This is a genomic window from Streptosporangium sp. NPDC050284 (genome assembly GCF_044459525.1).
Classification (GTDB): domain Bacteria; phylum Actinomycetota; class Actinomycetes; order Streptosporangiales; family Streptosporangiaceae; genus Streptosporangium.
Genome location: NZ_JBITIZ010000004.1, coordinates 186,078 through 239,118 on the forward strand (window position 1 = coordinate 186,078; position 53,041 = coordinate 239,118).

The 53,041-nt window shown below is 69.7% G+C and carries 69 protein-coding genes and 1 pseudogene (1 of these 70 running past the window's edge); 27 read left to right on the plus strand and 43 right to left on the minus strand.

Going from position 1 to position 53,041, the window contains the following annotated elements:
• Nucleotides 1-706: 706 nt before the first annotated feature.
• From ACIBH4_RS11705 to ACIBH4_RS11770, 14 genes and pseudogenes are all read right to left on the minus strand, one after another.
• Nucleotides 707-1,096 carry a hypothetical protein gene (locus ACIBH4_RS11705; protein WP_362767207.1) on the minus strand — a complete coding sequence of 130 codons (390 nt, stop codon included), beginning with the start codon at nt 1,094-1,096 and terminating at the stop codon, nt 707-709.
• Nucleotides 1,097-1,100: 4 nt separating this feature from the next.
• Nucleotides 1,101-1,355, minus strand: a complete 255-nt coding sequence (locus ACIBH4_RS11710; protein WP_362767204.1) for a hypothetical protein — start codon at nt 1,353-1,355, stop codon at nt 1,101-1,103.
• Entirely contained in the window at nt 1,352-1,537 is a 186-nt protein-coding gene (locus ACIBH4_RS11715) for a hypothetical protein (RefSeq protein ID WP_362767201.1), read from the minus strand. Before ACIBH4_RS11715 ends, ACIBH4_RS11710 begins: the two co-directional genes overlap by 4 nt.
• The gene (locus tag ACIBH4_RS11720; protein WP_362767199.1) at nt 1,534-2,013 is read right to left on the minus strand and encodes a hypothetical protein; all 480 of its coding nucleotides are present in this window, start codon (nt 2,011-2,013) and stop codon (nt 1,534-1,536) included. Before ACIBH4_RS11720 ends, ACIBH4_RS11715 begins: the two co-directional genes overlap by 4 nt.
• A complete protein-coding gene (locus tag ACIBH4_RS11725) occupies nt 2,010-2,336 on the minus strand; it encodes a hypothetical protein (protein ID WP_362767196.1) in 327 nt (108 codons plus the stop codon). Before ACIBH4_RS11725 ends, ACIBH4_RS11720 begins: the two co-directional genes overlap by 4 nt.
• The gene (locus tag ACIBH4_RS11730) at nt 2,323-2,682 is read right to left on the minus strand and encodes a hypothetical protein (protein ID WP_350946878.1); all 360 of its coding nucleotides are present in this window, start codon (nt 2,680-2,682) and stop codon (nt 2,323-2,325) included. The genes ACIBH4_RS11725 and ACIBH4_RS11730 overlap by 14 nt, the downstream gene beginning before the upstream one ends.
• Before the next feature lie 11 nt (nt 2,683-2,693).
• Nucleotides 2,694-2,984, minus strand: coding sequence for a hypothetical protein (locus ACIBH4_RS11735; protein WP_362767193.1), 291 nt, complete (start codon nt 2,982-2,984; stop codon nt 2,694-2,696).
• A gap of 37 nt (nt 2,985-3,021) precedes the next feature.
• Entirely contained in the window at nt 3,022-3,228 is a 207-nt protein-coding gene (locus tag ACIBH4_RS11740) for a hypothetical protein (RefSeq protein ID WP_362767190.1), read from the minus strand.
• Nucleotides 3,225-3,425 (minus strand): hypothetical protein, encoded by a 201-nt coding sequence (locus ACIBH4_RS11745; protein WP_362767187.1) that lies wholly within the window; start codon nt 3,423-3,425, stop codon nt 3,225-3,227. The genes ACIBH4_RS11740 and ACIBH4_RS11745 overlap by 4 nt, the downstream gene beginning before the upstream one ends.
• A gap of 64 nt (nt 3,426-3,489) precedes the next feature.
• Complete coding sequence (locus ACIBH4_RS11750) at nt 3,490-3,771, minus strand: hypothetical protein (protein WP_362767185.1); 282 nt, start codon at nt 3,769-3,771, stop codon at nt 3,490-3,492.
• 77 nt (nt 3,772-3,848) lie between these two features.
• Nucleotides 3,849-4,427, minus strand: a complete 579-nt coding sequence (locus ACIBH4_RS11755) for a hypothetical protein (RefSeq protein WP_362767182.1) — start codon at nt 4,425-4,427, stop codon at nt 3,849-3,851.
• A 71-nt stretch (nt 4,428-4,498) separates the two neighbouring features.
• The gene (locus ACIBH4_RS11760; RefSeq protein ID WP_362767179.1) at nt 4,499-5,386 is read right to left on the minus strand and encodes a hypothetical protein; all 888 of its coding nucleotides are present in this window, start codon (nt 5,384-5,386) and stop codon (nt 4,499-4,501) included.
• A gap of 17 nt (nt 5,387-5,403) precedes the next feature.
• Nucleotides 5,404-5,676 carry a hypothetical protein gene (locus ACIBH4_RS11765; RefSeq protein WP_362767326.1) on the minus strand — a complete coding sequence of 91 codons (273 nt, stop codon included), beginning with the start codon at nt 5,674-5,676 and terminating at the stop codon, nt 5,404-5,406.
• Between the two features lie 3 nt (nt 5,677-5,679).
• A pseudogene (locus ACIBH4_RS11770) lies at nt 5,680-5,757 on the minus strand (DUF6011 domain-containing protein); the annotation flags it as partial.
• Nucleotides 5,758-6,268: 511 nt separating this feature from the next.
• On the opposite strand from ACIBH4_RS11770, the gene ACIBH4_RS11775 reads away from it, so the two are divergent.
• Nucleotides 6,269-6,736: a hypothetical protein gene (locus tag ACIBH4_RS11775; RefSeq protein ID WP_362767176.1), complete on the plus strand. Its 468-nt coding sequence runs from the start codon at nt 6,269-6,271 to the stop codon at nt 6,734-6,736.
• Nucleotides 6,737-6,832: 96 nt separating this feature from the next.
• Entirely contained in the window at nt 6,833-7,945 is a 1,113-nt protein-coding gene (locus ACIBH4_RS11780) for a hypothetical protein (protein ID WP_362767173.1), read from the plus strand.
• Nucleotides 7,946-8,197: 252 nt separating this feature from the next.
• Here ACIBH4_RS11780 and ACIBH4_RS11785 read toward each other — a convergent pair whose 3' ends face one another.
• From ACIBH4_RS11785 to ACIBH4_RS11855, 15 genes are all read right to left on the minus strand, one after another.
• Nucleotides 8,198-8,554 (minus strand): hypothetical protein, encoded by a 357-nt coding sequence (locus ACIBH4_RS11785; RefSeq protein WP_362767170.1) that lies wholly within the window; start codon nt 8,552-8,554, stop codon nt 8,198-8,200.
• A 202-nt stretch (nt 8,555-8,756) separates the two neighbouring features.
• Complete coding sequence (locus ACIBH4_RS11790) at nt 8,757-9,974, minus strand: helix-turn-helix transcriptional regulator (RefSeq protein ID WP_362767167.1); 1,218 nt, start codon at nt 9,972-9,974, stop codon at nt 8,757-8,759.
• A 234-nt stretch (nt 9,975-10,208) separates the two neighbouring features.
• Complete coding sequence (locus ACIBH4_RS11795; protein ID WP_362767164.1) at nt 10,209-10,706, minus strand: transposase; 498 nt, start codon at nt 10,704-10,706, stop codon at nt 10,209-10,211.
• A gap of 51 nt (nt 10,707-10,757) precedes the next feature.
• Nucleotides 10,758-11,066 (minus strand): helix-turn-helix domain-containing protein, encoded by a 309-nt coding sequence (locus tag ACIBH4_RS11800; RefSeq protein WP_362767161.1) that lies wholly within the window; start codon nt 11,064-11,066, stop codon nt 10,758-10,760.
• A 365-nt stretch (nt 11,067-11,431) separates the two neighbouring features.
• Complete coding sequence (locus tag ACIBH4_RS11805) at nt 11,432-11,734, minus strand: hypothetical protein (protein WP_362767158.1); 303 nt, start codon at nt 11,732-11,734, stop codon at nt 11,432-11,434.
• 149 nt (nt 11,735-11,883) lie between these two features.
• Nucleotides 11,884-13,125, minus strand: coding sequence for a hypothetical protein (locus tag ACIBH4_RS11810; protein ID WP_362767156.1), 1,242 nt, complete (start codon nt 13,123-13,125; stop codon nt 11,884-11,886).
• A gap of 21 nt (nt 13,126-13,146) precedes the next feature.
• Nucleotides 13,147-13,431: a hypothetical protein gene (locus tag ACIBH4_RS11815; RefSeq protein ID WP_362767154.1), complete on the minus strand. Its 285-nt coding sequence runs from the start codon at nt 13,429-13,431 to the stop codon at nt 13,147-13,149.
• A gap of 262 nt (nt 13,432-13,693) precedes the next feature.
• On the minus strand, nt 13,694-14,050 hold the full coding sequence (locus tag ACIBH4_RS11820) for a hypothetical protein (protein ID WP_362767151.1): 357 nt from the start codon (nt 14,048-14,050) through the stop codon (nt 13,694-13,696).
• Nucleotides 14,051-14,268: 218 nt separating this feature from the next.
• Nucleotides 14,269-15,249, minus strand: a complete 981-nt coding sequence (locus ACIBH4_RS11825; protein ID WP_362767149.1) for a hypothetical protein — start codon at nt 15,247-15,249, stop codon at nt 14,269-14,271.
• 326 nt (nt 15,250-15,575) lie between these two features.
• A complete protein-coding gene (locus ACIBH4_RS11830; RefSeq protein ID WP_350946862.1) occupies nt 15,576-15,725 on the minus strand; it encodes a hypothetical protein in 150 nt (49 codons plus the stop codon).
• Nucleotides 15,726-15,870: 145 nt separating this feature from the next.
• Nucleotides 15,871-17,322 (minus strand): recombinase family protein, encoded by a 1,452-nt coding sequence (locus ACIBH4_RS11835; protein WP_362767146.1) that lies wholly within the window; start codon nt 17,320-17,322, stop codon nt 15,871-15,873.
• Nucleotides 17,319-17,663, minus strand: coding sequence for a hypothetical protein (locus tag ACIBH4_RS11840; RefSeq protein WP_362767143.1), 345 nt, complete (start codon nt 17,661-17,663; stop codon nt 17,319-17,321). Before ACIBH4_RS11840 ends, ACIBH4_RS11835 begins: the two co-directional genes overlap by 4 nt.
• 458 nt (nt 17,664-18,121) lie before the next feature.
• Nucleotides 18,122-18,916 carry an ABC transporter substrate-binding protein gene (locus ACIBH4_RS11845; RefSeq protein ID WP_362767140.1) on the minus strand — a complete coding sequence of 265 codons (795 nt, stop codon included), beginning with the start codon at nt 18,914-18,916 and terminating at the stop codon, nt 18,122-18,124.
• Complete coding sequence (locus ACIBH4_RS11850; RefSeq protein WP_362516112.1) at nt 18,913-19,602, minus strand: ABC transporter ATP-binding protein; 690 nt, start codon at nt 19,600-19,602, stop codon at nt 18,913-18,915. The genes ACIBH4_RS11845 and ACIBH4_RS11850 overlap by 4 nt, the downstream gene beginning before the upstream one ends.
• A gap of 140 nt (nt 19,603-19,742) precedes the next feature.
• On the minus strand, nt 19,743-20,531 hold the full coding sequence (locus ACIBH4_RS11855; RefSeq protein WP_362516110.1) for an ABC transporter permease: 789 nt from the start codon (nt 20,529-20,531) through the stop codon (nt 19,743-19,745).
• Between the two features lie 209 nt (nt 20,532-20,740).
• On the opposite strand from ACIBH4_RS11855, the gene ACIBH4_RS11860 reads away from it, so the two are divergent.
• Complete coding sequence (locus ACIBH4_RS11860) at nt 20,741-21,223, plus strand: cation:proton antiporter regulatory subunit (RefSeq protein ID WP_362516108.1); 483 nt, start codon at nt 20,741-20,743, stop codon at nt 21,221-21,223.
• An 8-nt stretch (nt 21,224-21,231) separates the two neighbouring features.
• Complete coding sequence (locus ACIBH4_RS11865; RefSeq protein ID WP_362516104.1) at nt 21,232-22,389, plus strand: cation:proton antiporter; 1,158 nt, start codon at nt 21,232-21,234, stop codon at nt 22,387-22,389.
• Between the two features lie 153 nt (nt 22,390-22,542).
• Here the strand turns inward: ACIBH4_RS11865 and ACIBH4_RS11870 are convergent, their stop codons facing one another.
• From ACIBH4_RS11870 to ACIBH4_RS11885, 4 genes are read right to left on the minus strand one after another with little or no spacing between them, the layout of a single operon-like run.
• On the minus strand, nt 22,543-23,694 hold the full coding sequence (locus tag ACIBH4_RS11870; RefSeq protein WP_362516102.1) for an LLM class flavin-dependent oxidoreductase: 1,152 nt from the start codon (nt 23,692-23,694) through the stop codon (nt 22,543-22,545).
• Complete coding sequence (locus tag ACIBH4_RS11875) at nt 23,691-24,872, minus strand: LLM class flavin-dependent oxidoreductase (RefSeq protein WP_362516100.1); 1,182 nt, start codon at nt 24,870-24,872, stop codon at nt 23,691-23,693. Before ACIBH4_RS11875 ends, ACIBH4_RS11870 begins: the two co-directional genes overlap by 4 nt.
• Nucleotides 24,869-26,194, minus strand: a complete 1,326-nt coding sequence (locus tag ACIBH4_RS11880; protein ID WP_362767137.1) for an NtaA/DmoA family FMN-dependent monooxygenase — start codon at nt 26,192-26,194, stop codon at nt 24,869-24,871. Before ACIBH4_RS11880 ends, ACIBH4_RS11875 begins: the two co-directional genes overlap by 4 nt.
• The gene (locus tag ACIBH4_RS11885; protein WP_362516096.1) at nt 26,191-27,399 is read right to left on the minus strand and encodes an LLM class flavin-dependent oxidoreductase; all 1,209 of its coding nucleotides are present in this window, start codon (nt 27,397-27,399) and stop codon (nt 26,191-26,193) included. Before ACIBH4_RS11885 ends, ACIBH4_RS11880 begins: the two co-directional genes overlap by 4 nt.
• 147 nt (nt 27,400-27,546) lie before the next feature.
• Between ACIBH4_RS11885 and ACIBH4_RS11890 the strand changes: the two genes are divergently transcribed.
• Nucleotides 27,547-28,515 (plus strand): hypothetical protein, encoded by a 969-nt coding sequence (locus ACIBH4_RS11890; protein WP_362767134.1) that lies wholly within the window; start codon nt 27,547-27,549, stop codon nt 28,513-28,515.
• Nucleotides 28,516-28,544: 29 nt separating this feature from the next.
• Here ACIBH4_RS11890 and ACIBH4_RS11895 read toward each other — a convergent pair whose 3' ends face one another.
• The gene (locus ACIBH4_RS11895) at nt 28,545-28,970 is read right to left on the minus strand and encodes a MarR family transcriptional regulator (protein WP_362516253.1); all 426 of its coding nucleotides are present in this window, start codon (nt 28,968-28,970) and stop codon (nt 28,545-28,547) included.
• Between the two features lie 84 nt (nt 28,971-29,054).
• Between ACIBH4_RS11895 and ACIBH4_RS11900 the strand changes: the two genes are divergently transcribed.
• Entirely contained in the window at nt 29,055-29,465 is a 411-nt protein-coding gene (locus ACIBH4_RS11900) for an organic hydroperoxide resistance protein (protein WP_362516091.1), read from the plus strand.
• A gap of 30 nt (nt 29,466-29,495) precedes the next feature.
• Here ACIBH4_RS11900 and ACIBH4_RS11905 read toward each other — a convergent pair whose 3' ends face one another.
• A complete protein-coding gene (locus ACIBH4_RS11905; RefSeq protein ID WP_362767131.1) occupies nt 29,496-29,858 on the minus strand; it encodes a DUF2203 domain-containing protein in 363 nt (120 codons plus the stop codon).
• Nucleotides 29,859-29,957: 99 nt separating this feature from the next.
• Between ACIBH4_RS11905 and ACIBH4_RS11910 the strand changes: the two genes are divergently transcribed.
• Nucleotides 29,958-30,185, plus strand: a complete 228-nt coding sequence (locus ACIBH4_RS11910) for a helix-turn-helix domain-containing protein (protein ID WP_362516086.1) — start codon at nt 29,958-29,960, stop codon at nt 30,183-30,185.
• A 2-nt stretch (nt 30,186-30,187) separates the two neighbouring features.
• A complete protein-coding gene (locus ACIBH4_RS11915; protein ID WP_362516084.1) occupies nt 30,188-30,739 on the plus strand; it encodes a Clp protease N-terminal domain-containing protein in 552 nt (183 codons plus the stop codon).
• A gap of 162 nt (nt 30,740-30,901) precedes the next feature.
• On the opposite strand, the gene ACIBH4_RS11920 is transcribed toward ACIBH4_RS11915, so the two are convergent.
• Nucleotides 30,902-31,744, minus strand: coding sequence for an amidohydrolase family protein (locus tag ACIBH4_RS11920; RefSeq protein ID WP_362516081.1), 843 nt, complete (start codon nt 31,742-31,744; stop codon nt 30,902-30,904).
• Nucleotides 31,745-32,156: 412 nt separating this feature from the next.
• On the opposite strand from ACIBH4_RS11920, the gene ACIBH4_RS11925 reads away from it, so the two are divergent.
• The gene (locus ACIBH4_RS11925; protein WP_362767128.1) at nt 32,157-32,447 is read left to right on the plus strand and encodes an HTH domain-containing protein; all 291 of its coding nucleotides are present in this window, start codon (nt 32,157-32,159) and stop codon (nt 32,445-32,447) included.
• A 37-nt stretch (nt 32,448-32,484) separates the two neighbouring features.
• Here ACIBH4_RS11925 and ACIBH4_RS11930 read toward each other — a convergent pair whose 3' ends face one another.
• Both ACIBH4_RS11930 and ACIBH4_RS11935 read right to left on the minus strand, forming a co-directional pair.
• Nucleotides 32,485-32,712, minus strand: a complete 228-nt coding sequence (locus tag ACIBH4_RS11930) for an HGxxPAAW family protein (RefSeq protein ID WP_350948369.1) — start codon at nt 32,710-32,712, stop codon at nt 32,485-32,487.
• Nucleotides 32,667-33,188 (minus strand): MarR family transcriptional regulator, encoded by a 522-nt coding sequence (locus ACIBH4_RS11935; RefSeq protein WP_362767321.1) that lies wholly within the window; start codon nt 33,186-33,188, stop codon nt 32,667-32,669. Before ACIBH4_RS11935 ends, ACIBH4_RS11930 begins: the two co-directional genes overlap by 46 nt.
• Before the next feature lie 88 nt (nt 33,189-33,276).
• Between ACIBH4_RS11935 and ACIBH4_RS11940 the strand changes: the two genes are divergently transcribed.
• The 15 genes from ACIBH4_RS11940 to ACIBH4_RS12010 all read left to right on the plus strand — a co-directional run bounded on the left by ACIBH4_RS11940 (nt 33,277) and on the right by ACIBH4_RS12010 (nt 44,969).
• A complete protein-coding gene (locus ACIBH4_RS11940) occupies nt 33,277-33,459 on the plus strand; it encodes a hypothetical protein (RefSeq protein ID WP_362516077.1) in 183 nt (60 codons plus the stop codon).
• Between the two features lie 141 nt (nt 33,460-33,600).
• The gene (locus tag ACIBH4_RS11945; RefSeq protein ID WP_350967627.1) at nt 33,601-33,804 is read left to right on the plus strand and encodes a DUF5302 domain-containing protein; all 204 of its coding nucleotides are present in this window, start codon (nt 33,601-33,603) and stop codon (nt 33,802-33,804) included.
• Between the two features lie 150 nt (nt 33,805-33,954).
• Nucleotides 33,955-34,395, plus strand: a complete 441-nt coding sequence (locus tag ACIBH4_RS11950) for a type II toxin-antitoxin system PemK/MazF family toxin (RefSeq protein ID WP_362516074.1) — start codon at nt 33,955-33,957, stop codon at nt 34,393-34,395.
• Between the two features lie 28 nt (nt 34,396-34,423).
• Nucleotides 34,424-34,966: an RNA 2'-phosphotransferase gene (locus tag ACIBH4_RS11955; RefSeq protein ID WP_362516070.1), complete on the plus strand. Its 543-nt coding sequence runs from the start codon at nt 34,424-34,426 to the stop codon at nt 34,964-34,966.
• A 407-nt stretch (nt 34,967-35,373) separates the two neighbouring features.
• Nucleotides 35,374-36,135, plus strand: coding sequence for a DeoR/GlpR family DNA-binding transcription regulator (locus ACIBH4_RS11960; protein ID WP_362516068.1), 762 nt, complete (start codon nt 35,374-35,376; stop codon nt 36,133-36,135).
• Nucleotides 36,136-36,232: 97 nt separating this feature from the next.
• Nucleotides 36,233-37,174 (plus strand): 1-phosphofructokinase, encoded by a 942-nt coding sequence (gene pfkB, locus ACIBH4_RS11965; RefSeq protein ID WP_362767125.1) that lies wholly within the window; start codon nt 36,233-36,235, stop codon nt 37,172-37,174.
• Nucleotides 37,175-37,239: 65 nt separating this feature from the next.
• Nucleotides 37,240-38,352 (plus strand): PTS mannitol transporter subunit IICB, encoded by a 1,113-nt coding sequence (locus ACIBH4_RS11970; RefSeq protein ID WP_362516064.1) that lies wholly within the window; start codon nt 37,240-37,242, stop codon nt 38,350-38,352.
• Nucleotides 38,353-38,355: 3 nt separating this feature from the next.
• Complete coding sequence (locus ACIBH4_RS11975) at nt 38,356-38,664, plus strand: PTS lactose transporter subunit IIB (protein WP_350948361.1); 309 nt, start codon at nt 38,356-38,358, stop codon at nt 38,662-38,664.
• Nucleotides 38,657-39,115: a PTS sugar transporter subunit IIA gene (locus tag ACIBH4_RS11980; RefSeq protein WP_350948360.1), complete on the plus strand. Its 459-nt coding sequence runs from the start codon at nt 38,657-38,659 to the stop codon at nt 39,113-39,115. Before ACIBH4_RS11975 ends, ACIBH4_RS11980 begins: the two co-directional genes overlap by 8 nt.
• Nucleotides 39,112-40,143 carry a zinc-dependent dehydrogenase gene (locus ACIBH4_RS11985; protein WP_362516061.1) on the plus strand — a complete coding sequence of 344 codons (1,032 nt, stop codon included), beginning with the start codon at nt 39,112-39,114 and terminating at the stop codon, nt 40,141-40,143. Before ACIBH4_RS11980 ends, ACIBH4_RS11985 begins: the two co-directional genes overlap by 4 nt.
• 126 nt (nt 40,144-40,269) lie before the next feature.
• On the plus strand, nt 40,270-40,554 hold the full coding sequence (locus ACIBH4_RS11990; protein ID WP_362516059.1) for an HPr family phosphocarrier protein: 285 nt from the start codon (nt 40,270-40,272) through the stop codon (nt 40,552-40,554).
• The gene (gene ptsP, locus ACIBH4_RS11995) at nt 40,547-42,229 is read left to right on the plus strand and encodes a phosphoenolpyruvate--protein phosphotransferase (protein ID WP_362516056.1); all 1,683 of its coding nucleotides are present in this window, start codon (nt 40,547-40,549) and stop codon (nt 42,227-42,229) included. Before ACIBH4_RS11990 ends, ptsP begins: the two co-directional genes overlap by 8 nt.
• 259 nt (nt 42,230-42,488) lie before the next feature.
• Nucleotides 42,489-43,256, plus strand: a complete 768-nt coding sequence (locus tag ACIBH4_RS12000; protein WP_362516053.1) for a DUF3152 domain-containing protein — start codon at nt 42,489-42,491, stop codon at nt 43,254-43,256.
• A gap of 528 nt (nt 43,257-43,784) precedes the next feature.
• Nucleotides 43,785-43,925, plus strand: a complete 141-nt coding sequence (locus ACIBH4_RS12005) for a hypothetical protein (protein ID WP_362516051.1) — start codon at nt 43,785-43,787, stop codon at nt 43,923-43,925.
• A gap of 105 nt (nt 43,926-44,030) precedes the next feature.
• Complete coding sequence (locus ACIBH4_RS12010; RefSeq protein ID WP_362516049.1) at nt 44,031-44,969, plus strand: DUF72 domain-containing protein; 939 nt, start codon at nt 44,031-44,033, stop codon at nt 44,967-44,969.
• 85 nt (nt 44,970-45,054) lie between these two features.
• Here ACIBH4_RS12010 and ACIBH4_RS12015 read toward each other — a convergent pair whose 3' ends face one another.
• The 5 genes from ACIBH4_RS12015 to ACIBH4_RS12035 form a co-directional block, all read right to left on the minus strand.
• Entirely contained in the window at nt 45,055-45,327 is a 273-nt protein-coding gene (locus tag ACIBH4_RS12015; protein WP_362516047.1) for a WhiB family transcriptional regulator, read from the minus strand.
• A gap of 270 nt (nt 45,328-45,597) precedes the next feature.
• Nucleotides 45,598-47,256: a catalase gene (locus ACIBH4_RS12020; protein ID WP_362767122.1), complete on the minus strand. Its 1,659-nt coding sequence runs from the start codon at nt 47,254-47,256 to the stop codon at nt 45,598-45,600.
• 167 nt (nt 47,257-47,423) lie between these two features.
• Nucleotides 47,424-48,824: an FAD-dependent monooxygenase gene (locus ACIBH4_RS12025; protein WP_362767119.1), complete on the minus strand. Its 1,401-nt coding sequence runs from the start codon at nt 48,822-48,824 to the stop codon at nt 47,424-47,426.
• A gap of 1 nt (nt 48,825) precedes the next feature.
• On the minus strand, nt 48,826-49,428 hold the full coding sequence (locus ACIBH4_RS12030; protein WP_362516040.1) for a PadR family transcriptional regulator: 603 nt from the start codon (nt 49,426-49,428) through the stop codon (nt 48,826-48,828).
• 283 nt (nt 49,429-49,711) lie between these two features.
• Complete coding sequence (locus ACIBH4_RS12035) at nt 49,712-50,476, minus strand: hypothetical protein (protein WP_362516038.1); 765 nt, start codon at nt 50,474-50,476, stop codon at nt 49,712-49,714.
• A gap of 217 nt (nt 50,477-50,693) precedes the next feature.
• On the opposite strand from ACIBH4_RS12035, the gene ACIBH4_RS12040 reads away from it, so the two are divergent.
• The 3 genes from ACIBH4_RS12040 to ACIBH4_RS12050 all read left to right on the plus strand — a co-directional run.
• Complete coding sequence (locus ACIBH4_RS12040; protein WP_362516036.1) at nt 50,694-51,698, plus strand: MoxR family ATPase; 1,005 nt, start codon at nt 50,694-50,696, stop codon at nt 51,696-51,698.
• Nucleotides 51,699-51,946: 248 nt separating this feature from the next.
• Nucleotides 51,947-52,972: a DUF58 domain-containing protein gene (locus ACIBH4_RS12045; protein WP_362516034.1), complete on the plus strand. Its 1,026-nt coding sequence runs from the start codon at nt 51,947-51,949 to the stop codon at nt 52,970-52,972.
• Nucleotides 52,969-53,041, plus strand: partial view of a VWA domain-containing protein gene (locus tag ACIBH4_RS12050; protein ID WP_362516032.1) — the 5' portion only. It continues 875 nt past the right edge of the window; only the first 73 of its 948 coding nucleotides appear in the window; it begins with the start codon at nt 52,969-52,971; the stop codon falls past the right edge of the window. Before ACIBH4_RS12045 ends, ACIBH4_RS12050 begins: the two co-directional genes overlap by 4 nt.

The window sequence follows — 53,041 nt, forward strand, 5'->3', positions numbered from 1 at the left end:
CGGCGCGGGCCGGCGTGGGGGGGGGGGGGGGGGGGGCGGCCCCCCCCCCCCCCCCCCCCCCCCCCCCGGCCGCGCCCCCCCCCCCCCCCCCCCCCCCCACGACAGGTCTTTCTCTCGCAACCGCAGCTGGTTACGAACCGGGAAGGCGCAAAGCCCGGGTTCAGCCGGTTACCGAACGGGTGAGGAGCGCGGCGTCGGATGTACCAGGGGGTGGCATAGTTCGCCATCACCCTCCCCCGCTGATCGTTAAGGGCTGCTCTCGGACTTTCTGCTGCCGGCCGGTGAACGTCCGGCGCCCCCGCGGCCTCACGTCGCGAGGGCGCCGCCCCGTGAGCGTTTAGAGCACGTCCACGAAGACCAGCACGTTGTTCAGCACATCGTTCAGCACGTTGATCATGTCTTTTTCCTGTTCTTCGTCAGCACTTTCAGCCTGGCCTGCTGCGTCGGCCGTGATCCGGCCGCCGGGCGGGGCGGACCGCGTGCCCGGCCGCGTCTGCTCACAGCTGCCCGTGCTTCAGGCAGTGGGCCGCACGCACCACGCCGTTCACGGGATGCCAGAGGCAGCCGCACCGCAGCGTGTTGCCCGGCACGAGGTACAACGCGACGTACAGGCGCGTTTTCGCCCACCAGGCCGCCCAGGGCCGCACGCGCGGTCGCGCCGGGCCTGCGGGGTGCCGACGCCGGGGCCTTCCGGGGGCGGAGGCGGTCATGGGGCGGCGCCCGGCCCGCCGCACCGGCCCGGGCAGCCGGGGTCGGCGAGCAGGTTCCCGCCCGGCAGGGCGGCGGGCACGCCGGGCTGCACGGCTGCGGGTGGGGTGGCCATCATCGCCGTGGGCTGTCCGTAGCCGTCTGGCCTGTTCTCGCGGGGCGCGTTCGGGTCGGGGCCGAGCGCCAGGCCCGCGTTCGCCCACATCGCGACCTGCCGCAGATACCACAGGGCGGTGTCGAGCTCGTTGCTGGGCGGCACCGTGTCCGCCAGCGTGTGGGCCAGGTGCCGGCAGTGGCCGCGCACCGCGACGTGCGCGTCCCGGCGTTCCGGCGACGCCGGAGGGTGGAACGTGAACCAGTCGTCGATCTGGTCGTGGATGTCGTGCATTTCATTACCCCTGCGTCGTCGGCGGAGGCGTGGCGGCCGCGGTGACGGTCTTCACGGGGGCGGTGGCGCCGACCCGGCGTTTCTCCGCGTCGGCTTCTCGCGCCGTGGCGTACGGGGCGCTTTCGGTGCCGTTGTCGTACACGACGACGTATCTGCTGACCTGCTGGTTCTTTTTGTTGCAGCCGCATCCCATGACGGTTCCTCCTATCGGGTGGCGGCGGCCGGGCAGCCGCCGCTGAGCGGGTTCGAGGCTCGTCATCCGCTGCTGCACACGCCTTCGCTGATCGTGTGCAGCAGCGTGGCCGCCCAGCCTCGCCACGCGGTGGCCTCCTGTGCCGCGGTGCGGCCCTCGCAGTGCGCGCACCAGCCGAGCAGCTGGTGAGCGGTTTCGCTGTGCCCCCGCAGCGGCGGCTTCGCCGGGCCGAGCAAGCCGCCGCTCATACGTCGAGGTCTTTCAAGGCGGCGCGGGCGTCGTCGACGGTGTCGAACCGGCCGGGCAGCGTCCCGGTGCGGTTAGCGATCCGGTAGAAGATCTGCCCGTTGCTGCGGTGGAAGTAGATGCGCCGGTCCCGGTACTCCTCCACGAGGCCCTCGGGGTAGCCCAGGGCCAGGCGGCCGCCCAACGTCACGAAGTCGTGGGCGTGTTGCAGCAGCCCGTCAGAGACGGGCACGTTCACGCCGAGCCGTTCGTGGAGTTGCTGGTACAGGCCCGTCAGCAGCAGCGTGAACTCGATGTCGCCGGGCGGTGTCGGCCCGGTCTCCCGGGTGAGCGCTTCGATCCGGCGGGTCAGCCTGCGGCATTCCTCGGACTGCTCCGGCGGGTCGACGCGGCTGCGCCGGTGGGCGGCGGCCAGGTCATGCCACAGTTCGGCCAGCTCTTCACGCATGACCAGGTGCAGGCGGCGCTGAGTGTTCACTGTGGCTTCTCCGTCCAGGGGTGCGCCGTCGCCGCGGCGACGGCGGCGTTGGCGGCGGCCAGCGCGCTCGGGTACGGGGTGAGCGCCCGGACGAGCACCGGGGCGAGGGACCGCCACAGGCGCGGCTGGTCAGCGGGAACCATCACCCAGCCGGGGTGGCCGCAGCCGCGGGCGCAGAACGCGGCCCGTGGCTGCCGGGAAGCACCGGACATGACATGTTCCAGGTCGTGTCCGTACAGCGCGCATTCCAGCTGGTCTGCTTCGGTGTGCGCGCCACCCGGCGTGAACAACGGGCGGCCAGGCCGCCCGCTACCGGTGTTCACGCTTGTCTCCTATCGACATCAGGGCCCGCATCAGCCACCGCGTTTCGTGTGGCAGACCGGACCGCAGCAGATCACGCACGTACTCGTCGACGACGCCGATCAGGTCGCCGCGGTGCGGCAGAACCTGCTGCAGGCATGTCCACGCGTCGGCGAGGAGCCGGTCCAAATCGTCTTCCCGGGCCGGGATTTCGGTGTGTAACTTCCAGGCGGGCAGGTGCTGGTACTGCGACCTGCGGTCGCGGGTCAGCAGCCGTTTCCCGGCGACTTCAAGAGCTCGCATCACGGCGACGTTCGCGGCCAGGGCGACGCATTCGGCGTCGTCGGAGTGAACGGGCTGTGAGGTCACCGTGCAGGCCCTCAGTCGTCCAGCTGGGTGGCGGCGACGCCGTACAGCCAAGACGCGCCCAAACCGGTGGCCAGCAGCCGGAACCAGGGCCGGTCGCCGTAGCGGTAGGCGACCGGCACCGCGAGGGCAGCCACCCAGATGGACGCGCACCAGCCGCAGCCCACCAGGTAGGCGGGGCGCGAGTCGGGGCCGAAACGGCGGTCGACGTATTCGCGGATCGGCCGGGCCAGTTCGTCGGAGGTGACGAAGCGGGTGACGCGGAACACGATCGCGAGAACGGCGAGAATCAGCGGTACGGGCACAGTTTCCGACTGTAGCCACATGGCTTCCAAGAGCAGGTCAGGGCCGCTTTGCCGTGTCCTGGGGCGGGGCGGAGGCGGGCCTGGCCCAGGAAGCGACGACGCTCTCCCAGCGAGGCGCGCAGCCCGAGCAGTACCAGCCGTTGAGGAACCGGCGGGTCGGGACGACGCCGCACCGGCGGTGGGCGCCGTCAATCTCGCGGACGTAGGTGCACGGCGCCCGGTACAGCGGGTGTAGGTCGTTCACCTGCCAGTCAGGCTGGCGTCGCCGACGGCGGCCAGCGTGATGAGCGTCATCAGGCCGACGTATCCGGCGGCCAGTTTGGACAGGGCCAGCCACGCCGAGCAGGCGAGGACGGCAACGGACACGAGCACTGCGGCGGCGAGCGCCAGCAGTCGGGCACGGACAGCGCGCGACGGTCGGGCAGGCGTGGTGTGAGGCATGCAGGACTCCCCCGAGTTCCCTGGTGGCGGTAATTTCAAACCCTACCGAGGTGTGGGGGCACAGTCAGGAATGTTCCTCGCGTGGCTGCGAGACTTCACCCCTGGGCTGATGTCGTGCGGTGGGGTGGCAGCAGTCGACGACGAACCGGATCGCCTCTTCGGTGCCTTGAACGTAGACGGCGATCACTCCGGGTGGGGCGCCGACCTGCCAGGCCGGGCGCGGCCTGCATTCCTGGCCGCCGAGACGTTCGAAGGTGGCGGCCCACTGCTGGCTGGTCTGGCCCGGCAGGCACACGCCGCGCTGCAACCACTCCTGCCGGGAGTAGATCACGGTCGCTTCGGTCACGCTGCCGGTGTCCTTTCTCAGCTGAGCGGGCGTTTGGTCCAGAGCCCCGGGGGCGGGCCGGGGCGCCAGGCACACCGTCAGCGCGGCCCGCAGCAGGGCAGGAAACTCACCCGGCGGGCGTCGCCGCCGGCCACGACGTCCTGGGACAGCTCGGCGGCGACCTGTTGCGGGGTGGTAGCGGCCACGTCGAACGGTGCGGCCTGCTGCGCGGAGCCGGTCAGGCCGCAGCAGCCTGCCCGGTGGACGAGGAAGCCGTCGTGCGGCGACAGCACAGCTTGGAAGGAAACATCGTCGGCGGCGGTGTCGGCCGGGCCGGAGGGGACGGGCGCCCACTGCCGGGCGACGAGTTCGGCGTCGACGGGCAACCCGGCGTCGGCCTGGTGTTTGCGGTAGGCGGCGACTTCCGTTTCGGCCCACTGCCGGTCGAACGGGTTGCTGGCGCTGGTTTCGATCCGCGAGGCGGGATCCTGCGCCCACCGGCCGGTCCACCAGGTGCGGCGCACCCCGTACTCGGTGGCGGGTTCGGTCGGATGGTTACGGATGCGCTCACACAGCTCGGCGTGGGCTTGCAGGTCAGCGTTGCTGAGGCGGGGGTGAGCGTTGAGGGCGGCCAGGAGGTCGGCGACGGGCGTGGCGTCGAAGTTCACGAGAGTCATCGCATGCTCGCTTTCGTTGACGTTCACGAGTGCTAGGCCGGCGCCCACGCTGGGTGCCGGCCAGGGGGCGGCTACCGCAGGGAGAAGACCGGGCAGAGGGTGGGGGCGATGCGGGCGGCGGCCCAGTCGGCGCCCGGGGTGCTGCGGCGGATGACGAGTTCCGCGTCGGGCTGGTTACCTTGGTGCTGCTGCCAGGTACGCATGACGGAGACCGCGCCGATGCCGTAGGCGAGACTGGGGGCGTCGATGACGACCGGGACGCCGTCGGCGTCGCTGCAGCGCATCCCGTAGTCGACGGGTTCTTCCTTCGCCGTGAGGATGGCGGCTTCGGCGGCGGGCTTGGGTATGTCGACGGTGGCGTCGAGGTCTGAGCGGGTGGCGGTGGCCAGCCCGATGCTGGTCGGGCAGCTTGCCAGGATGCGGCAGGCGGCAACCACCGGCGCCTGCTCGCCGTCGTCGTAGTAGACGTGGTGGTGGCGCACCTCGGGCAGGAGTTCTTCGATGACGTGGGGGACGGGCCGCCAGCCGGGGGCGGGCTGCCAGCCGTCCGGGGTGCGTTCGACGGGGACCGCGTCGGGGGTGAGGCCCACGTCGCATTGCAGGCGCTGCGCGTGTTCGATGACGAGCCGGTCGGAGCTGTGCGCGCGGGAGCGGCGCGGCACGATCACGATGGTGCCGCGGCCGAGGGTCAGCCGGTAGGCGATGTCGGCGGGGGCGCCGTCGTCGCACTGCGCGGCGACGTGGGTGCCGGTGAGGAGAGTCGCCTGGCTGGCACGGTGGTCGGAGGCGAGGGTCGATGGCCCGGCCCCGTCGAAGATCAGGTGGACGCCGATCCATCCGCTGTGGCGCGGGTTACGGGCGGTTTTCTGAGCTGCGGTTTCAACAACGACCCAGATGCCGGGGAGGCCGTCGAGGCAGACGGCGTCCCCGATGTTCAAGGCGGGGCGTTTGGTGGTCATGCGGAGCCTTTCAGGGGTTAGGCGGCGCGGCGGACGGTACGGGTAGCGGTGAGGATGGCAACGGCGGCGCGGTGGTAGCAGCGGCGCTGCTTGATACCGGCCTGGCAGGTACAGCCCTGGAGGGCGACCAGGTAGACCGTGGTGCCGTCGGAACTAACGGCCCTCCACAGGTGGGGGCGGCTGGTGGGAACGACGCCGCCTTGCTCGATGGCTTCGACGGCCCGATCGATCTGGGCGGGCGTGTAACTGGCGAGGTCGGCGTGGTAGGCGGCGGCCCGGATGAGAGACAAGCAGCGGCGGCCGTACCCGGCGGCGATCGATGTGGCCGAGCGAAGTACTCGCCCGCATCGTAGGCAGTGGGCCTGGTTCACACGCCTCTCCCTTCAACACCCTCCAGTATGCAATTCTTACACTACAGATATGGGGGGACGGATGCAAGTGTTACCGTACAGGAGATTTCGGGGGGCTGAAGGGTTCGCAGGTCGCAGCGGCAAGGCCAGGGGGGGAATGTTCGGGTCGCGAGCCTGGAGGTTCGGGGCGGATCCGCCTGGCCGCGGAGGTGGGGGCGTTTCATCGGCGGGGCGGTGAACCTCGCCGCATAGGCCCTCCCCCCTTTGGGAGCCCATGCGGCGAGGTCGCCTATGAGGCGTCCGCCCGCTGGCGGCGGGCGGGCGCACGTGTGCGTGCGCCGCCGCCCGCACCGGGTGAATCCTGGGAGATCCACGGCGGCGCACTGGGCGGCAGTATTTCATCTACCACCATAGAACGCTATACCTCAGCATAGAAATATAGTGATGGCTTGCGGGAAGCTGGCCTTTTGTCCCCTAAATGCAATAGGACGATCTATTCATGTGGCTAGCTACGGTCTGTCATGCTGGGCGAGTGGACCCTGACGCGTTCCTCGACTACGACCGGCTCGCCGAGATGGTCAAGAGCCGACGCCTGTCCCTGCACCTGTCGATCAACGGCGCCGCACGGCAGGGCGCCATGAGCCCGATCACCTGGACTCGCGTGGAGAGGGGCTTCAAGGTTCGGGAACTCACCTACGCCGGCGTCGACCGCGCTCTCGGCTGGGAGCAGGGAAGCGCCGCACGCGTCCTCGAAGGCGGCGATCCACCCCCGGGCCCGGCGGACGAGGCGGCAGATGAAACGCTCGAACCGGAGGCGCCGGTGCGCTACCCGGACGATCCGATCCTGCAGCATCTGTGGGACCTTCCGGACCCCGACCTGTCCGACGACCAGCGCGAAACGCTCGTTCAGCTATACCTCGCGCTGCGCCGCAACACCCACCGGCGCCAGGTTGACGTAGCCGGTCAGGGGCAGCCGAAATCGCTACCTAACGCATTGTAACCATTTGATTACGGATGATTGCGGGGTGTTGCCTCACCCTGGTCTCCGCGATGAGGTGGGCGAACCTCCGAAATCCTGCGTGTTTCATCAGGCGGTATGACCTTGACAGAAAGTGATGACAATTCAGCAATCCGGGACATTGTGTCGGTGGTGATGCAGCGCCTCCGCGCAATCAACGGTGTCGCTCCTCCCTCTCAGATCAGCAAGCGAATCGAACTCCAGCACCAGATCAACATTCTGAAACGCGCCCTCGACGCGGCCGTCAGCCTTCACGAGGTGCCGATCGAGTTATGCCACACACTGCGCACCCCGCCAGGCACACCCCACATCGTCGAGCTGGCCGTCGACGGCCAGCGCGTGCGCGTAGTCGTCAGCCCGCTCGGCTGCGTTGACCCTGAACGTGAACTGGCGATCTGGCGGGAACTGCTCGACGCCTCCGCCTTGTGCGTCCACCCCGGCGAACAGCTACGCCGGATGGATCCGGCGCTCCTCGCCATCCGCCTGAACACGGCAACCTTGGTGATCAACACCGGGCATCCGCGGGCCGTGATACGCGTCGCGATGAAGCTTCTCCACCCGGGTGCGCTGGTCCCTTTCCCCGTGGCCTGGCTGTTAGACCAGGCTCGCACCCGGCCCGGCCGCGCGGCCGCCGCGGCCGCCGCAGTCGTCGTCGGCGCCGCCACCGCACTCACCATGACGTTCGTCAGCTTCACCGCGGCCCCCCACCCCTCCAGCGACGTTCCCGTTGTTGCCGCCGCCCCGACCGGCGACCGGCCGCTCACGAACAACACCCCCACCCCCACCGATCTGGCATCCACTCCCCCGCCCGACACGTTCGAACCGGCCCCACCCGCCACAGATGGCCCCGCACCCGACCAGGACAGCCCCGACCCGCTCGATTCGGCGCCGCCCACCAGGGAGCAGGAACGCAGCGAAGACAACGACGACGACGCCCCTGGCAGCCCGGAGCCCACAGCGCGGCCGGCCGAGCCGTCCCCGCCTCCTCCCGGCCCCACACCCCGCACGCCACGTTCTTCGTCCCCTGCGGACCAGCCGACCTCTGCCGCCCTCCCTCCCGCCCAGCCATCAGCCCCTGCACCGCCGACACCGGCACCGGCACCGGCACCGGCGCCGGCGCCGGACCGGACCTGCCACGTGCTGGACATCGAGCTGGGCCTTCCCAACCTCGACGTCGGCGTCTGCGTCTAACGCCGCCGCAGGCCGGCGAGGCCTCCGGACACGGCAAGGCCCTCACCGTGACGGTGAGGGCCTGGACTTCGTCGCCGCGTCTGCCGCCGGGCAGAAGTACGCGGCAAGGAGATTCCTTGTTTCGTTGAAAAACAGCGGCGGATGTGTCACGAATACGCAGAGGGGGGCGGCGCTCTGTCGCACGCCACGTGTGGGTCTGGGAGATCCCAGAGCGTCGCCCCCTCCTCGTCGCGCAGCGAACCCGCGACGTCCTCAACCGGTGAGCGAGTCCACACGCAGGACGTTCGCGACCCGGTCAGCCGCTGCCTCGATGTCGTCGCCGTTGGCCAGGCGCTCCATCTCGTCGGTGACGCCATCGGCGACGCGGTCACCCCGCCACCACCAGTACCAGGCCAAAGGGGGCGGCGCGCCCTCCGGCGTCGGCGTCTCCCTGTCGGGCCGCAGGACGACCAGCTGTGACAGGCCGTTGAACATCTTCTCGGCCACCGCCCGATCCTGAGGGGTGAGGTCGCTGTAGTCGGGTCGCTGGCAGAAAAGCAGGATCGCGGGAGCCACCGGTTTGACCGTCAGGCCACGCTTTTCGGCGGCCATCGTGAGCTGTTCGATCAATTCCGCAGGCTTAGGGGGTGTCTGCGGAATTGACCCGCAATGTGCAGGTGTAGGTTGCATTGCAGTCGCTTCCGTGCGTGATGGGTCAGAGCATGCATTTAGTGAATGCCCAATCACCGAAAGCGAAGGGGAGAATTTCTACCCCCTAACGGAGGGGCAGGATACCTCTCCAGCGAAGGGGTAGGAATTCTCCCTCTTGACGTTAGGCGGTCGGCACGAGCCGGATCTTGTGTGCGAGGGCGCGGGCCTCGTCACGAACAGTTGATCCCCCGGTGACCATCAATTCGGAGATCACCCCGCGGGTGAATTGGTTGTAGGCGATCGTGTCGGGGCTGACGGTGTATGCCCGGTTCAGGAGATGCACCATGGCGACCGGTTCTCGCCGCAAATGAAAACCTCTGGCGACCTCCGCGAGGTGGAATGCCGTGCGCGTCTTGGACGGGACGGCATGAAGGTCGATCCGGTCGCCCTGCCTGGTCGCTTCGTGGCCGAGCGTGAGATCGGCGGCTATGGTCACCGCGTAGGCGTCGACCATGGCCGTCCCGAACATCAGCCACGGGTGGTGGCCCGTCAGTGACTGCGCCGCGCCGCGCGCTTCGTCCCAATGGTGTTCGGCGTCGCCGCGCCTGCCCGTTTTGGCGTGGGACAGGCTGATGGCGAGCTGCAACAGCCCCCACAGGCTCCGATCCTCTTCCTCCTCGTCGGGCCGCAACAAGCTGCTGGCCTCCCGCGCCAGTTCGATACGGCCTTCGGCTGCCTCGTTGGCGTCCCTCCACACGTGGTTGAGGTACCACGACGCTGCCGCGATGGCCTGCGGGCTGTCCGCGTCCTGGGCGGCCTGCATCGCCCTGTCCCCGCACAGCAGCACCAGTTCCGGGTAGGGCTGGAAGCTCAGGTACAGCTGGAACAGGTGATAGATCTGCGCGAGCGACACCAGAGCTCGGCGGCGCTCGCCGCCCTCAAGGAGCTGCACGGCCGTGCGGGCGTCCTCCAGCAGGCGCGGCAGGATCGGGACGAGCGCGGTTCGCTGGGTAGCTGAGCCGTGCCACACCAGCCATGCCTGCGAGACGTTGGCCGCCAGGGCGTCGGCGCTCACCGGTTCACGGCCGGACGTCACCAGCGGGTAGGTGGACAGGGTGCGGGCGATGACCGGCGCCTGTTCGTGGCTGTGCCTGCTGTAGGTGGCGGTGGTAAGCCGCCGCTCACCGGTGAACTCGGCGAGATCCTCCACCCTCAGGATTTCGGCCAGCCGGATGAGCATACTCAAACCTGGCATACCGATGTTGCCGTTTTCTATTGCTTTGACCCATTCTGCGCTGCGCCCGCATAGTTCGCCCAGCACCGCGCGAGACAGGCCGGCCCGATTGCGGAAGAATCTGACCCGGTCCTTGAAACTGGTCTTCGTGTTATCGTCGGGCATAGCCCCGCCCTTTCCTGAGACGTAGACACTCCCAGGCTAAGCGTGCGGGGCACATTTGTCGGCGGAGACGGGCAGGTGTTTACTCCTGCCTCGTCGCTCGACGAGCCGCGAGGCGGCACCAGCCGCCTAGCCGTGTTCGAAATCGTTCGAGGCCGTCGCGGGATCGAGGCTCCGCCTCTTGCCGGCCACCGATGCCAGCTACTGAGCCGATCATAAGTTTTGGGACTGTCGGTGTTATGTGCCGATGTATGCCAGGTGAGGGTCGGTGAAGAAGGCCCGGACGATGTCGGGGCGTTTCTGTAGCCGGTGCCTGCCGCTGTGCATGGCCGCAGCCAACTCGTGTTCATCGGCGACCGCCTCATGAGCCACCCGCGCCTTGAGGTTCTGGTTGACCCACTCATCGGGGTTGAGATCGGGGGCGTAACCGAGCAGGAAGAACAACCGCAACCGGCCACCGGTACGCGCGACGAAATCACGCACCGCGGCGGCGGTATGGACCGAGGAGCCGTCGACGATCAAGAAGATCGTCCCGGTGACCGTGCGCAGCAGCTGCACGCAAAACCCGATGAACGCCCACCGGTCCATCGAGCCGCACCACAACCGGTAGCGCAGCATGCCGCCCATCCCGACCACCGAGAACATCTTCACCGACAAGCGCTGGGCTCCGGCGCACACCAGCGGGGTCTGTCCGATCGTCCCCCAGGTGGTGCTGTAGCGGTGATCGACGCGCATGTTCACCTCGCGAACAACACCACCGCTCCTCGTGCCCGGGCCAGGATGCGATCACCATCGCCACCAGCGCCCGCGTCCACAACGCCGCCGCCACCCCCAGCACCTGACGGGGGGTGACATCACCACCACCGCCTTGACGCTCTGCTCCTGCCCAGACGTCAGCCGCCGCGGCCGGCCCGGCGCCCTCTTGATCCGCAGCGCCTCCTCCCCGCCCGCCCGCGCCTGGCGCTTCCAGCGGAACACCGACTCGCGGCCCACTCCCAGCGTCTCGGCCACCCGATCCGGTGACATGCCCTGCTCCATCAACCGGAGAGCGAAGACCTTCTCCTCGAACGTCGCTCTGCGACCTTTTCTCGCCATACCCCAGCATGCGCCCGCCCGAACCTGATCTCCCACCGCCACCCGACACGTACCAAAACTTACGATCGGCTCAGTACCCTGAAGACACTTGCCCGCCTCGCGGGAAAGCCGGGTGGCCCATTGGAACGCCGTGCGCGGCCCGGAACCCACCAGACCATTAGGGGGCTGGTGGGTGCCAGACTGTTCCCCTGCCCGCCCGCTGATCACCTATCCGGGGTCTTGGGTGGCGACGGCCCGGGATCCTGGGCCGAGACGGGGCGGGGTATGAAACCGTCACCGTCTGCGGGCGATGCCCAGGTCCGGGCCGTCGCTCGGGGCGCCTTGGAGGCGCAGCCGACTTTACGCAGGAGGGCCGAGCCTCCTGGTCACGGCTCGCCGTCGCGGGCGGCGAGTTCTTCCCTGCGGCGCTCTTCGAGGTCGCGACGCATCTGCCTGGTGTCGGAACGTTCGATATAGCGCGACAGGCTGCTACCCACTCCCAGTCTGCGTTCGACCTGACCGCGCGAGCCGGGACGGAGCCGACCATCTGGCGTCCGCAGCAGTTTCTGCGCCAGCTCGTAGAACTCGATCTGGTCCAGGTCCGCCTGGTACCGACTGTCCTGCTTACGACGCAGCACAGCGAGGGCTTCCTCCCATTCCGTTTCGGAAGGCTCAGGCAGCGTCGTCATGATCGGATTGTAGTTGCCGGGTCGCATGATGACCACGCGCTGTCACCGCCCCCGCACGGCGCCGGCGACGCCTTCCGCGCGGCGGGCCAGCGTGTCGTTCCCGCCGGCCCGGGCGGCTACCGGCCGGACCTGCCCGGCGAAGAAGCGCATCACCCCGCACCTTCCACCTGGTTGTCGTCGTCGGCTTCGACCTTGCCGTGCAGCATGGCGCCCTTCACTTCTCGGATACGGGACCGCGCCCATGACTCCGACATCCTGTAGGCCGAGGCGATCGCCGGGCCGGTGAGCTCGACACCGTCGAGACGAGCTGTGCGGTAGGCGTCGCACGCCGATTCTCGTTTCTCGTCAGCTGACATCGCGGTGACCTCGTCCGGGGTCGGCAGGTACCGGCCGTGCCCGCCGGAGGGAAGCTCACCTTGCTGTTTGGCGGCGAGCTCTGCGGCACGCTTGGCGTCCCGTGCGGCGCGCTTGCTGGTGAGGTGTTCGACGGCCAGGTCGACGGCCACGTCAGGGTCGCTGATGCGTAGCCTGACCGCTTGCCGCTTGGCCGCGAACGTCTCGGGAAACCACATGAGCCACCGCAACACGTCGAATGAGGCGATCTCCGTGTCGCTCTGTGCTGGGGCCGTGCTGGTGCTTGCCGCACGCGTGCTGCTGCTTGCCGCACGCCTGTCACGGGCCAGCGCGGCCGCCCGGTCGGCGTGGCGGGCGTTCGCGTACCACGCCCACAAGACCGGCGACATGAGCGACATGAGCGCGAACCCGGCGGCCAGGGTTTGCTGCCCGGGTGCTGCTGACCAGTGCGAGTAGTTCATGGAGGCGACAAGCCCCGCGAGCAGGGCCGCCAGGACGAACGCCAGGAGGAAGGGCCGCTTTTCACGGCGGGCATCCAGGCCGTAGTCGAGCACCGTCACGGCCATCAGTTCCAGTCCTGCGGCGAGGATGACGGCCCACAGCACGTCGAGGCCGGCCTGCTCGGTGAGGAACTTGAACTGGCCGAACCCTGCCGCCGTGTTGACGCCGAGGTTCACCAGGAGGCGCCGGATCCGGGAGGAGTGCTCGGCGAGCAGCAGGCGAACGTGGTCGCCGCGGTCGCGCCGCTTGCTGCGTCCTGCCGCAACCTTCGTCACGCGTGCCGCTTCGGCGTCACGGCTCTGTTTCGCTGCGGCATGGCGGGCGCGCTCTTCGGCTTGTAGTTGCGCCCGGTGCTTGATCGCTTCGATTTTGGCCGCTGCTTCGGCTTCGCGTACGGCGGCTTCGGCGAGGGTGGCTCGCCGGTCGGCGTCGGCTCGTGCTGCTAGTGCGGCAGCTTCAGCACGTTCGGCGTCGGCGAGCGGGTCGGCGGGCGCGGGGGGCGGCTGCTGGCGCAGCCCAGCCAATAGGTGGATCACGGTGAATCCTCGGGGGTCGGTTCAGAGGGTGAGGTAAGCGGCGGAAGCGGCGGCCGCGCAGACGTATCGGAACAGCCGAAGCGCTACCGGGTGGGTCGAGTGGGTCCAGGCGTACAGGGCGGAGACGGCGGCGCACACCAGGCCGATCACCATCAGCAACGCCAGGGCGGCGAGCTGCACCAGGTGCCGGGCTTGGGGGAACAGCGTGGCTGCGACGAACGCGGCGGCCAGAACCAGCAGCGTCTCCAGCCAGGCGATGGCCAGACGTCTTCCGCCGATCTCGGCGGCCTCCTGAGTTCTATGCATGATCGCCTTTCCTGTGGTGGCGGGCGGTGACATTCAATGGGCCTGGCTCTTGCCAGCTGGGGCCGGTCGGCACCGCCGCTGAAAGAGCCTCACCCGACTTGCCGTCATGAGAACTTTTGAGCATTGTCCCCGTATAGCTGTAGCGCGCAGCTTACTACACACCGTGGTTGTATTTTCACGATCGGCCACCACGGGTTTCTCGCAAAGAAAACCCCGCCGCTGCGGCGCGGCAGCGACGGGGTTTTCGGGAATCGAGGCCGGGCTAACTGGCCACTACGAGCCTTCCTTCCAGGCGGTTGCCCGCAGGGCCGGCCGCGCCAGGGGCGGCGCCACCCGCAGCAGCGGCTGCGGCGGCCTGGGCCTCGATCGACTGACGGCTTTCGCCGACCGGATACCCCGGAACGGACGGCACCGTTCCCACAGGTCCGCGCCGGTCAGCGAAAGCGGGAACATGCGGAGCCCAGTGGGCCGCGCTGACGAGCGGACAGGCGAACACCTCGCCGCCCCGGTCGTCGAAGAACGACAGGATTTCCCTCTCATGCGTCAGGTTGTAGCTGGCTGCGGTGATCTCAGCGTCTTTGACGCCTGGATCACGGAACCTGACGGTCCATAGCACCATGAGCATTTCTCCTCGACTTCCCCTGTCCATGTCATGTCCTGTCCGCGTGGCCACGTTCCGTGGGGATCGGAACACGCGCGGCACGAAGGTACCGGGAGACAGTTGACAAACGTCTCCCTATCGCTGTAGCTGGCTACACGGTACAGATGCGGCGACGCTTCGCGGCGTACTTCGCGAAAGAGGAAACGCCGCCCTGGGCCACCTCGAGTGCGCGACGGCTACGACGCGGCAGCGACCGGCATGAACACGGTCGAAGCGTCAGCAGCGGCAGGCGCTACCCCAGCAGAGGAGACCTGCGAGACCGGCGGGGCGACGATCGCGTCCCACAGTGCGACGGTCAGCGCCAGCCGCCCGGCCGCGGAGACGACGTCGGCGTAGGCAGCGGGCGCCAAACTCATCTCCCGGGCAAGTTCGACCGCACACCAGGGCAGGCCGTACTCGCTGGTGTCGATGGCACTGTTCAGCATGTTCGGCCTGGAGAGGTTCTCCTCGCCGAGCAGACCAGGTTGAAGACCGACGTGCCGATTCCACCCGGCGGCGTAGCCGTAGGCGGCGCCGGCAGCGAACGCGGTGAGCGGCACCGCGCTCTTCCACCCAGCCGGCTGGCCGTTACGGCGCAGCAACGCCCCGAGAAACGGCTGGTCATACTCGGGGTGCAGCATCACAGGGTGGGCGTCGACGAGGAACGCGGCCAGGTTGCGGGTCAGGTCGGCCACCGCGACAGGCCGGTAGCTGTTGAGCTGCGGGTCCAAGGCGGCGGGCTCACCGAACTCGCGGTACCGGCTGTAGAAACCGCTGCTGCGCAGGCGGGCGCCTTCGCCGCGGTGCAACTCCTGCACCGGCAGCTGCCAGTGGTGGACGGCATCGCGGGCGCCTGGGGAGGCGCGGCGTAGCCGTACCGACAGTTCCCAAATCTCGTGGGAATCGGCGGACGGGCCGGTCGTGGTCATCGCAATGAACGCGAGGTGTCGCATGGTGGCGTCCTTGTCGTCGGGATCGTCAGGGTCGGCCAGCCGGGTGACGTCCAGCACCCGGCCCAGCGGGTGAGTGACCCGTACCGGCACGCGGGAGCGGGTGACACCGCACAGTTGCAGGCCGCACCAGCCGAGGACCCGCATCGGCGCCGCAGTGTCGTGGATGACGTCACCCTCGCGGACCGTCCAGGCGGGCCGGGGCCTGCGATCGGCTCGGCTGCTCATCGGCGGGCGCCGCCCGGCGGGCACGAAGTACAGCGGTCCACCATGTCGGTCTCCTGGAGCTGGCGGCAGAAAGCACTGACGAGAGCGGGGCGGCCACTCGAAGCCCACTTCAGCGCATCGCGCCGCGAACCGTCCCGCGTTCCCACTCACATCGTCGCAACTTTTACCTCACACCTAGATGTCGATCGATACTGATTACCGCCGTACGGGAGAGTCGGCCGGGCGGGCGCACGAAAAAGGCCGCGGAACCCTTTCCGGGTTCCGCGGCCTTCCGCGTGTCGCACCTCTCCAAAGGGTGGACCGAGCACTGCGGTCTCCTTGCTGGCTCAGGCCACAGCGGAGAAGATTCGCGCAGGGGCGGCATCGGCTCCGATGATCAGAGCCGCGGCCTCCACCTGTTCGTCGCTCATCTCCACGTCCGGCTCACAGACCAGATGCTCTGCGATTCGGGCGGCGAGGCGGTCGACGTCATCCACAGGACCCTCCGTTGGGCGTTACGGTGAGGGCAACCCTACGGGCGATCTCCCAGGATCAACGTCACCCACCGTAAGCAGGTCAGCACAAGCCGCGCAGCCGAAACGGCGGATTCGCGGTAGCCAGTCGAGTTCATCCCGACTTCGTTTAGTCGCGCCACACCCAGTTCAGCCGCGCCACGTCCAGCCCGGTGAACCCCACCCGAGTCGTCGGCCCGACCGAGATGTGATCCAGCACAGCGGAGACCAGGTCGCGACGCCGCTCCAGTGAGGCATCGACCCACCATTCGGCGAGCTCGCGCGGGCCAAGCCCCTCAGGTAGCGACGCCAGCCGGGTCGACTGGGCGACCTGCCCACGCAGCCTGGCGATCTCCATCTGGGTGCGGCGGTCAGCGGCCTGGAAAGCCTCCTTGGAGATTCTTTTCGCCACCCAGTCGTTGGCGAGTTCGGCGATGCTCTCCTCGTGCGCCTTGATCTGGTCGAGGAGCTGGTGTTCGGTCTGCGAGGCCATGGCTCCGCTCAGACGGCGGGCGATGGCCGGCGACGCGAACCGCGCCAGGACCCGTGAGGCGACTTCCTGTTCCAGCGCGTCGGCGGCTACCCGGATACGGCCGCACCCGCCGACAGGCGGGCTTTTACGGCACACGTAGCCGCGGGAGCCGGCGTTGCTCGGCTGGGACTGCAAGGGTTTACCGCAGCCGGGGATGCCGCAGACCAGCAGGCCGCCCGACAGCAGATACTTGCGGGCCGAGCCGCCGCCGCCCTTGTTACGGGCGGGGTCAGCGAGGATCGCCACGAGTTTCGCCTGCGTCTCATCGTCGATGATCTGTTCCCAGGCGCCTCGGGCGACCTTCTCACCGTTGAGGGTGCGCCAGCCCGCGATCCGCGGGTTCTGCAACGCTCTGCGCAACGTCACAGCCTGCCAGGGCTTCCCGGTCGACGTGCGGATCTCCCTCCGGTCGAGGTCAGCGACAATCGAGCGCAGCGACTGGCGTTCCAGTACTCGTTTCGCGACCTCACGCAACACCTCGGCTTCCGCCTCGATAAGCGTCGTGCCGTCTTTCTCATATCCGTAGGCGCGCATACCGCCGGACCAACTCTCACCTTGTAGTGCTCTTTGCCTGTTGGCGGATCTCTGCCGTTCGGCTTTGTGCTCGACCTCTCCGCGCGCCGCCGCCGCTGCCATTCGGGCTGCCATCCTGCCCGTTGAGGTTCGCAGGTCGATATATCCGTGAACCGCAGCAAACAACGTTCCGCAGCTTTCGGCGTAGCCGCACAGATATTCCAGTTCTAAATTGCGGCGTGTTACCCGGTCCAGATGCCAGCAGCCGACCGCGGTGATCACTCCTGATTCGATATCAGCAGCCATCCGGTCGTAACCCTTACGGCGTTTCCTCACATTGCTGGCGCTCATGTCGTTGTCGTTGTAAACCTCGACGATCACAGCCTCCGGGTCGAGGCGCGCGATCATCTCGCGGACCTCCGACTCCTGACGTTGCACGCCGAGGCCTGCGCCGATCCGGTCCCGGGAGATCCGTACGTAGATTCCCCACCGGTGGCCGGTGTGGCTCAGCGTCGTCGACGCGTACGGCAGGCTCACGTGTTCCCGCCACGGTGGCGTGACCAGCGCGTTCGCGCCGCGAAGGAGGAAACGCTGTCGGCGCCGGCGTCGAGGGCTTCGCCGGTTCTGGCGAGCGTGACACCACCCCGCAGGCCGCGAAGGGCCTCCAGGGTCCGCGCCTGGGTGCCGGCCGGGTACCGGCCGCGCTTGGCGAGGTTCCACACCATGACCCGGTCGGCCTGGCCGTGCTGTGTGGCCTTCAGCAGGCTGGTCATCCCGTTGCCAACCCCACCTAAGTCACAGAAACGGGCGTTGATGGTGCCGCCGGTTCTCGTGACGGTGTCTTCCAGGAGCGCGAGCTTCCCGTCGACCTGATCCACGTTGCCACCCTCAGAACGCGCGCACAGCGCCCAGCGCACCCCTGTGTGGGATCTGAGGTCCGAGGGGTGGACTTCGGCGCTCTCCGTCGCCCTCAGGGCCACAGAGGGGGTGCGGGGAGGGTCGGTCATCTGTCCCCCTGGAGGTCGCTATAGCCGAGAGAGGCGCGGGCCGCGCTGGACACGCCGTGGCGGCACCCATGCGTCTGTCCCCTCTCGCAGGTGACGCGACGCTCCCGAACCATGGCCGGAATCGTCCACTCACCCTGTCGGCTATATGGCTTCACGACAATCGCGGCGGCGACTATCAGCAGACCATACAACGCCGATATTCCCAGCCGGACGGCGACAAGAGTACGACGGCGACCAACCCCCGGCCAGTCGTTGACTGTCCCCCGGCAGCCCTCTTATCAACTACCCCAGCCGACGGGACTGCACTTTACCAGGTCAGGGCTATATGGCTAAACGATAGTCGTGCACTCGTCCTGGTGCTCGTTGGCCCACTGGTGTGCCTTGCGGATTCGTGCCACCCAGTCTCCCAGCGCCGCCGTGCGGGCCGGGTCGGCGAGGACGTCCTTGCCCGTGATCTGGAACTCGAAGCCGTTGGCGTAGCCCTCGCCGTCGACCAGGATGCGCGCCTTGGTCTGCGCCTCGGCCTGGGCGGTGTAGGGATCCCAGATGGCCCATGCGTCGATCTTGCCGGAGGAGAGCGCGGCCAGGGCGTCCGGTGGCTGGAGATACTGGGGCTGGATGTCGCCGAAGCTCAGGCCCTCCTTCTTCAGCACGGCGAGCAGGTGGAAGTTCGCGGAGCTGCCCTTGGCCACGGCGACGCGCTTACCGCGCAGGTCGGCCGGGGTCTTGATGGGCGAGTCCGCGGGGACGACGACGGCCTGGCCGCCGAGCCCCTTCTCGGCGACCGCGACGACGGAGATCTTCGCCCCGGCGGCGGCGGCGAAGACCGGCGGGGCGTTGCCCACCGCGCCGAAGTCCAGGGAACCGGCGTTGATGGCCTCCAGGATCGGCGGCCCCGAGGTGAACTGGGACCAGGTCACCTTGTACTTGACGTCGTCGAGCTGGCCGGCCGCGGTCAACAGCGCCTGCAGACCCGTGCCCTTCTGGTCGCCGACGCGCAGCGTCACCTGGGACAGGTCGATCGAGCCGTCGGCCCGGACGCTCTGTTCCTCCCCCGCCCCGCAGGCCGCGGTGACGGTGAGGAGCAGTGCCGCGGCGATCAGGGCGGTGACACGACGTTTCATGCGGTTCCTTCCGGGGTGACGCCCAGCCGGTCGAGCAGGGTGGAGCGCAGTGCGATGAGGTCGGGGTGGTCGCGGTGGCGGGGCCGGGGCAGTTCGATCCGGGACTCGTGGGCGATGGCGCCCCCGTCGAGTACCAGGACGCGGTCGGCCAGCAGCATGGCCTCGTCCACGTCGTGGGTGACGAGCAGGATGCCGGGGCGATGCCTCTCCCACAGGTCGAGTACGAGGCGGTGGATGGTGATACGGGTCAGCGCGTCCAGGGCGCTGAACGGCTCGTCGAGCAGGAGCAGGCCGGGCTCGCGGACCAGTGCCCTGGCCAGGGAGGCCCGCTGGGCTTCCCCGCCCGACAGGGTGAGCGGCCAGGCGTCGCTCAGCCGGCCGAGACCGACCTCCTCCAGCGCGGCCCCCGCGGCGGCGTCCGGGTCGGGGGCGCGAAGACCGAGGGCGACGTTGGCCAGGACCCGCTTCCACGGCACGAGCCGGGGTTCCTGGAAGGCCACGGCGACGGTGCCGCCGACCTCGACCTCGCCCTCGGCGCCGGGGTCGAGTCCCGCGAGCACCCGCAGGAGGGTGGACTTGCCGGAACCGCTGCGGCCGAGCAGCGCGACGAACTCGCCCCGGCCTATCTCCAGGTCGACCCCGTCGAGGACCCTTCGCCGCCCGAAGTCCCTGGTGAGGCTCCTCACGGCCGCCACCGAAGCCGCCGTGGAGGGCCGACTCTCCGTGCGGGACGACGCTTTCACGGTGGGCCGGAGCGCCGTCCGCGAAGGCGTCTTCGTCGGCGGCCGAGGATCGGTGCGCGAAGGCGTCTCGGTACGGGACGAGGTCAGCGTGACAGGAAATTCTGCCGCCATGACAGGGCCCTCCTCTCCAGCAGGCGCACCAGCGCGTCCGTCAGCAGGCCGAGGATCGCGTAGACGATCAGACCGACGACGACCACGTCGGTGCGCAGGAACTCCCTGGCGTTGTTGATCATGTATCCCAGTCCGGCGTCCGCGTTGATCTGCTCGGCCACGATCAGCGCCAGCCAGGCCACGCCCAGGCTCTGCCGCAGACCGACGAGCGTCTGGCCGAGCGCGCCCGGCAGGACGATGTGGGTGATCGTCTCGGTACGGCTCAGCCGCAGCACCCGGGCCACCTCGGCGAGCTTGCCGTCGACGCCGCGGATCCCGGAGAAGGTGTTGAGGTAGAGCGGGAAGACCACACCGAGGGCGACCAGGGCCACCTTGGGGGTCTCCCCGATGCCGAACCAGAGGATGAACAGCGGGATCAGGCCGAACAGCGGAAGCGCTCGCAGCATCTGCAGCGGCGGGTCGACGGCGTTCTCACCCACCCGGCTGAGCCCGGCGACCAGGGCGAGGCCGACTCCGGCGACCGCGCCGAGGGTGAAGCCGATCGCGGCCCGCTGGAGCGAGACGGCGATCGCCTCGGGCAGGACTCCTTCCTGGACGAGCCCGGCGGCGGTGGTGAGGATCTTGAAGGGCGAGGCGAGGAGCCGTTCCTGGAGGAGTCCCGCGGTGCTGGCGACCTGCCAGGCGACGACGATGACCAGAGGGCTGGCGAGACGCTGCCAGGCGGTGGATGAAAGAAGGGGGACGCGTGACCGTGTTCGCACGGTCTGTTGTCGTATCCCCGCGCCGACGGCGGAAGCGGACACGGAAGACCTCACTCACGGCTGGGGGCTGGGTTCCCGCCCATCGTCCGGCAAATAACCCACAAAGTCAATCGGTAATACAGGTTATTGCCGCCGGTATGTCGAGGGCCCCCGAATTGGTAGGTTTTCCGTAAAGGAAGAACGCATGCGCACGCGGAGGAGCTGGCACGGTGGAGGTCGAGCAGACGGCACTGCCTGGGATAGGACTGCGACACGAGTTCACCACGCGCTCAGGCAGGCGCATCGGGATCGTCACTCACCGCACCGGCCGCCGTGACCTGGTGATATACGACCCCGACGATCCTGATCGCGCGTGCGAGACCATCAAGCTGAACGACGAGGAGGCCGACGCGCTCGCCGAGTTGCTCGGCGCCCCGCGCATCGTGCAGCGCCTCAACGACCTGCACCGCGAGGTCGAGGGTCTGGTCAGCATGCAGCTGCCGATCCCGGCCGCCTCTCCGTACGCGGGCCGGCCGATGGGTGACGCGCGCGTGCGCACCCGCACCGGCGCCTCCATCGTGGCCGTGGTGCGCGAGGGCCAGGTCTTCGCCAGCCCCGCTCCCGACTTCACGCTGTCCCGGGGCGACGTGGTGGTCGTGGTGGGCAGCCCGGAGAGCACCTCCGCCGTCTCCGATATCCTTTCCGGCGGGTAGGACGCCGGGTGCACACCGCGATTCTTTTTCTTGAGCTCGGTGCTGTCCTTCTCGGGCTCGGCATACTCGGAGCACTCGCCCTAAAAGGGGGCATATCCCCCATCCCTCTCTACCTCATCGCGGGCCTCGCCTTCGGCACCGGCGGCATCCTGCCCCTCGCCACCAGCGAGGAGTTCATCGCGGTCGGCGCCGAGCTCGGTGTGATCCTGCTGTTGCTCACCCTCGGCCTGGAGTACAACGCCGACGAGCTCGTGACGAGCCTGAAGGGCAACGCGCGAGCGGGCGTCGTCGACCTGGTGCTCAACGCGGCACCGGGCGCGATCGCCGCGCTGCTGCTCGGCTGGGGTCCGGTGGCCGCCATCGCCATGGCCGGCGTCACGTACGCGACCTCCTCGGGCATCACCGCGAAGGTCCTGTCCGACCTGGGGTGGATCGGTAACCGCGAGACACCGGTGGTGCTGTCGCTGCTGGTCTTCGAGGACCTGACGATGTCCATCTACCTGCCGATCCTCACCGCGGTGCTGGCCGGGGTGAGCTTCGCCGGTGGCGCGATCACCGTGGCGATCGCGCTCGCCGCGGTGAGCGTCGTGCTGCTGGTCGCGCTCCGCTACGGCAGGTTCATCGAGGCCTTCGTCTCCAGCCCCAACTCCGAGGTGCTGCTGCTGAAGGTCGTCGGCCTCGCGCTGCTGGTCGCCGGAGTGGCGCAGCAGCTGCAGGTCTCGGCCGCGGTCGGCGCCTTCCTCGTCGGGATCGCGCTCTCGGGTGAGCTGGCCGAGGACGCGCAGGCGCTGCTCACCCCGCTCCGCGACCTGTTCGCCGCGGTGTTCTTCGTCTTCTTCGGCCTGCAGACCGACCCGACCAAGATCCTGCCGGTCGCCGGGCTCGCCGCGCTGCTCGCCCTGATCAGCATGATCACGAAACTGCTCACCGGCGCCTACGCCGCCCGCCGGGCGGGCATCGCCAATGCCGGACAGGCACGGGCCGGTATCGCGCTCATCCCCCGGGGCGAGTTCAACATCGTGGTCGCCGGACTCGCGGTGGCCGCCGGGGTCCATCCCGACCTGGGACCGCTCGCCGCCACGTACGTTCTCATCCTCGCCGCGTTCGGCCCGCTCGCCGCGCGGCTCGTCCAGCCCTTCATCACCGCCATCGCCAAGCGCGCCTGAGATCCCGCCCGGCCCGCCGTCCCGGCGGGCCGGGCGGGCCGGGCTGGATTCCCGGGACCGCTCAACCGGTCGCTTTCCTGGATCACGGACCGGAAAAACTCCGGCACCCGGCGGTGACCGCCGGGTGCCGAAGAAGGTGTGGAGAATGCGGGCTCAGCCTGTGACGACGCCTCCCTCCCATTCCGCGGCGAGCAACTCGTAGGAGCGGACCCGGTCGGCGTGGTCGTGGGTCATGGTGGTGATGAGCAACTCGTCGGCGCCGGTGACGTCGCGCAGCACGCGCAGCTTCTCCACGACGGTTCTCGGGGAGCCGACGAACTGGGTGGCGAGCCGGTCGGCGACCAGCGCGAGGTCCTCCTGCGTCCACTCGTGGGCGGCGGCCTCGGCCGGAGTCGGGAACGGGATCGCACCGGCGCCGGTGCGGATGCTGCGGACCCAGAGCCCGTACGGGGAGGCGAGGTCCCTCGCCCTCTCGTCGTCCTCCGCCACGACGACGTCGGCCGAGACGATCAGGTAGGGCTCGCTGAGGACCTCCGAGGGCTTGAACGCCTCCCGATACGCCTGCGCGGCGTCCAGCACCCCGGATGGGCTGACGTGGTAGTTCGCCGCGAACGGCAGTCCCCGCTCCCCCGCCACCTGCGCGCTCTGCCCGCCGCTGCTGCCCAGGATCCACAGCCGCAGGTCCGCGCCCTCGCCCGGCACGGCGTGCGCGACCACCCCCTCGGGGGAACGATAGGTCCCGGCCAGCAGAGCCGCGATCTCGTCGACCTGGTCGGCGAAGTCGGGGCTCTGCGCACCCGGCTGCTGAAGCAACGCGCCGTACAACGAGAACAGCGGCGACTTCACGAGCGCCGCGAAGGAGAAGGGCTCTGGAATGAGCAGCCCGTCCACGATCCTGGCGGGCGTCGGCGAGGTCGAGATCCTCTCCTCCGACTCCGAGAGCTCGACGGTCGCGCGAAGTTCGGCCCCGCGCCGGCCCGACCGGCCCAGGCCGAGGTCGACGCGGCCCGGGTAGAGCGCGTCGACGAGACCGAACTGCTCGACCACCGACAGCGCGGTCTGGTGACCGACCTGGACGGCTCCTGAGCCGACCCTGATCGTGCTGGTCGCGGCGGCCACCAGGCCGATGAGCACGGCGGGGGCGGCACTGGCGACACCGGGCGCGAGGTGGTGCTCGGCCACCCAGTAGCGGAGGTAGCCGAACTCCTCAGCCCGCCGGGCCAGGTCCAGGGTGTTGCGCAGCGCCTCGCCGGCGGTGCCACCGGAGGGGATGGGTGCCAGGTCGAGGATCGACAGGGAGGTCATGACCGCACCTCCTCGCGCTGTGAACTCCCGGAGCGGGGAGCCTCGGGGGCCGGGCTCTCGTGCCGTGGGCTTTCCGTGCCTGAACTCCCGGAACTCGAACCTGCGGGCCCCGGGCCTCCCGGCTCGGAGCCCACCTGGCGGGGGAACGGCCTGCTGGGGATCTCCGCGCGCAGCACGGGAGCGATGTCGCTCTGGAAGAGTTCCAGGGCCGTCCGGTGCTGCTTGTCGGTGAGGCCGTCCGCGTCGGCGTGCAGGTGCATGACCTCGTGCCCGAGCCGCTCGTGGTAGCGGTGGACCTTGTCGATGATCTGCTGCGGGCTGCCGACCAGGATCGAGCTGCGCTCGATCGCGTCCTCCAGGGTGTGAAAGACCGGGTCCACCCCGACCTTCCTGAACAGTTCCAGCCTCGCGTTGAAGATCGGCCGGTAGGTCTCGATCGCGTCCTGGGACCTCCTGGTCGCGTAGTAGCCCGCCGTACCCGCGCCCACCAGGGCGTCGGCGGGGTCGTGACCGTGGAACTCCCAGCGTTCCCGGTAGTGGCGGACCAGCTCGGCGTACGGCTCGACCGGGTTGCTGACGTTGGCGGAGAAGAGCGGGTCGCCGTACAGGGCGGCGAGCTCCACCGACTCCTTGCTGGTGGCGCTGCCGTGCCAGACGCGAATGGGGCGCTGTAGCGGGCGCGGCCAGGTTTCCGCGTCGGTCAGGGACGGCCGGAACCTCCCCGACCAGGTGACCTTGTCCTCCCGCCACAGGCGGCGGAACAGCTCGTAGCCCTCCCGGTTGCGCTCCCACTGGTCCTCGCCGGTCACATGGAACAGCTGGGCCTGCGCGGCGCCGTTGCCCTTGCCGATGATGAGTTCCAGGCGGCCGTCGGAGAGGTGGTCGAGGGTGGCGTAGTCCTCGTAGGCCCGTACGGGGTCCAGCAGGCTCAGTGTGGTGACCGCGGTGAACAGCCTGATCGTCGACGTCCTGGCCGCGATGTGGCTGAGCACGACCGGCGGGGACGAGGAGATGAACGGGCGCTCGTGCCGCTCCCCGACACCGAAACCGTCGAACCCGAGTTCCTCGGCCAGCACGGCGTTCTCGACGACCTCGCGCAGGCGCGCGTTGGTCGACTTGAGCTCGCCGGTGATGGGGTCGGGGCCGTGAACAATCAGGGTGATCGCCAGAAATCTCATCGTTCGTTCTCCAGGCCCAGGTGACCGCGCAGCGTGGTGGTCTCGTACTCGGCGCGGAAGACCCCGCGTTCCTGCAGCAGCGGTACGACCGTGTCGACGAAGGCGTCCAGGCCGCCGGGGGTGAGGTGCGGCACCAGGATGAACCCGTCGGAGGCGTCGTTCTGCACGAACTCGTTGATCTCCTCGGCGACGCGTGAGGGCGAGCCGATGAAGGACTGCCTGCCGGTCACCTCGATGATCAGGTCGCGGATGCCGAGCTTCTTGGACTCGGCCAGGGCCCGCCACTCCGCCGCCGTCTTGAGCGGGTCGCGGGACAACCGGGTCCGGCCCTTGATGATCGAGTCCTCGGAGACGTCGGGGTCGATCTCGGGCAGCGGTCCCTCGGGGTCGTAGGCCGACAGGTCACGGTTCCACAGTTGCTCCAGCAGCAGGATCGCGGTCTGCGGGCTGACCTGCTGGCGGCGGATGTGGTCGGCGTTCTCCTGTGCCTCGGCGTCGGTGTCGCCGAGCGCGAACGTGGCACCGGGGAGGATCTTCAGGGAGTCGGGCGACCGGCCGTGCGCGGCCAGCCTCGACTTGATGTCCCGGTAGAAGGCCTGCCCCTCCTGGAGGAGGCTGTGCCGGGAGAAGACGGCGTCGGCGGTGGCCGCCGCGAAGGCCCTGCCCCCCTCGGAGTCCCCCGCCTGGATGGTCAGCGGACGGCCCTGCGGGCTGCGCGGCACGGTGAAGTGGCCGCCGATGTCGAAGTGGGTGCCCCGGTGGGCGAACTCCCCCGCGTCCGGCCTGGCGAACGTGCCGGCCGCCGGGTCCGCGACGAGGTCGTCGGCCGCCCACGAGTCCCAGAGCTCGTTGACGGTCCGCACGAACTCCTCGGCTCGCTCGTAGCGCCGCGCGTACTCCAGGAAACCGCCCCGGCGGAAGTTCTCCCCGGTGAAGGCGTCGGAGGAGGTGACGACGTTCCACCCGGCCCGGCCTGCGGACAGGTGGTCGAGGGTGGCGAGCTTGCGGGCGAGCTCGTACGGCTCGTTGAAGGTGGCGTTGATCGTCCCGGCCAGGCCGAGGTGGTCGGTGACCGCGGCGAGACCGGAGAGCACGGTGAGCGAGTCGGGGCGGCCGACCACGTCGAGGTCATGGATCTTCCCGCGCTGTTCGCGCAGCCGCTGCCCGTCCGCGAGGAAGAAGAAGTCGAACTTCCCGCGCTCGGCGGTCCGCGCCAGGTGGGTGAACGAGGCGAAGTCGATCTGGTTGCCCGAGGCGGGATCACTCCAGACCGTGTGGTTGTTCACGCCCGGGAAGTGGGCGGCGAGGATGACCTGCTTCATCGTCGGCTCCCTGCGTAGCGGCCGGCGGGTCGGGGCAGGTGGAGATGGCCGCGGAGGGTGTCGGCCTCGTAGGCTCGGCGGAAGGCGCCGCGTCCCTGGAGTTCGGGCACCAGGCCGCGCGTGATCGCGTTCAGGTCGGTCGGCAGCACGGCGGGCCGTAGCCTGAAGCCCTCCAGGCCGGCCGCGCGCCATTCCAGGAGCAGGTCGGCGAGTTCGCCGGGCGTGCCCGTGAAGATCGCGGCGTCGGAGGTGTGGGCGGCGCCGTCGAGCTCGTCGAGCCGGGCCCCGCGCTCGCGGGCGTCGTTCCCGTCCTCTCCCAGGAGCACGACGAGGTCCGCGAAGATCTTCAGTTTCTCGGCGTCCGGGTCGCGCACCTCTTCGGCGATCTCGCGCACCTCCGCCACGACGGCCCGCGCCTGCTCGGTGTCGTGCGGCGTGACGTGGACGACGTCGGCGCCGCGCGCGGCGAACTCGTACGGCAGCCGGGAGTGTGCCAGCGCGGTGACGAGCGGCTGCCCCTGGGGCGGTCGCGGCACGATGGAGGGCCCCTTCACGGTGAAGTGCTCGCCCTCGAAGTCGACGTAGTGGAGTTTGTCGCGGTCGACGAACCGGCCGGTGGCCACGTCGCGGATGACCGCGTCGTCCTCCCAGCTGTCCCACAGGCGCCGCACCGCCTCCACGGCGTCGGCGGCGTCACCGAACAGTTCCCGCACCAGGGGTGCCCTGCCGAGGTCGCCGAGGCTCTCCGGTGTCAGGACGGGAACCTCCCGGCGGCCGAAGTGGGCGGCCTCGGTGTGGCGCCCGGAGATCTGTGCGCGCCATCCGGCCCGGCCGGAGCTGACGTGGTCGAGGGTGGCGATGGAGCTCGCGACGTGGAAAGGCTCGGTGTGCGTGGTGGTGACCGTGGGCACCAGCCCGATCCTGCTCGTCAGCGGGGCGATCCTGGAGGCGACGAGGGCGGCGTCGAGACGCCCGCGCACCTGGTCGGTACGGCCGTCGTGACCGTCCAGGCGCGTGGTCTGCAGGGCGAGGGAGTCCTCGATGGTGACGAAGTCGAGGAGGCCGCGCTCGGCCTCGGCCACCAGAGCGGCCCAGTAGGCGGCGGTGAACAGGACTTTCGGGGAGGCGGCGGGGTCACGCCAGGCTGCGGGGTGCCATCCGGCGCCGTCGAATGCGACGGCGAGATGCAGGGGAACTGCCGACATGCGGTGACGATAACACAAAAACCCTTAATCTCTACATGTTTAGTTGGTTATATCGCGGAAGTTGGCCCGTCACGGACGTCTTCCTGACGTCGGCATCGGGATCTGGTAGGCATTTGTCCCGTGACGCGCTTTCTAGCAGCTCTCGCGATGACTCTCCCGCTCATCGCCGCCGCGACTCCGGCTTCGGCCGCCGCCCCCGGCAAGCCGAACATCCCACCGGGAGTGACGGCCGGTTACGTGGTCTTCGACCGGCAGACGGCGAAGGTGACCGAGTACCGCAACGCGCACCGGAGATTCCGATCGGCGTCGGTGGTGAAGATCCTCATCGCGATCGACTACCTGGAGTCGCGCAAGAGCGTTCCCGAGCGGGACCTCGCGCTGCTGAAGGTCATGCTGCGGGTGAGCGACGACGGCGCCGCGACGTCCTTCTGGACCCGGGGCGGTCAGGGAAAGATCATCCAGCGGATGGCGCGCAAGCTGCGGCTCACCGACACCGCTCCCCCACCGGCCGACAAGCCGGGCTTCTGGGGTTACACCTCACTCAGCGCGATGGACGTCGCCACGACCTACCGCTACCTGCTCGACCGGGCCGACCCCAAGGTCGGCGGCCTGATCCTGGGCCACCTGCGCAGGTCGGGACAGTGCGGCTCCGACGGTTTCGACCAGTACTTCGGCATCCCCCGCGCGGTGCGCGGGCCGTGGGCGGTCAAGCAGGGCTGGTCGGGGTACGGCTCCACGCCCCCGGTCCGCTGCCGCCCGGCGAAAGCCCCCGCGTCCACCCCCCGGCCTTCGAGCTCGGCCGCCCCCGCGTCCGTCGCCCACCCCTCGACCTTCACCGCGGCCACACCCGACGTCCCGCTCGCCGCGCACCCCGCCACCTCCACCGACTCCACGGTCACCGCGCGGACCGTACCCGCCGCACAGGTCATCCCCGCCCGCTCAGGGCCGGTCCCCGATCTGGGACGCCCGGTCCTGCACACCACGGGGCTCGTCGGCCCCAAGGAGCGCTGGATCGTGGTCCTGCTGACCGCCCACCCTGCGGGAAGCACCTGGCAGCGCTCCACCGCCCAGACGACGAAGCTGGCCCGGGAGGTCCACCTCAGCGGGACCTCCTGATCAGACGCGGCGTACGTCGCCGGCCGCGGTCATTGCGCCGACTCGTCGAGGGAGGCGACGAGACGGCGCAGGGTCTGCTGCAGGTCCAGGACCTCGACGGGGGCGAGACCGGCGGCCTCGAAGATCCGGGCGGGGACGTCGCACGCCCGCTCCCCCAGCCGGCCACCCTCATCGGTGAGCCGCACCAGCACGGATCGCTCGTCCTCCGTGCTGCGCTCGCGACGCACCAGGCCCGCCGCCTCCAGCCTCTTCAGCAGCGGGGACAGGGTGCCCGAGTCGAGCCGCAACCTCACGCCGAGCTCCTTGACCGTCACCGGCTCGCGCTCCCAGAGCACCATCATGACCAGGTACTGCGGGTAGGTCAGGCCGAGCTCGCCCAGCACCCTGCGGTAGACGGCGTCCAGGGCGCGAGAGGCGGCGTGCACGTCGAAGCACACCAGATTCTCGACGGTGATCTTCACGTCTCGATTATACCGACCTTGACTGCTATCAACTTAATTGTGCACAATTAAGTTGTCCAAAACCGAGAAGGGATCACGATGAGTACGATCTACACGGCCATCGCCACCGCCAACGGCAGGGAAGGACGGGCGGTCTCGTCCGACAAGCGCCTCGACGTGACCCTCGCACCACCGAAGGAGCTGGGCGGATCCGGCGAGGGCACCAATCCCGAGCAGTTGTTCGCGGCCGGATACGCCGCCTGCTTCGCCAGCGCGCTCCAGTTGATCGGCAGGAGGCAGAAGGCCGACGTGTCCGAGGCCTCGGTGACCGCCGAGGTGGGCCTCGTCCCCGAGGGTGAGGGCTTCGCGCTCGCCGTGACGCTGCGCGTCGAGCTGCCCGACGAGTTGCACGGGGAGGCCGGCACCGCCCTCGTGGAGGCCGCCCACCAGGTTTGCCCCTACTCCAACGCCACCCGGGGCAACATCCCGGTCAACCTGGTGATCGAGTAGTCAGACCCCCGAACCCTCCGGGGAGCGTGGTCAGGGAAGGGGTCTGCGACCGGCGAAGCCGAGTTCGTCTCGGTGGTACCACGCCAGCTCGCGGTCCCCTTCCAGCCAGCACAGCCGCACCCGCACCCCGTCGAGCACCGAGGGGAAGTCGACCAGCAGAGGCGCGACGCCCTTGACCTCGATGCCTCGCTCCTCGAACCAGCCGAGGATCTCCTCCAGCCTGGCCTCGAAGGCCTTCGCCTCCGCCAGACCACCGGCCTTTGACGTCCCGGTGCTGCGGAGCTCGTGCGCGAGCTCGGCCAGCTCCCCCCGCATCGCCACGAACGCGGCGGCCCGCTCCAGCAGCACGGGCATGAGCGCCCGCGCCTCCTCAACGGTGAAGATCTTGTCCACCCTCGCACGCTAGCGCGTCCCCTGCCGGAACGCGGCGAGGCCCCGGAATGTTGTCAGCAAATGCTGACAACAACGAACCTGTCAGCTTATGCTGACAGCATGGGATCGTTGAACGAGTTCGCCGAGGCCGTCGACGGCAAGGATCCGGTGGTGGCGCTGGCGGCCGTGGCGGCACTACGCAGGCTTCTGGAGGAACTTGAGGCCGCGCACGTCATCGAGGCCAGGAACCAGGGTTCCTCCTGGGAGGTCATCGCCGCCGCGCTCGGCGTCAGGCGGCAGACGGCACACCGCAAGCACGCACACCGAACCACCGACGGCGGGAGCTGACGATGTTCGCGAGATTCACCCCCGAGGCCCGGCGAACCACGGTCCGCGCCGGACTGCTGGCGCTCGACCACGGCCACACCACGCTCGACGAGGACATGTTCCTGCTCGCCCTGGCCGAGTCCTGGCCGGTGACCGGTCTCGGGGTCACCCCCGAGGCAGTCGGCGCGGAGATCCGGAACCGTGAGGCCGCGAAGGGCCGGGCGGGCGACCGCGCGCTGCTCGCCGCCATCGGCGTCGACCTGGACGAGGTCAGGCGGCACCTCCCGCCCCGGCGGGAGGATCCCCTGGCGTGGCGACTGACGCGCTCCAGGCTCCGCCCGCTGAACGTGACGCTCAGCGGCCCGGCCGGTGACCTGCTCCTCACGGCCAGGGCGCGGAAGGCCGTCGAGGTCGCCCTGCACACCCGCGGCACCGATTCCCAGGTGGGCGGCGAGGAGTTGCTGAAGGGCCTGCTGGCCGACGGCTCGAACGCCTCCGTCTCCATCCTGCGCGGCCTCGGCGTCGACGTTCGCGGCCTCGCGGCGAGCATCGGCTTCCTGCGCGAGTCGGCCTGAGCCTTCCTGCGCGTGTCGGCCCGAGCCTGAGAGCGCGCATCGACCCGCACTCTCGGCCCCGCCAAGGATCTCCCTTCCGAAAGGGGCCGGGAGGGGGGCGAAGCGGGCACCGCCCGGCCGTCCCTGCGGAAGGAGGTCAGGAAGGAGCGAGCGAGGGCCGGATCAGGTCTCGATGCCGTAGAAGCGCGCTGCGGTACCGCCGAGGATCGCCTCCCTGGCGGCCTCGTCGAGACCCGACAGCAGCACGCCGGTCTCCCTCCAGACCTTGGCGTAGTCGCCCGCGAGGACGGCCACCGGCCAGTCGCTGCCGAACATCAGCCGCTCGGGGCCGAACGCCTCAAGCGCGTGGTCGACGTAGGGGCGGAGGTCCTCGGCGGTCCAGGTCTCGGGATCGGCGGCGGTGTTGAGGCCGGACACCTTCCCGTACACGTTGGGGTGCTCGGCGGCGCGGGCGATCAGCGACGCCCACGGCTCCCACCCCTTCTCCCTGATCGGCGGCTTGGACAGGTGGTCGATGACCAGCCGCAGCCCGGGGACGCGCTCGGCGAGGAACGGCACGTGCTCCAGGTGCCTGGGCAGCACGGCGACCACGTCGAACGGCAGCCCCGCCGCGGCGAGCAGGCCCAGGCTCTCGATCACCGTGTCCTGGACCACCCAGTCGGGATCGGGATCGTCGTGGATGAGGTGCCTCACCCCGGCGAACCTCGGATGCCTGCCGTAGCGCTCCAGCGCCCCGGCCGCCTCGTCGGGCCGGTTCAGCGGCACCCACCCCACCACGGCGGCGATGAAGTCGTGGGCGTCCGCCTGCGCCAGCATCGCGTCGGTGTCGGCGTAGGTGTCGGCGGCCTGGACCAGCACGGTCCGCTCCACACCGGCGGCGGCGAGCTGCGGGACGAGCTCCTCGGGAGCGAAGGTGCGGTAGAGCGGCCCCGCCTCCGGCGTCAGCCAGGGGTAGGAGCCCGTCTCCAGATTCCAGAAGTGCTGGTGGGCATCGATGACGGCCATCCACCGCTCCCCTTCGATTCCGTGATCAGTCGTCTGAGCCTGCTCAAACTAGGGCGACGTGACAAGGGTGTCAACGCCGTCGGGCCCGCGGGAACCGGCCGGTGGCGATCACTTTGGCGGGCGCGTCCTCACACGTACGGACCGGTGGCGGTCGCTCCCCCGAGCAGAGCGTCCACCACCGGCCCGTGCGCCCTTCGGAGGGTCGCCCGTCGTTACGCCGGCTACGCCGGGGTCAGGGCCTGGTCGTCCGGCCGCGCGGAAACCGGCCGCGCGCTCGCGGGCGAGGATGAGCCGGGCGCCGGAAGCACGATGGAGAGCGGGACGGGCGCGGTGTTCACCGTGCGGCTGCCGCTGCGAGGGAAGGGCGTAGAAGCTCGTCCGCTACGCGGAGTTCCGGTCGTCGGTGGAGGGCGTGGGAGAGGCGAACGGTCAGGACGAGGTGGACCGCGCGCCGGCGGCGCTACGGGGTCCGACGCAGAGCCTGTTGCCCAAGGAGATGACGCAGGCCACGCTCGACGCCGTGCTGGCGGAGCTGCGCAAGGCCCCCGGCGGCCTGTCGGCCCAGACCGCCGGGGCGGCGATCGGCGTCTCCCGGGTGACCGCCCGCCGCTACCTGGAGCATCTGACGGAGAACGGGATCACACACCGGGTCCCCCAGTACGGCGGACTCGGACGACCCGAGCTGCTCTACCGGATCACTTGAGATCCCGCCGGGCGAGGAGGCGCTGCAGGAGGCCTGATCAGCCGTTGCTCTGGTCCATCGGCACGCGGGGCGCGTCGATGATGACGTCGGAGAAGATGTCGACCATCAGGGCGATCACGCCGCCCACCGCGACGATCCCGGCCCCCACCCAGAAGAACGTCCAGTTGGGACCGAGGCACAGGGCGACACCCCCCACGGTGAACCCCAGCAGGATGACGATCACCGCGAACCACGACTTGGGGCTTCCCCCGTGACTTCCGGCCATGAGCCTTTCCTCTCCCTGTCCTGTGACTCTTCGCGAGTCGGTGATGCCGCGCCGTCCGCCGCGGCGATCAGCCGCGTCAGCGACCGGTGGAGCTCCTGGAGCTCCTCCATGGTCATCCCCAGACGCTTGACGATCGTCGGCGGAACCTTCTCCGCCTCGCCCCGTAGCCCGCTGCCCTCCGGTGTGAGCGAGACGGCCAGGACACGCTGGTCCTGGCTGTCACGCCGCCTCCGGATGTAACCGACGGACTCGAGACGCTTCAGCAGCGGGGACAGCGTACCGGGGTCGAGTCTCAGTAGCTCGCTCAGCTCCTTGACCGAGAGCGGTGCCCGCTCCCAGAGGGCGAGCATGACCAGATACTGGGGGTGGGTGAGCCCCATCGGCTCCAGCAGGGGCCGGTAGAGGCCGATGACGTTGCGCGAGGCGATCGCCAGGGCGAAGCACACCTGACGGTCCAGGCTCAGGGGGTCGGCCATGTCACTCACGTGCGCCTCCAAGCGACATAGTACAATAATTGGTACACAAACGATTATCGCCCCAACCATCGGTGAGCAAAGGACCCCCATGTTTCACAGCAGGCCGATCGAGGAGCGGATCGCCGAGCGCCAGGCCAAGCGTCCCACCCTCAAGGAGGGCCGGCATTTCGAGCACGGCCCGGCCAAGTTCGTCTTCATCTTCGTGATCGTCTTCGTGGTCGTCGGCCACCTCGCCGGCCTGCTGCTGATGATGGCTTTGGGAATGCACTGACCCGTGCGCCGGCGGAGCTCGCGGCACGTGCCCTTCCTCTCAGAGCCGAAGCCAGGGGCCTGCACGCCGAAGGGGTCCGGATGAGAGGATGATGATCCTGTTGGTCGGGGTTGGACCGCCCGATAGATCAGGAGGTCTGTAATGTCTGACGTCACGCCGGAACCCGAAGGTTCCGAGAGTTCCGACGACGAGCTGAAGCGCAAGTTCCGCGAGGCACTGGAGCGCAAGAAGCTCGCCCAGGCGGACGCGGGTTCCGGGGGCAAGGGGAAGAACTCCTCGAAGATCCACGGTGCTCACGGCCCGGCTGCGGCCAAGCGCTCCTTCCGGCGCAAGAGCGGCGGCTGAGCCGTCTTCGCACCAGGTCCAGGATGAGGGCACCCGCCCACCCGGACCTCGGCCGCCCCGCTGGCATCCGGCCAGCGGGCGGCGCGCTCCCCGCCACCGGCTCCGGCCGCTCCCTTGGAAGCGGCCGGGGTCTGCCGTTAAGCTGTGCGCGTGCGTGATCTTGGCGAGGACCCCCGACCGGCTCGAGGCGCGGTCAGCGAGGTCCACCGTGTCGACCGAACCGCGACCCTGCACTACTCCCCCGACCTCGACGGGCTCGCCGACCCCGGTGAGATCGTCTGGGCGTGGGTCCCCTACGAGGAGGATCCGAACCGGGGCAAGGACCGGCCTCTGCTGGTCGTCGGCCGCCACGGGCGCAAGCTGCTCGCGCTGATGCTGACCAGCCGGGCCGGCGGCGACCCCGATGACTACCTGGAGCTCGGCCCCGGCCAGTGGGACCGGGAGAACCGGGTCTCCTACCTGCGCCTGGATCGGGTCTTCAGTCTCGCCGAGGGCGACATCCGGCGCGAGGGCTCCATCCTCGACGGCGCGCGCTTCGCCCGCGTGGCCGCCGTCCTCAAGCGCACCCACGGCTGGGCCGCCGACGGCTGAGCCCGCCCCACCCGGAGACCCGTATCCCATGGATGACAAGCGGCTCGTTCGAGTCTCCAAATATCTCTCCCAGCACCTCAGGCACCAGCCCGAGCGCATCGGGCTCGTCCTGGGCCCGCAGGGCTGGGTGGACGTCGACGCCCTGCTGGCCGCCGCCGCGCGGCACGGTTTCGCGATCACCCGTGAGGAGCTCGCGCGGGTGGTCGCGGGCAACGACAAGCGGCGCTTCAGCATCGAGGGCGACCGGATCCGCGCCAACCAGGGCCACACGGTCGACGTCGATCTGGGCCTTCCCGCGGTCGAACCGCCCGAGATCCTCTTTCACGGCACGGTGGGCGCGCACGTGGGCGCCATCCGGGAGGAGGGCCTGCGGCCGATGAGCCGGCACGCCGTACACCTTTCCCCCGACCGGGAGACCGCGACCAGGGTGGGCGCGCGCCGGGGCAGGCCGGTCGTGCTGGTCGTCCGCGCGGGAGAGATGCACCGGGCGGGTCACGAGTTCCGGGTCAGCGCCAACGGCGTCTGGCTGGCCGCCCACGTGCCGCCCGCCCACATCTCGTTTCCCGGCTGAGGGACTTCCCGCGACAGAACCCCCGTGACGGGGCCCCGGACTCCCATCCGCCGGGGAGCCCGCGGCGTTCTCGGCCCTTCCCGAAGATCCCCGGAGCTCCTCGAAACTCCCCGGATCCCTCCTGAGACGCGTCTTTCGCACTGGAAGAGCCAGTGGCGCCCCTCACTTCGCCGCCGGAGGAGCCCGGATCGGCCTCACTTCACACCAAGAGCCACAGTGATTCCAACGTGTTCCCAAATCTGGGCCAAACCGTGACCCCACTTCCGCCCGACCCCCGGGTTTACCGGTAAATACCTGGGTCTTTTTATGGTCATGCTGTGTTAGCCGGGAGGCAACCCATTGACGTTCCAACACATTCGGGTGTAAATAAAGCTGAAACAACACGGAAACGGTGGTGAATCAACAGCATGTACGCCGAGGAGCGGCAACAGGAGATTCTGCGCCGGGCGCGGGCCGTCGGACGGGTGGACGTGGTGACGCTGGCGGAGGAGTTCGCCGTCACCACGGAGACCATCCGGCGCGACCTGACCGCGCTGGAGCGCTCCGGGATGCTGCGACGCGTGCACGGCGGAGCGATCCTGGTCGAGCGGCTGGGGTTCGAGCCCGAGCTGGCCGCCCGCGACGAGGTGATGATCGCGGAGAAGGAACGCATCGCGAAGGCGGCGCTCGCCGAGCTCCCCGACGACGGCGCGATCATCATCGACGCCGGTTCGACCACCGGCAGGCTGGTGCAGGCACTTCCGGTCGATCGGGAGCTGACCGTGATCGTGAACTCACCGCCACTGGCGACGGCGATGGCCACCCGACCCAACCTGACGGTGATCATGCTGGGCGGCCGGGTCCGCGGACGGACCCTGGCCACCGTCGACGACTGGGCGCTGCGCCCTCTCGCCGACCTGCACGTGGACGTGGCGTTCATGGCCGCCAACGGGTGCTCGGTGGCCAAGGGGCTGACGACACCCGACCCGGGCGAGGCCGCCATCAAGCGGGCGATGATCGACGCGGCTCAGCGGTGCGTGTTGCTCGCCGACCACACCAAGTTCCCCAACACCTACCTGGCGCGTTTCGCCTCGATCCAGGAGATCGACGTGGTGATCAGTGACACCGGGCTCGATTCCGGGGTCGCGGCCGAGATGGCCGCAGCGGGCCCGGAGGTGATCCGGGCGTGATCCTCCCCTCCCCCCCGGTCACCGCCAGGATCTCGAAGGTGATCGTCCCCGCCCCCCTCGGCCTCCGCCGGAACCGTACGACCAAGGTGGTCCCGGCATGATCGTCACCTTGACCCTCAACCCCAGCCTGGACCGTACGATCGAGGTCGGGTCGATGACCCGCGGGGCCGTCATCCGCGCCGCCGCCACCCACCTCGACCCCGGCGGCAAGGGCGTCAACGTCTCCCGGGCGCTGCTGGCCAACCAGGTCCGCTCGTGCGCGGTCGTCCCCTTCGGCGGCGACGAGGGCCGCCGACTGGTGAGCCTGCTCTCGACCGAGGGCATCGAGATGATCACCGTCCCCGTCGGCGGGGCCACCCGGTCCAATGTCGCGCTGGCCGAGCCCGACGGCACGGTCACCAAGATCAACGAACCGGGAACGGCCCTGTCGTCGACCGAACTCGACACCATCGCCGAGGCGGTGCTCGGCGCGGCCAGCTCCGCGGACTGGGTGGTCGCCTCGGGCAGCCTCCCGCCCGAGGTGCCCGCCGACGTCTACGCCCGCCTGTGCGAGCGGTTCAGCGGCGCGGGCATCAACGTCGCGGTCGACACCAGCGGACCCGCGTTCATCTCGGCGCTCGCCGAGGCTCCCGCCCTGGTCAAACCCAACCGGGAGGAGCTGGCCGAGGCCACGGGGATCGTCATCTCGTCCCTGGGCGACGCCATCAAGGCCGCGGAGAACCTGCGGGCGCGAGGCGCGGGCACCGTCCTGGCCAGTCTGGGCGCCGACGGCGCGATCCTGCTGCAGGACGACCAGATCTGGCACGGCCAGTGCCCGGTGGCCGAACCACGCAGCACCGTCGGCGCCGGCGACGCCATGCTCGCGGGCTTCCTCGCGGGCGGGGCACGAGGCGAGCGCGCGCTGGTGGAGGCGCTGGCCTGGGCGACCGCCGCAGTCGGGCTGCCGGGAAGCCGGATGCCATCCCCACACCACATCCATCGTGACGACGTGCGCGTCACCGGAGCCGATCCCACCCTGTCGCTGCGGCCCGAGGGCTGACAGCGGTATAGATCCACCCCCCAGGTCGGCCCAACCGCCGACCGCCCCGGAAGGAGCAGAACCACATGAGTGAATACACCCCAACTGTCACAGGAACCGGGGCGAGAGCGACTATTCAGCGTTTCGGCGGATACCTCGCCGGGATGATCATGCCGAACATCGGCGCGTTCATCGCCTGGGGCCTGATCACCGCTCTGTTCATCCCCACCGGCTGGCTGCCCAATGAGGACTTCGCCACCCTGGTCGGGCCGATCGTCACGACGCTGCTGCCGGTCCTGATCGGCTACACCGGCGGGCGGATGGTCCACGGCCAGCGCGGTGCCGTGGTCGGCGCCGTCGCCACCATGGGCATCGTCGCCGGCGCGGAAAGCCCGATGTTCCTCGGCGCGATGATCATCGGTCCGCTCACCGCGTACCTCCTGAAGCTGTTCGACGGACTCATCGCCGACCGCGTCAAGGCCGGCTTCGAGATGCTGGTGGACAACTTCAGCGCCGGCATCATCGGCGGCGCCATGGCCCTGGTCGGACTCAAGGCCATCGGCCCCGTCGTCGCCTCGATCACCGCGGTCGCGAGCGACGCGGTCGCCTGGCTGATCAACAACAACCTGCTGCCGATCGCCTCGATCGTCATCGAGCCCGCCAAGGTGCTCTTCCTCAACAACGCCATCAACCACGGTGTGATGGGCCCGCTGGGCATCGCCCAGGCGGCCGAGGACGGCAAGTCGATCCTGTTCATGCTGGAGTCGAACCCCGGCCCCGGCCTCGGCCTGCTGCTCGCCTTCATGTTCTTCGGCCCCCGCGCGCTGCGTCCCAGCACCCCCGCCGCGATCATCATCCACTTCTTCGGCGGCATCCACGAGATCTACTTCCCGTACGTGCTCATGAAGCCCCGGCTGATCCTCGCGGTCATCGCCGGTGGCGCCACGGGCGTCCTGGTCTTCCTCATGACCGGGGCCGGGCTGGTGGCCACGCCGTCGCCCGGCAGCATCTTCGCCTTCCTCGCGGTGACCCCCAGGGGCGGACTGTTCGGCACCATCGCCGGCGTCGCCGCCGCAACGCTCGTCTCCTTCGCCGTCGCGGCGGCGCTCCTCGGCTTCGGGCGCGGCAAGGACGACAGTGAGGAGAGTGGGGAGAGCGTCGAAGAGCCGCAAACCGCACCCACCGTCAAGGAGGCCTAATCGATGGCCAGCATCGAGAGCAAGGACATCCACAAGATCGTCGTCGCCTGCGACGCGGGAATGGGCAGCAGCGTCATGCTCGCCAGCCAGCTCCGTAAGCAGCTGAAGCCGCAGAACATCGCGGTGGAGCACACCCCGGTGAACACGATCCCCGCCGACGCCGACGTGGTGCTCTGCCACGCCGGACTGGCGAGCCGGGCCAGGGCCGGTGCCCCGGACAAGGTGCTCATCCCGTTCCAGGTCTTCATCGGAGACCCCGCGGTGACCAAGCTGGTCAGCACGATCAAGAGCGGCGGCACCGTCAATGCCTGAGACGGCACCGTTGCCGCTGGACCCACGCGCCATCCGGCTGGCGGCCTCGGCCGCCGGCCGTGACGACGCGATCCTGCAGTGCGGAGAGGCCCTGCTCGCCGTCGGCGCGGTGGAGAGCGAGTACATCGACACCATGCTCGAACGGGAGCGGTCGATCTCCACCTACGTCGGCGAGGGGGTCGCCATCCCGCACGGCACCCTGGCCGGCAAGGACGCGGTCCTGTACGACGCCATCAGCTTCGTGCGCTTTCCCGAGGGCGTCGACTGGGACGGCGAGCAGGTGACAGTGTGCATCGGCATCGCCGCCAAGGGCGACGGCCACGTGCGACTGCTCGCCGAACTCGCGCAGATCCTGATGGATCCCGACCAGGCCCGGGCCCTTCGCGAGGCGACGGAAGTCGCCGAGGTGGTCCGGCTGCTGCAACCGAACGAAGAGGACGAAGCACAGTGAAGGTCGCCCGTTTCTACGCCCCCGGCGACATCCGCGTCGAGGAGGCGCCGGAACCCGTCACCGGACCAGGCGAGATCAAGATACGCGTGCGCAACTGCTCGACCTGCGGTACCGACGCGAAGATCCTCAAGCACGGCCACCACCACATCCATCCGCCCAGGGTGATGGGGCACGAGATCGCCGGCGAGGTGGTCGAGGCCGTCGACGCCGGCGAGTGGGCCCCGGGTGACCGGGTGCAGGTGATCGCCGCGATTCCCTGCGGGACGTGCCCGGAGTGCCGCCGGGGCCGGATGACCGTCTGCCCGAACCAGGAGTCGATGGGCTACCACTACGACGGTGGTTTCGCCGAGTACATGATCATCCCGGCTAAGGTCCTCGCGGTCAACGGCGTCAACCGCATTCCCGACGAGATCGGTTTCGCCGAGGCGTCGGTGGCCGAGCCGCTGGCCTGCGTGCTCAACGGCCAGGAGCTGGCCCGCGTGGGCGAGGGCGACGACGTGGTGATCATGGGCTCCGGCCCGATCGGCTGTCTGCACGTGCGGCTGGCTCGGGCGCGGGGCGCGGCACGCGTCTTCCTCGTCGACATCAACGCCGGGCGGCTGGAGATGGCCGCCCGGCTGGTCCACCCCGACGCGGTCGTCCACGGTGAGGACGTCGTCGAGCAGGTGCTCAAACTGACCGAGGGCAGGGGGGCCGACGTCGTCATCACCGCCGCCGCCGCCGGCGCGGCCCAGGAGCAGGCGCTGCAGATGGTCGCCCGCCAGGGGCGGATCAGCTTCTTCGGCGGCCTGCCCAAGGACAACCCGATCATCCAGTGCGACTCCAACCTGGTCCACTACCGGGAGCTGACCATCGTCGGCGCCAACGGGTCGAGCCCGGCGCACAACGCCCAGGCTCTGCGGCTGATCGCCGACGGCTCGGTGCCGGTCGCCGACCTGATCACGCATCGGCTGCCGCTCACGGAGGTCCTTGAGGGCATCGACATCGTCAGCAGGGGCGAGGCCATCAAGGTGACCATCGAACCCTGACCGGTGCCGGCCCGCCGGACCCCTCCCGTCTGGTCAGACGGGAGGGGCCCGGCGCGGAACCGGCACAGGCCCGCCAAGCTCGCACCACTCGCAGAACGCGCACAAAGCGCAGAAGGAGGACCGGAGATGCCGGAGAGGACAGTGGTCGTCGCCTCAAGCACGGGCCTTCACGCCCGGCCCGCGAAGATCTTCGTGCAGGCCGCGGGCAAGCAGGGGGTGCCCGTCCGCATCCGCGTCGGAGAGGGCAAACCCGTACCGGCCAACAGCATGCTCGCCGTACTGGCACTGGGCGCCACGCACGGCACGGAGGTCACGCTCGAGGCAGAGGGACCGGGAGCCGACGAGGCGCTCGACTCCCTCGCCGAACTGCTCGCCCGTGACCTCGACGCCGAAGAGAACTCCCGTGGCTGAGACGCTCAGTGGCCTGGGCGTGAGCCCGGGCCGGGCCGCCGGACGGGTCTGCCGGATGGCGGGCCCGCCGGAGTTGCCCGCCCCCTCCCCCGTGACCGACGCCGACGCCGAGCTCGGCCTGGCGCTGGACGCGCTGCGGGCCACGGCCGCAGAGCTGGCGGCGCGTGCGGAGAAGGCGCCCGACGCCGACGCGAAGGCGATCCTGGAGGCGCAGTCCTTCATCGCCGACGACCCCGGCCTGCACGAGTCCGTGGAGACGAGCGTCAGGTCGGGCAGGAACGCCGCGCACGCCGTCGACGAGGCCTGCGCCCATCACCGGCGCGCGCTGCTGGAGGCGGGCGGCTACTTCGCCGAACGCGCCGCGGACCTCGACGACATCCGCAACCGGGCCGTGGCGGCGGTGCTGGGCCTGCCCGTCCCCGGGGTGCCCGACCCCGGTCATCCGTTCGTCCTGGTCGCTGGGGATCTCTCCCCCGCCGACACGGTGAACCTGGACCCCGGGTCCGTTCTCGCCCTCGTCACCGAGAAGGGCGGCCCGACGAGCCACACCGCCATCCTCGCCCGCGCCCGCGGCCTGCCCGCCGTGGTCGCCTGCCGGGGAGCCGACGACATCGGCGAGGGGACGTGGATCTCGGTCGACGGCCAGCTGGGCGAGGTGGAGGTCGGCATCGGCGAGGAGGCCGCCACCGCGGTCCAGCGCCGGGCCGAGGACGACCGCCGCAGGAAGGCCACCAGCCGTGGTCCCGGGCGCACCTCCGACGGCCACCCCGTCAAGCTGCTGCTCAACGTCGGCTCGGCGGCCGACCTCACCCCCTCGGGCCACGCTCCTTCCACGGAGGGGGCCGGGGGATTCGACGCCGAGGGGGTGGGGCTGTTCCGCACGGAGTTCCTCTTCCTGGACCGGCGCGAGGAGCCGACCTACGAGGAGCAGGTGGCCGCCTATGCCGCGGTCTTCCGTGCCGCACCCGGCGGCGGGCACGTCGTGGTCCGCACCCTCGACGCGGGCACGGACAAGCCGCTGCCGTTCCTCGGACTGGCCGAGGAGACCAACCCCGCGCTGGGCATCCGGGGACTTCGGGTCTCCCGGGTCAGGCCGGAGGTGCTCGACACCCAGCTCGACGCCATCGCCGAGGCCGCCCGCACGACCGGGGCCGAGGCGTGGGTGATGGCTCCGATGGTGACGACGGTGGCCGAGGCCGCCGACTTCGCCGCGCGGGCACGCGCCCGGGGCATCGCGCGTGTCGGGGCGATGATCGAGGTTCCCGCCGCCGCGCTGCGCGCCGGACGCCTGCTGGAGGAGCTCGACTTCCTGAGCATCGGCACCAACGACCTGAGCCAGTACACCTTCGCCTCCGACCGCCAGCACGGGGAACTCGCCGACCTGCTCGACCCCTGGCAGGCCGCGCTGCTCCAGCTGATCGCCGACTGCGCGGCGGCCGGGCAGGCGGCGGGCAAGCCGGTCGGCGTGTGCGGCGAGGCGGCGGCCGACCCGCTCCTGGCGACGGTCCTGGTCGGGCTGGGGGTCACCAGCCTGTCGATGTCCGCGCCCGGCGTCCCCGCGGTACGGGAGAGTCTCGCCGCCCACTCCCTGGAGCGGTGCCGCGAGAACGCCCGGATCGCCCTGGCCACCGACGATCCGGCGGAGGCCAGGAAGACGATCGCCTCGGGCCGGTGAGATCCCGTCCCGCTCAGGGCCGGGCCACGGCACCGGCAGCGATCCATCTGTTGAGTCCACGCGGATCCCGCTAAGTCCGCGACCCTCTGATCCAACGGCGACCGCATACGTGCGGTCGCCGTTGGCATGCCCCGAAATGCCCATGGGCTGGCTGCATATGATGGATTTGCTCCTGATTTGATGAGTTACCTCCAGGGGGCAATAGGGTTTACGGTCTATGTCCAGGAACGAAAAGAAACGTGACCCTAAGACCGTTCTGTTGCTTCTCGCGCTGAGCATCGTGGTCACGTTCACAGCCGGTGGGGCCACGGTGCTGAGCGGTCGCCTCGACCCTGTTCCCGACAGGCCCGCACCTCTCCCCGACGCCGCCCCGCCCGGCATACCGGTGGTTCCCCAGACGCCGACCCCGCCGCCTCAGCCGCAAGACACGGCCGCGCCCCTGTCACCCGCCAAGGAGCCGCTCCTGCTCGCCAACGGCCGCCAGCAGCCGCTGAGGATGAAGGTGCCCCGGTCGGCCAAAGGCCGCTACGCCGTCGCCCCCGGCGAGGCCGCCCCTCCCAAGGGGAGGAAGGGCAAGGTGGTCCGGTACATCGTGGAGGTCGAGCGCGGCCTGCCGTTCGAGGCGGAGGAGTTCGCCGCCGAGGTGCACCGGATCCTCAACGACCGGCGCGGCTGGGGATACCGGTTCAAGCGGGTGACCCGCGGCCCGGCGAGCATCAGGGTCTCCCTGAGCAGCCCGCGGACGACCGACAGGCGATGCCTGCCGATGCGGACCAACGGCGCGCTCTCCTGCTGGAACGGCGAGCGCGCGGTCATCAACGCGGTCCGCTGGAACAGCGGGGCGCGCGGCTACGGCCGCGACGTGGCCTCCTACCGCGAGTACGTGATCAGCCACGAGGTCGGCCACGGTCTCGGCCACGGCCACGTGTCCTGCCCGGGGCGCGGCCGGCGGGCACCGGTGATGCTCCAGCAGACCAAGTCCCTGCACGGCTGCCGTCCCAACCCCTGGCCGTCCCCCCGACGCTGACCCCCGGCCTCGCCCGCGTAGGGCGAGCACGGCGGGCATCTCGGGCACGGCGATGGGCACCGTAGCGGCGCGGTGTCGTGCCCGTCGCGTCCGGCATCGCGCGGACGACGGATCCCCCACCGGTCCGGCGCGGCGGTCACCCAGCGCCGGATCGGCTCCCCGTACGGCAAAGCGGTCACCGGGAGGGGATTCACCGCCCCCTCCCGGGGCGCCCGGTAGGCATGCGATTGACGCGCTCCCCTGCCTGAAGGCCGGGGATTCAGCCCGCACCGCGCGTTCACGCGGCACCTCTGAGGCTTCCTGCTTCGTCGACCTGAGCCACCGCGAGCGGTGGTCTTACCGGGCCTCCACAGTCGTTTAGCGTCTCCGCCCGTCCGGCGGCGACTCGAACACATTACCGCATCGCCCCTGATCTGACGGCGAAACCGCTCAGGTCAGGGCACGCTCGCACCCTAGCGGGCACTCCCGCGCGGGCCTTCGCCTCCGGCCTGAAGGCCGGAGCACTGGCCCGCATTCCGGATAGCATTGGTGGGCGGGACGTTCGTGCCGCAGCAGCTGGTACGGCCGGGCCTGATCCCGTTCGTGCCCGACACCTTGCCGCTGTCGCCGCGCACCGGAGGTCCCGCACGCCTGGGCGAACTCGCCGGCGGCGTCGGCGGGAAGCCGTAGGAACCCGGCGCCGCGACGGCCCCGCACCCCCGGCCGGGGCCGTCACCTGGCGGAGGAACGCCGGGAGTGGGAGATGCGCCGGGCCTGTCAGGGAGGACGGGGAACATGGGCAGGATCTGCGTGGGCACGGCCTCGTGGACCCACCGCTCACTGCTGGAGTCCGGCTGGTATCCCGAGGACGCCTCCACCCCGGCGAAACGCCTCGCCTACTACGCGACGCGGTTCCCGGTCGTCGAGGTGGACGCCACCTACTACCATCCGCCGTCGCGAAGCACCGTGGAGGCCTGGCGCGACCGCACCCCCGCGGACTTCACCTTCGACGTCAAGGCGTTCTCCATGCTGACCGGGCACCCCACCCGGCCCGCCTCCCTCTACAAGGACCTGCGGGAGAGCCTCGGCGCGCCGCAGGGGCGCAACCTCTACCCGAAAGACGTGCCACCGGAGATCCTGGACGAGGTCTGGCGGCGGTTCCTCGACGCGCTGGGACCGCTGCACGAGGCCGGCAAGCTGGGGGCGGTGCTCTTCCAGTTCCCGCCGTGGTTCCCGATCGGAGAGAGCAACAGGCGCCACATCCTGGAATGCGCCCGGCGCTGCGCACCGATGCGCGTCAGTGTCGAGTTCCGCGACCGCACCTGGATGAGCGAGGAGAACCGCGAGGACACCCTCGCCTTTCTCGCCGGGCACGACCTCGCGTACGTGGGGGTCGACATGCCCCAGGGGTACGCCTCGTCGGTCCCGCCGGTCCTCGCCGCGACCTCCGACCTCGCCGTGGTACGAATGCACGGGCATTCCGACAGGTGGACCAGCAAGAACGTCGACGAGCGCTTCGCGTACCTGTACTCGGAGGAGGAGCTCGCCCGCTGGGCGGCGAGGGTCGAGAAGCTCGCGGAGGGCGCCGAGGTCACCCATGTGCTCTTCAACAACTGCTGCGCGGACAACTCCCAGCGCAACGCCACCCGTTTCCGCGCCCTCGTCGGCGATTCCGGGGACCGTGGGGAGGCCGAAGAGCCGGAGAGCACCGTGAGCCCGGGGACCCCGCGGTGAACCGGGCGGCTCCGGGCGGACCGGACCGTGCGCCGGGCAGGCGGGGCGCAGGCGGTGCCGACGGGCCGGCTGACGAGGAAGACCGCTACCTGACCTGCTGCCTCGCCCTGGCCATGGTGGCCCTGCGCTCCTCCGGGGTGGTGCCTCCCCACACGCCGTACATCTGCTGGGTGTTCAACGCGTACTCCAGGCAACGCCCGCGCACCGGGCACAGGCGGCACACCGCCCTGGCGCGCTCATACTGCTCACGGCCCGGCCCCTCGTAGGACACGGGAAAGAACAGCTCGGGATCCTCGCTGAGGCAGGACGAACGGCGAGACCAGTGGATGATCGGAATGACGTTGCTCTTAACAGGCATGGCGATCCAATTGGGAGTGGGAACGGCTCAGATGTCGGTGTCTCGGATTGAGGATCGCGTGCCCGCTGTAATGGCATTCATACCTTTTAAGCGGAAAAATCGGACCTTCTTGACCGAGGATCTCTCCCTGGCTGAAGGTCCTGGTCGGAGGGCTCCCAGGGCGGATGGATCATCTCCCCGCGCCCGCGGGACAGCGTCCCCGAGCACCGGCTCACCGCCTTTCGCCCCACCGGGCCGGAGTACGGTTCGCTCCGGCCCGGCGGCGGTTCGCTAACGCTCCGCCCGCGCCCGCTCGTTGGGCACGCAGTGGGTCATCTTCATACCCTCCACCTCGCGGGGTCCGTTCTTGCCCAGTCTGGACATCCGCTCACGGTCCTCGTCGCTCAGGTCCTGGCTCGCCAGCGGCTCCAGATGGGAGACGTCGTCGGGGCTGATCCCGAGCCCTTCCCCGACCTTGAGGCCGAGATCGTCCTCGACCATCAGGAAATGCCAGACCATGCGCTCCTGAACCGGGCGCGAGGCCTGGGAGAGCAGGTCGACGAAGTTCCGCACGAGGTCGTCGCGCTCCCACTCCTCCATCAGCAGGTAGCGCTGGCCCGCCTGCGTGTAGTCGTTGGTACGCGGGATGCGCTTGCGGGTCACCCTGCCCGAGATAACCGGGCCCTGCTCGTCGTGGGTGGGGCTCTGCCCCTCCCTGAGCCCCCCGGTGATCGACGGCTCATAGTTGACGTGCGGGTTCTCGCCCTGCCCGTCGACGTGGTAGGTCATCAGGCCGTCGCGCTGATTGGTGCGCACCTCGGCGTTCTTGGCCTGGTTGACCGGCAGCTGCAGGTAGTTGGGACCCACGCGGTAGCGCTGGGTGTCGCTGTAGGAGAACGTACGGCCCACCAGCATCTTGTCGTCGGAGAAGTCGAGCCCGTCGACCAGGACCCCGGTGCCGAAGGAGATCTGCTCGTTCTCGGCGAAATTGTTGGCCACGTTGCGGTTCAGGACCATCCTGCCGACCGGCATGGGCGGGAACTCGTTCTCGGGCCACACCTTGGTGTCGTCCAGCGGGTCGAAGTCCAGCTCGGGGTGGTCGTCGTCGCTCATGATCTGCACCAGCAGCTCCCACTCGGGGAAGTCACCGCGGTTGATCGCCTCGTGCAGGTCCTTGGTGGCGTGCCCGAGCTCCTGCCCCTGGACGACGGCGGCGTCCTCCTCGGTCATGCTGCGCACGCCCTGCTTGGGCATCCAGTGGTACTTGACCAGGTGGGTCTCGCCCTGGGCGTTCACCCACTTGTAGGTGTTAACCCCGAATCCCTGCATATGCCGGTAGTCGGCGGGGATGCCGCGCGGGCTGAACAGGTTGACGATCATGTGCATGCTCTCCGGCGTCTGCGACATGAAGTCGAAGATCCGTCCGGGCTCCTGCCTGAACGTCACCGGGTCCGGCTTGAGCGCGTGGATCACGTCGGGGAACTTGATGGCGTCCCTGATGAAGAAGACCCCCAGGTTGTTGCCGACGAGGTCCCAGTTGCCGTCCTCGGTGTAGAACTTCACCGCGAACCCGCGTGGGTCGCGGGCGGCCTCCGAGGAGTCCCTGCCGCCGATCACCGTGGAGAAGCGCACGGCCACGTCGGTCCGCTTCCCCGCCTCCTGGAAGAGCCTGGCCCTGGTGTAGCGGCTGATCGGCTCGTCGCCGAGCTTGCCGTAGGCCTCGAAGTAGCCGTAGGTGGTCACCCCCCGGGCGTGGACCACCCGCTCGGGGATGCGCTCGCGGTCGAAGTGGCTGATCTTCTCCAGGAACTGGTAGTTCTCCAGCGTGGCCGGGCCCCTCGCGCCGACCGTGCGCTGGTTCTGGTTGTCGTAGACCTGGTGCCCCTGACGGTTGGTCAGGACCGGGCGGTCATCACCCGGCTGGGGGCCCATGCTCGACACATCCGTCATGACAACGTTTCCTTTCCCTGCCGTGGTCGCTTCGGCGTGCCAAGTACATATCGACACATGGGCTCCTTATCCGACATAAGGCGCTTTATAGCGACAAAGGAAAAAATCTTCACGAAAAAGAGCAACGGTTTACGGGGGGCGCGCCCCTGAGCGTCCCCCGGCCGCGCCTACCCTTCCCCGGTCGCGCCGTCGGTCCACAGGTGCCCGAAGCTCATCCGCTTGACCGGCGGCAGGGCGTCGCACAGGCGGAACCAGGCCTTCGCGCCGTGCCGGACGAGAGGACTACCGGAGATCATGAAATTCGCGAACCTCGCGGAGGTACGGACGGCTCCGAAGCCGTACTCACGCATCCGGGCCTCGTAGCCGCCGACGGCCTCCGCGAGGGTGCCCCGGCCCCGCCGGAACGCCACCAGCCTGCTCGACAGCAGTGCGGCGTCACGAAGCGCCGCGTTGGCGCCGAAGCCCATCGCGGGAGTCATGTTGTGGATGGCGTCCCCGAGCAGTGTCACCGCCGTCGTGGGCCACCGGCCGACGGGGACGGAGGTCTTGAACGGCATCAACTGGACGCTGGCCGGGTCGGCCTCGGCGACCAGGCGGCGCAGGGCGGGATGCCAGCCGGAGGTCATCGTCCCGGCCAGGTCCCTGAGCCCGCCGCCGTCGAGGTCCGCGGTCCCGGCCGGGTAGATCCCGCGAGGGGCGACGAAGGCCCACAGCACGTAGTCCTGGAGATCGTCGGCCAGAGCCCTCAGATCGAGCCCGAACCCGGCGAGATCGGTCTCCAGGCCGGCGCCATCCCCTTCCCCGGCGGCCGGTCCGGCTCCGCGGATGGAACCGAGGCCGCTCCCCTGGGCGAGAAGGCTCTCCGCCCTGCGCCTGCCGTTGAAGGCCGCGGTGAACATCGCGCTCCCGCTCGGCGGCAGGATGAGATTGAGCCCCTCGGCGAGGTTCCGTGGCAGCCACTCGCGAACCCGGTCGTCCAGCGGCAGCCTGGCGCCGATCGCGAGCGCGCCGGTGTCGACGCGACGGGCCCCCGGCAGATACTGCCCGCGTACGCGCGAGTTGGCGCCGTCCGCGCCGACCAGCACATCACCGGTGGCCGAGGTGCCGTCGGCGAAGAAGGCGGTGACCCTGCCGTCCGGTCTCGTCTCATAGCGCTGGAACGTCTTACCGTGCTGGACGACGCCCTCCAGACCGGCGAGCAGGAGCCTGCGCAGGGTGGTGCGGCTGACCGCGTACTGGCCGCCGGAGGGGTCGGTGACCCCGCCGGTCATCACGCCCTCCTCCACGAACACGAGCTCGCGCAGCCGGTGGGTGTGGAAGCCGAAGCCGGGGCCGGGGTGACCCGAGGTGGCGAGGAACGCCTCCCACAGCGGGCGTGGCAGGCAGCGGTGCAGCGCCCGGCTGCCGATCTGGTTCATGTGGATGCGGTAGCCCTGCACCCAGTCGGCGGCCTCGCCCGCACGCTCGTAGACCTGGACGTTCACGCCGGAGGGCAGCAGCGCCTGAGCCAGTGCCAGCCCTCCTATGCCGCCTCCGATGACGAGAACGTCGAGTGGTTCGGCGGGCATGTCAGGCTCCTCCTTCGTCTTCGTCGGGGGTGGCGCCGGAGGGCGTCTCCGGGGATCCGCCGGTGGCGCCGAGAAGCCGGGGTAGTTCCTCGAGCAGCGTCTCGTGCCACGCGATCTCCGCCCGCAGGCGGATGAGGGTGTGGTCGAAACCGAGCGGTTCGAGGCCTCGGAGGTGAGGGGTGGCCGCCTCTCTCAGCCGCTGCCAGCTCTGGAGCTCGGCGATGAGCCTGCGATGACGGTCCTCGATGACGGCCCTCAGCTCCCGCTCGCCCATGTCGGCACTGAGCTGAAGAGCGAGGTCCACGGGATCGGGCCGCAGCCGGGTGTCGCGCAGGGCCGCCTCACGCAGCGACTCCAGCTCCAGCACACCGTCCTCGGTGATCGCGTAGACGGTCCGCGCCGGAAGATTGCCCTGCTGCTCGGTGCGCACCGTCTCGATCACGCCCTCGGCCTCCATGCGATGCAGCGCCCCGTACAGGGAGCCGACCTTGATGTCGGTCCACAACTCGGTCCGGTCCGTCTGCGCGCTCTGCCGGATCTGATGACCGTGCATCGGTCCCCGGCGAGCCAGCGCCCCCAGGATGAACAGTCGCGTACTACTCATGCGACTACTCAAACACGAGTAGAGGGCATAGTCAAACATGAGTACTCGTAAATGAGTAGCAGGACGGGAGGGATCCCACACGAGGACGTCCACCGGCTCGCTTCGAACTCGACGTCCCGCCTCACCGGAATACGCCGTCGACATCCGCAACGAACGTGCCCAGACGGTCACTCACCAGGAGAAAGACCCATGCGATCTCTCCATCCGGATACCCACCCGGCTCGCTTCGAACTCGACGGGCGCGTCCGGCCGGAGTCCGCCGGACATCCCCGGGTGGGCCTCCCTAGATCGGCTCGCCCTCGTTCTCGTCGCCCCGATCCGGGCCCGGCGTGCCGGTCCCGCTCTGGCTCGGCGACGGTGACGGCGTGGGCTCGCCGGGCTCGGGTGTCGCCGGGACCGGCGGCGGGGTCGGGACGAACACCGTGGGCGGCAGCGGCCTCGGCAACGGCTCGAAATCGCCTTCCCTGCGCAGCAGAAGCCAGACCATCACGGCCAGCAGCACGAGCAGCACGGTCAGCACGACCCCCGCGATGATCACGGACCGGCGGGTCTCGGTCGGCGGCGGCGCACCCTTGGGCGGCGGGGGCAACGCCGGGGAGCGGTCGCCCACCCAGTGCGGCGCGAAGTCAGGGCCGTGCTGCTCACCGATCAGCGTGCCGCTGACCAGCACCGCTTCGAGGAACCGCTCCGCCCCCGCCCTGTCCGGCTCGTACGGCGTGGCCACCCACGGGGCGCTCCCACCGTCCATCGCCAGCACCTGCGGAACCGCATCGGCCACGGCGGTACGCGTGCGCGTCGCCCAGGCCATCCAGCTCCGTACGCCGGAACGGCTCGCCGTCGCTTCGCGGACCCCTGTGACGAAACGGTCACGGGCCGCCGGGTCGAGCGCCGCCCCCTTGGTCAACACCGCGACCGAGACGGCCCGGCCGTCGGGCGCCAACCCGAGGTAGACCAGACCTGCGGGTCCCACGCGCAGACGGGCCTGCACGACGTAGGGCCCCAACTGGGGCGGGTCACCGTACTGGAGTGGAGTGGCCACGTCTGACATGAAAGCACACCCCGCCGATCACACCACGCCCCACGGGGACCGGGATCGGCTACCGGGCGGGACTCCGAACGGGAACCCGCCGGACCTGCGGTTGGACCCGGTACACGAACCCGCCGGGTCCCGCTGCGGGCTCCCTGCGGGCCCCCTACGAGCACTGTCAGGAAATACGGAGCGAGCCCGTCGTGCGAGCCGCCATTTCATTTGATGGAATACCGACATGACCGTCGCCGAAGAACTGCCGCGCGAGACCGACACCGGATTGCTGCGCGACGCCCTGGCCGAGGTCCGGCGGGTCATCGTCGGGCAGGAACACATGGTGGAGCGGCTGCTCGTGGCACTCCTCGCCCGGGGTCACTGCCTGCTGGAGGGCGTGCCGGGAGTGGCCAAGACCCTGGCGGCCTCGACCCTGGCCACGGTGGTCGGCGGGGAGTTCGCCCGCATCCAGTTCACTCCCGACCTGGTCCCCAGCGACATCGTCGGAACCCGGGTGTACCACCCCTCCCGCGAGGCCTTCGATGTCGAGCTCGGCCCGGTGTTCGTCAACTTCCTGCTCGCCGACGAGATCAACCGGGCCCCGGCGAAGGTGCAGTCGGCGCTGCTGGAGGTCATGGCCGAGCGGCAGGTGACCCTGGCCGGGGAGACCCACCCCCTGCCGAAGCCGTTCATCGTGCTGGCCACCCAGAACCCGATCGAGTCCGAGGGTGTCTATCCCCTCCCCGAGGTCCAGCGCGACCGGTTCCTGTTCAAGGTCCGCGTCAGCCACCCCAGCGCCCACGAGGAGCTGGAGATCCTGCACCGGATGAGCGTGACACCGCCGACCCCCAGAGCGGTGCTCGACCCCGCACGGCTGGCCGCGCTGCAGTCCATGGCCGACCAGGTGTCGGTCCACCAGCTCGTCGCCGACTACGTGGTCCGGCTCGTGATGGCCACCCGCTCCCCCGCCGACTACGGCCTGGCCGAGCTGCAGGAGAACATCGAGATCGGCGTCAGCCCTCGGGCCACCCTCGGCCTGGTCGCCGCTGGGCGCGGCCTGGCACTGCTGCGCGGCCGTGATTACCTGCTCCCCGACGACGTGCGCGATGTGGCGGTGGACGTGATGTCCCACCGGCTGATGCTCACCTTCGACGCCCTGGCCGACGGGATCGACCCCGAGGAGGTGGTCCGCCAGATCCTCGCCGCGGTACCGCCCCCGCTGGTCGTCTGGAACCAGGGCCCCCGATGACCCCCCGGAAAAAGGCCGTAAGGCCACTGGGCCGAGGAAGGCCGTAAGGCCGCCGAGGACTGGACCGAAGAGAGCCGTGAGGCCGCGCCGGGGACTGGACTGAGGAGAGGAAGGTCGTGAGGAACGAGCGACCTTCCTCGACGAGGGAAGGAGCCGGACAAGAGCGGCCGAACCGCGACGCGAAGCGTCGCAAAACAACACGTGAGGCCGCGCCGGGGACTGGACTGAGGAGCGAAGGAGCGAAGCGGATGAGCGACGAGGGAAGGAGCCGGATAGGAGCGGCCGAACCGCGACGCGAAGCGTCGCAAAACAACACAGCGTCGCAAACCAACACAGCCGAGCAGGCGTTGCGGCGGCTGGAGCTCACCATCGTCCGGCGCCTGGACGGGCTGCTGCAGGGGGCACACCAGGGGCTCTTGCCCGGTCCGGGCAGCGAGTTCGGCGACAGCCGGGTCTATGTGCCCGGCGAGGACGACATCCGGCGGATGGACTGGGCGGTGACCGCGCGCACGACCGTCCCGCACGTGCGCGACCTGATCGCCGACCGGGAGCTGGAGACCTGGGCCCTGGCGGACCTGTCGCCCAGCATGGACTTCGGCACCGCCGACATGGAGAAGCGGGATCTGGTCGTGGCCGCCGTCGGGGCGATCGGCTTCCTGTCCGGCCGGATCGGAAACCGCTTCGGCACCTACGTCCTGCACGACGAGTACGTCCACCGGATGCCCGCCAGGAGCGGCCGCCCTGCCCTGTACGGCCTGCTGCACTCGCTGATGGACGCTCCCAGGGGCCGTGCCGTCGCCGACGCCCCGGACCTGGCCGAGGCGATCGACATCCTCGCCTCGGCGCGGCGGCGGCGCGGTCTTCGAGTGATCGTCTCCGACTTCCTCGACCCCGAGCCCACCCTCGATCCCGGCCTGGAGCTGCCCTGGGAACGGCCGATCCGCCGGTTGGCCGCCCACCACCAGGTGCTGGCCGTCGAAGTGATCGACCCTCGCGAGCTGGAGCTGCCACCGGTGGGGCTGGTCAACATGACCGACCCCGAGACGGGCAGGAACCGCCAGATCCAGCTCACCCCCAAGGTCCGGCAGGCGTACGCGGAGGCCGCCGCCGCGCAGCGGATGACCAACCAGATGGCGCTGCGCCGCTGCGGGGTGGCCCACCTGGTGCTGCGCACCGACCGCGACTGGGTGTTCGACATCGCCCAGTTCGTGCTGCGGCAGCGTCGCATGGCACACCTGACCCATCGGCCCCCAAGATCGGGAGCGACACGGTGACCTTCCTCTCTCCGGTCTGGCTGTGGCTGTTCGCCGCGCTGGCGCTGCTCGTGGCCGGCTACGTGGCCG

Bases quoted from the DNA above. Each gene is read 5' to 3' on its own strand.
- ACIBH4_RS11790 (WP_362767167.1), bottom strand. From the start codon at position 9,974: ATGCCCGACGATAACACGAAGACCAGTTTCAAGGACCGGGTCAGATTC.
- ACIBH4_RS11800 (WP_362767161.1), bottom strand. From the start codon at position 11,066: ATGGCGAGAAAAGGTCGCAGAGCGACGTTCGAGGAGAAGGTCTTCGCT.
- ACIBH4_RS11945 (WP_350967627.1), top strand. From the start codon at position 33,601: ATGTCTGACGTCACGCCGGAACCCGAAGGTTCCGAGAGTTCCGACGAC.
- ACIBH4_RS11975 (WP_350948361.1), top strand. From the start codon at position 38,356: ATGGCCAGCATCGAGAGCAAGGACATCCACAAGATCGTCGTCGCCTGC.
- ACIBH4_RS11885 (WP_362516096.1), bottom strand. From the start codon at position 27,399: ATGTCGGCAGTTCCCCTGCATCTCGCCGTCGCATTCGACGGCGCCGGA.
- ACIBH4_RS12040 (WP_362516036.1), top strand. From the start codon at position 50,694: ATGACCGTCGCCGAAGAACTGCCGCGCGAGACCGACACCGGATTGCTG.
- ACIBH4_RS12035 (WP_362516038.1), bottom strand. From the start codon at position 50,476: ATGTCAGACGTGGCCACTCCACTCCAGTACGGTGACCCGCCCCAGTTG.
- ACIBH4_RS11845 (WP_362767140.1), bottom strand. From the start codon at position 18,916: ATGAAACGTCGTGTCACCGCCCTGATCGCCGCGGCACTGCTCCTCACC.
- ACIBH4_RS11815 (WP_362767154.1), bottom strand. From the start codon at position 13,431: ATGCATAGAACTCAGGAGGCCGCCGAGATCGGCGGAAGACGTCTGGCC.
- ACIBH4_RS12045 (WP_362516034.1), top strand. From the start codon at position 51,947: ATGAGCGACGAGGGAAGGAGCCGGATAGGAGCGGCCGAACCGCGACGC.
- ACIBH4_RS11715 (WP_362767201.1), bottom strand. From the start codon at position 1,537: ATGAGCGGCGGCTTGCTCGGCCCGGCGAAGCCGCCGCTGCGGGGGCAC.
- ACIBH4_RS11920 (WP_362516081.1), bottom strand. From the start codon at position 31,744: ATGGCCGTCATCGATGCCCACCAGCACTTCTGGAATCTGGAGACGGGC.
- ACIBH4_RS11805 (WP_362767158.1), bottom strand. From the start codon at position 11,734: ATGACGACGCTGCCTGAGCCTTCCGAAACGGAATGGGAGGAAGCCCTC.
- ACIBH4_RS12030 (WP_362516040.1), bottom strand. From the start codon at position 49,428: ATGAGTAGTACGCGACTGTTCATCCTGGGGGCGCTGGCTCGCCGGGGA.
- ACIBH4_RS11825 (WP_362767149.1), bottom strand. From the start codon at position 15,249: ATGAGCAGCCGAGCCGATCGCAGGCCCCGGCCCGCCTGGACGGTCCGC.
- ACIBH4_RS11955 (WP_362516070.1), top strand. From the start codon at position 34,424: ATGGATGACAAGCGGCTCGTTCGAGTCTCCAAATATCTCTCCCAGCAC.
- pfkB (WP_362767125.1), top strand. From the start codon at position 36,233: ATGATCGTCACCTTGACCCTCAACCCCAGCCTGGACCGTACGATCGAG.
- ACIBH4_RS11900 (WP_362516091.1), top strand. From the start codon at position 29,055: ATGAGTACGATCTACACGGCCATCGCCACCGCCAACGGCAGGGAAGGA.
- ACIBH4_RS12010 (WP_362516049.1), top strand. From the start codon at position 44,031: ATGGGCAGGATCTGCGTGGGCACGGCCTCGTGGACCCACCGCTCACTG.
- ACIBH4_RS11870 (WP_362516102.1), bottom strand. From the start codon at position 23,694: ATGACCTCCCTGTCGATCCTCGACCTGGCACCCATCCCCTCCGGTGGC.
- ACIBH4_RS11970 (WP_362516064.1), top strand. From the start codon at position 37,240: ATGAGTGAATACACCCCAACTGTCACAGGAACCGGGGCGAGAGCGACT.
- ACIBH4_RS11915 (WP_362516084.1), top strand. From the start codon at position 30,188: ATGTTCGCGAGATTCACCCCCGAGGCCCGGCGAACCACGGTCCGCGCC.
- ACIBH4_RS12020 (WP_362767122.1), bottom strand. From the start codon at position 47,256: ATGACGGATGTGTCGAGCATGGGCCCCCAGCCGGGTGATGACCGCCCG.
- ACIBH4_RS11930 (WP_350948369.1), bottom strand. From the start codon at position 32,712: ATGGCCGGAAGTCACGGGGGAAGCCCCAAGTCGTGGTTCGCGGTGATC.
- ACIBH4_RS11910 (WP_362516086.1), top strand. From the start codon at position 29,958: ATGGGATCGTTGAACGAGTTCGCCGAGGCCGTCGACGGCAAGGATCCG.
- ACIBH4_RS11705 (WP_362767207.1), bottom strand. From the start codon at position 1,096: ATGCACGACATCCACGACCAGATCGACGACTGGTTCACGTTCCACCCT.
- ACIBH4_RS11780 (WP_362767173.1), top strand. From the start codon at position 6,833: ATGACCTTGACAGAAAGTGATGACAATTCAGCAATCCGGGACATTGTG.
- ACIBH4_RS11760 (WP_362767179.1), bottom strand. From the start codon at position 5,386: ATGACCACCAAACGCCCCGCCTTGAACATCGGGGACGCCGTCTGCCTC.
- ACIBH4_RS11890 (WP_362767134.1), top strand. From the start codon at position 27,547: ATGACTCTCCCGCTCATCGCCGCCGCGACTCCGGCTTCGGCCGCCGCC.
- ACIBH4_RS12025 (WP_362767119.1), bottom strand. From the start codon at position 48,824: ATGCCCGCCGAACCACTCGACGTTCTCGTCATCGGAGGCGGCATAGGA.
- ACIBH4_RS12015 (WP_362516047.1), bottom strand. From the start codon at position 45,327: ATGCCTGTTAAGAGCAACGTCATTCCGATCATCCACTGGTCTCGCCGT.
- ACIBH4_RS11755 (WP_362767182.1), bottom strand. From the start codon at position 4,427: ATGACTCTCGTGAACTTCGACGCCACGCCCGTCGCCGACCTCCTGGCC.
- ACIBH4_RS11960 (WP_362516068.1), top strand. From the start codon at position 35,374: ATGTACGCCGAGGAGCGGCAACAGGAGATTCTGCGCCGGGCGCGGGCC.
- ACIBH4_RS11820 (WP_362767151.1), bottom strand. From the start codon at position 14,050: ATGGTGCTATGGACCGTCAGGTTCCGTGATCCAGGCGTCAAAGACGCT.
- ACIBH4_RS11980 (WP_350948360.1), top strand. From the start codon at position 38,657: ATGCCTGAGACGGCACCGTTGCCGCTGGACCCACGCGCCATCCGGCTG.
- ACIBH4_RS11935 (WP_362767321.1), bottom strand. From the start codon at position 33,188: ATGGCCGACCCCCTGAGCCTGGACCGTCAGGTGTGCTTCGCCCTGGCG.
- ACIBH4_RS11795 (WP_362767164.1), bottom strand. From the start codon at position 10,706: ATGCGCGTCGATCACCGCTACAGCACCACCTGGGGGACGATCGGACAG.
- ACIBH4_RS11990 (WP_362516059.1), top strand. From the start codon at position 40,270: ATGCCGGAGAGGACAGTGGTCGTCGCCTCAAGCACGGGCCTTCACGCC.
- ACIBH4_RS11745 (WP_362767187.1), bottom strand. From the start codon at position 3,425: ATGCCTCACACCACGCCTGCCCGACCGTCGCGCGCTGTCCGTGCCCGA.
- ACIBH4_RS11875 (WP_362516100.1), bottom strand. From the start codon at position 24,872: ATGAGATTTCTGGCGATCACCCTGATTGTTCACGGCCCCGACCCCATC.
- ACIBH4_RS11880 (WP_362767137.1), bottom strand. From the start codon at position 26,194: ATGAAGCAGGTCATCCTCGCCGCCCACTTCCCGGGCGTGAACAACCAC.
- ACIBH4_RS11940 (WP_362516077.1), top strand. From the start codon at position 33,277: ATGTTTCACAGCAGGCCGATCGAGGAGCGGATCGCCGAGCGCCAGGCC.
- ACIBH4_RS11710 (WP_362767204.1), bottom strand. From the start codon at position 1,355: ATGACGAGCCTCGAACCCGCTCAGCGGCGGCTGCCCGGCCGCCGCCAC.